Genomic DNA, 57,671 nt, shown 5'->3' with positions numbered 1-57,671 from the left:
AACTGTATAACCTAAGGATGTTGTATTGATACAATCCGCATTATCCACAATACAAGACATATTGGTAAGTTCAATCTCACCTTCTCTTTGTGGAACTAAGTTCATAGCTTTAGCTGCAGACATAGAGCCTAAAACACTTAATCCAGCAGTAGATACAACTAATGTCTTGACCAATAAGCTTAACTTTCGCATAATCCAAACCTTTTATTAAAGCAATTGATGTGATTTAAAAATTTGCTTGTTTTCTCTTAAGCATGTTTGTATCTTATTTCTATCTCCGTAATTATGTCATCAAAAAAATCTAGTATTTATTGCATCTTGATTTGAAAAACAATTTTGGGAAAATTACTGATAACGAAACCTACAAATGATACAAATTTATGTTAAAAACATGTGTTATTTTCATAAATAAAGAGATATTTATCTGGAATGCAAATATCTTCTTTAAGTATGAGAATTTATTCGATAAAAAATATATAAATCAATGAAAAGTTTTTATTTTAATTTTTAGAGTTACAGGTTATCGACCAACAAAACATAGCTTTATCTATAAAATACAAGTAAAATTTTCCCATTTTGAAAGGAAATATGTTAGCGGGAAATATGTAATATATTTAGGGTAATTTTCTATTTAGGATAATTTTCGTTTACTATCTTTTCAGTAGATGAAATACAAGATTTGATTTGATAGCAAAGGCAAGGGAAAATATGTACCTATCTTCGACCTTAGTGATTCAATAAAATTACTAGAGACGTACTACTATTGATGTCATCCATACATAGTGACAATGTACGTCTCTGCAGAAAATATATTTGTTAAAAACTGGTTTTTATTCAAGAATCAGTTAGACATCTTTTTGCTTCTTTCGCCACAGCTTCTTCCGTATCATTTGCCAAAGTCTCTATAATTGACTTTGCTTCTTCTCCTCCCAGTCTGCTCAAAGCTTGTGCAACTCGATAACGAATTTGCCAATCAGAATTACTAGCATAGGGTGCTAATAAAGGTACAGCTTCTACATTTCCTAATTCTCCAAAAGAACTAATCGCTGCTGTTTGCACCAATTCATTATCAGAAGCGAGAGCTTGGGTAAGTAAATCAAAAGCTTTGGGATCTCCCATTTCTCCCAATGCTGCAATAATACTAAATTGAATAATCCACTCATTAGTTTTTTGGTACATCTGTTGCAAATCGTCAAAGGCTTCGTGCAACTTTAAAGCACCCAAACAATCAGCAGCAGCAGCTTGAACGTCTATTTCCGAATCATTAAGTAAGCGATCGCGTAAAATCTGCAAGGACAAATCTAAATCTTGTCCGCCAAATGTATCAAGTTGACTAATTGCTGAATAACGTACCCGAGAATTAGGATCGCCAATAGCACCTTGAAGTAATTCAAAAGCAATAGCTGGCTCAAGATGACGAATCTGATTAACTCCACGAAGACGATCGCCCAAATCTTCGGAGTTCAATAATTGTTTAACAGATTCAGGATTTATAGTCATTTGTTATTTTTCCTTTATTATTTGTCACTTGCTATTTTTCATTTGTCACTTGTTTTTTGAATGGCGATCGATTAATTACCAATTACAAATTAACAGTGACAAACGCTCGATAATTAATCTTGTTCAGCAGCCATTGCTCGCACTATATCACCTCTGGTGAGTATCCCAATTACTTGACCTTCAGTATCAACTACTGGTAGGCGTTGAACCTTGCGATCGCGCATAATTTTTGCTGCATCCCTAAGAGGTTTATCTGGAGTAGTGCTAATAGCTTTATCATTCATTACTTCACCAACTGTTTGTCCGAGTGACTTATGTAAATCGCGCTCAAAGGTAGCTGGATTTTTTAAATAAATTACACTGTCAAGAAACATAATATATGCCGGAGGTGTGACACCTGTTTCTTGCCACATCAAGTCCGTCTCCGAAATAATACCTACTAAATTTCCAGCATTATCTACTACAGGCAGCCCACTAATACGTCGTTCTGCTAAGGTTTTAATTGCTTCGGTCAATGGAGTTTCACGTTGAACAACAATTGGATCGCGGGTCATTACATCGGCAACGGTTTTAGGCATTTGTTTAAATTAGTTCTTAGTTCAAGTTTGCTGGAATCATTGTAGAAAATTGCGACTCAATAGCCGATACCTTTAATAGATTGTTACTTATTTCAGGAAACAGTGAACAGTTATCAACGATGAACTCTAAGTGTTACTTAGGCTGTAGGTATGTAGACAGCTGCGTAAGCAGCTTAGCTAGCTGTCAACTGGAACTCGTAGGGGCGCAATATTAACCATAAACTGTTAACTGTTAACTGGTAACTGTAGTCCGTAAGGGCGTGGCGTCAGCCATAAACTGTCAACTATCAAATTCTGTTTCGCAAAAGACTTTTAGTAATTTGATGCAATTAGCGATCGCACCTAAATGAGCAATTTCATAGCCGTGGGTATTTTGGGTGGGAAAAGCCAAACAAGCTCCACGAGGAATATGACCAAATTTCATAGCGATCGATGCGTCGGAGCCAAAACCACTCAATGTTGCTAGTTGGATCGGCATATTTACTTGTTGTGCTGAAGACCGCAACTGTGCATTGAGAGTATCATCGTAAACACCATAGCCATCTTGAAACAAGATTACAGGTTTTTCGCCATCTTCAATGGGATACTCTGGAGCAAGAGGACAAATTTCTAAAGCAATTAGAGCATCCAAACACTGGTTCTGACTGAAATACATTGCCCCAATTGCTCCAACTTCTTCTTTCGCTGATGCAACTAAATAAATGTCTACTGCTGGTTTTTTTACCTGTTCTGCCAAAGCTAGTAAAATTGCAATTGATGCTTTGTTATCCAAGGTATAACTGGCGATGTAATCTTTTAATCTCACCGGAGATTTACGATGTTTGCCAACGACAACTTTAGTCCCTGGATGAATTCCCGCAGCTTCTAATTCTGCAACCGTACATTTAGTTTCAATCCAAGCATTTTCCCACTTCAGCGCACTATTTTCCTGTTGTACTTTTTGTGGAGATTCATGGGAAACATGACGAGAACCAAAACTGAGGATACCACTGATGGTTTCCTTATCTCCGAGCAAATCCACAACACCTTCACCATAAACCCATGGGAATGAACCCCCTAACCTACGAACTTCAATTTGTCCTTTCTTAGTAATATTTTTAACTATAGCCCCAATTTCATCTTTGTGAGCCGTAATTGCAACTGCTCGATCTGAATTTTTCCCGGGAATTTTGGCGATAATGTTATCGGCGCGATCGCGCCATGCTTTAATTCCCAATGTATCAAATCTCTCCATCAAGAATTGGTTAATTTCTTTTTCTGCACCACTGGGAGAATGGTGCATCACTAGTTCTTCAATAATGTTGAATAAATCTTGGTAATTGTGCATCAATTGAATGCAAGACTATGAACAAACGCTTTAGATTTTACAGAGCTTATATTAGGGCTGAGACAAATAACATTTAAAGCTTCTTTTTTCGATACTGTACTTATATACTCAGAATAGAGTGTATAATTTATTCTTTTAATACGTAACTAAGTGATTGATACGCTAGTAATCTGAAAACGATATATTATCCATATTTGGTTATTAATTAGTATATTTTCATCACATTTATCAAATAAGCAATTAAACCTTCCGGCAAATATTTATTGAATACTTTTATCTCGAAAAAAGTCTACACTAATTTGTTTTACAGCTTTGTAAAAAGTGTGCTGTAATTTTATAATGCCATTTTTATTTATAAGTTTATATATCGAGGTTTTTTCTATTTTGAATGATTACTTTTTAATTACGTAAATGTTTCTATAAATATGATTTTATATGAAAATAAGGGATTGTTCCTTTGTTTTTATATGTACATTTTATCCCTGCAAAATTTTTATTCTCGCTACTGAAAATAGATAATGCTTATATTGTCTGGCTAAGTAGTTTTCTGATTTCTATTTTTATTATGCAATCAGTAAAATATCTGAATCAATTTATTACTAACTACTTTAACGAATTTTATACTTAGATAATCTTATTGAATTTAGTAATTTTTATCCCAATTCTGTTTCATAATTTAGCCGTAGTTCAATATCTGGAATTAGGGACTGGAATTTTATTTACCAACAACTATCAAGTGTTACCAAGACTACTAGCAAATAGGAATGACAATAAAGCGAGAGCGCAAAAAAAGAAAAATTTCACGATCGCATACAAGCTTGAACTAGCTTTCAAAAATACAAATTTGTCATAGTCACTAAAAACAAACTTCGGTACTATTTAGGATACAAGAAAGTAAGTGTATTGTATCCGACCGCTTCCTTATGGTGTTGAGTTCAAAGCCAGAGCATCTCGTGCTGAGACTCCTTCACCTTCGGTCCCGAAATACCATAAAGCAGAAGCAGCTTCCGCACGGGTCACTGGTTTTTTTGGTTGGAACAAAGTAGTGTAGCCAAAAACCCGACGAATATTAGCTTTGTCGCCATTTTGGAAATCTGCTAACACTGCTCGCAAAGCCCTGGAACTGATTTTTGCTGAATCTTGGAAACCCCATGTTTGTTTTACACTTTCCAAACTTGCGGTTGGTAGAGCCTGACGCACGTCTAAAGGTACTTTCCACAAAATTAGTTGCTCCCGGTTCAGAGGTGAATTGGGCTGGAAAAGCACTTGTGTCGAATCACCTGATAACGAACTGGGAATAATACCTGCTTCTGCTAATCCTTGGATTACGCCAAAATCTGGGTCGGTTTTTGAAACGTCTCTAAAGACTGGTTTAGTACTTGCTGAAGCTAACCGAATTTGTTTTGTTGGGTCATTACCATGCATCTTATTGTAGGCGGTTATTAACCATCTTGCATATTCGCGACGGGTAATATTTTTTGCTGGTTCAAATTTATTGATATTGGGATTGCTTACAGTAGAATTATCTGCAGCAGAATTAGGAGTACTTTTATTTTGTTCGGAGCCAATATCGAAGTTTATTGTTAAAACCCCCAATTTTGCCAGGTCTTGAATTTTTTCTTGTTGTTGTGGTGGGATTTTATCGACGTCGTTAAAATTTTGCCTTGCTTTGGTTGCAGACCCACTGCTATTTTCCGAGTTTTTATTTTTCAAATTTTCCGAAGATTCAGAGGTCCCAGCATTATTTGCGACTGATCCAATAAAGTCTGCAGAACCGGGGGGGTTAGGTGAGTTTTCACGATTGCGATCAGGATTATTTTGTGTTGTTAATTTCCCGCCATTTATGTTTTCAACTAATAACTCAATATTTGTTTGTATTGGACTAGTTGGTATTTGATCAGTTGGTGTTTGATTAGCTTGTGTTTGATTGGTTTGTGGTTTTTGAGCTTGGGTGTTGTTTACTGACTTGGGTTGGATGGAAATTTTGACTTGAGTGTCATTAAGCTGCGCAGCAATAATTCTTGGCGTTTCATCTTTTGATTTTTGCAAAATTTTCCAACCATTTTGCTGTAATTGCTTGATGTAAAAATTACTAACAATATTACTGGGGTCAGAGCTATGCCAGCGAGTTGATAATCTTGATGTAGGACCTTCAGTTGAACTAGCTTCCTCAAGAATTGCATTCGGATACTTCAGTTTTGCGGGAAAACCAACTGGTAGCTTAGAAGATATTTGATTGGGCTGTTTGCTTTTAGACTGTTTACTTTCGTCGCTGACTGGTTTCGCTGCAAAAATATTGGGTTTATCTTTAAGCTTAGGGTCAGGAGCCAAAGATTTTTCGACAAAACTATTCGCACAACCGCTCAGGGAGGTTAATAAAATTGCCAAACTAAGAAAAATAACAGAACGAATATACAGAAATAACACTGAAAATCACATAACTCGTGCCAATACCTAAGCTAGCGCAGATTGATTAACTTTTGAGTGACCATTTGTAACTTCATAGTGATAGCTCTCTCTATTACAAATATCATCTACAAATTTCATTACTCCATCGCCAGGATACCAACTTTAAACTTTTTCCAAATTAAAAAATGCGTCGATTAATAACCGCATTATCTTCAATGATAAATTAATACTGCTGGCAAAAAAATTTCCCTATTTATGACACCATTTAAGAGTACTTATTATTGACCCCAAACAGGTCATGGGAGCCAGAGAACCACAATTAATCGCGGGAGTCTTCAAGAAGTGATAACATAGAATTAAAACTATTATTAGCTTCACTCAAGGCGAGAATCCACAGTGTCTTACGATCCTGTATTCCAATTAATATTGAAGCTTCAAAGCGTTGCTGTTGGTAAATTTAATGCGGCAATATACACACCATAATAATCCATCGAGGAGATAATATTCCAAACTCGCTGGACTTACTAATAATTGTTTCTGAACAATTACGATCTTTAGGTCTAAAAATGAGCAATGTATTTAAGTTCAGACTAAATGGACTAATGCAGTCTGCTTTTCTTAATGCACAAAAGCTATCAGATTATTGTATTGCAAGGAGCCTATAAACTATTGATCGAGCATTGACCCTTTGGGTGTTAGCAGTTTTTTATACTAAAAAAAACATCTATGTACTATTGTACGTACTAACTAGGTGTAGTATAAAACCTAGCTATCAGTCTTGACGAAATTTTTTGATTCGGAGATGATGACGACTGAGATTTATTCCTGAGTCGAAATTAATGAGCAGAGACCGTAAGGCAATTTCCCATGCACAAACATAACAACATCTACTACATAATATTAAATACCAATTTAAGAGAATAGGACCTGAAAAATCTAAAATAGATATTAAGTTTAAAAAAAAATTATTTCCAGCGACCGCTATTTTTTATATCAACTACTTTTAAGGGTCGTCGGGTTGTGACAAGTACTCAGACAAGATTTCATGCAACTTTCCCAGGATCGGTTCGCATATACTGATGCTCCTCTACAGCTGATACTGTTTATTGATGGGCGACCCAAGTCCGGACAACAGGTGCAGCGTATCCGGTCTTACTTAAAAGAGTTAGAGGCAGAGTATCAGTTCGAACTGGAAATTGTTGATGTTGGACAGCAACCTTATTTAGCAGAACACTTCAAATTGGTTGCTACACCAGCTTTAGTAAAAATACATCCTGAACCGAGGCATATTTTGGCTGGCAGTAATATCGTCAGTCAATTAAAAGTATGGTGGCCCCGTTGGCAAATTTCAGTGGATATGTATTTTAAATCACAGGTTGGTATGATAGAAGATACTGATAATATAGGAGATATAAGCAAATTAAACTCTTCAGTGTCGGGAATTAAATCACTTGCTGTTTCAGCAGAACTGATGAAGCTATCAGACGAAATTTTCCACTTGAAGCAAGAGAAGGACAAGCTTGAGGAGCAATTACAATTCAAAGACCGGGTAATTGCTATGTTGGCGCACGATCTTCGTAATCCCTTGACAGCAGCAGCAATTGCAGTTGAGACTCTACAATCTAATTACAGTCAGGAAAAAGGAATATTTAAACGTTTGACGCCTCCTCTGGCAGCTAAGTTGCTCAGACAGGCACGCACTCAAACACGAATAATTGACAGGATGATCGCAGAACTTCTCCAGGTTGGGCGGGGAAAGGAAACAAAAATACCAATAGTCCCCCAAAAAACAGAAGTTGGTAAGTTATGTGGTGAGGTGATGAGTGAATTACGTCAGCGTTATAAAGCAAAATCTTTGAAATTGGAGAGAGATATTCCCGAAGATTTGCCGTTAGTCTATGCAGACCCTGAGCGGATTCGTCAGGTTTTAATCAACCTTATAGATAACGCAATTAAATATACCCCTGAAGGTGGTGTTATCAGTATTTCTGGGTTACACCGTACAAGCCAAAAAGTTCAATTTAGTATTGGTGACAGTGGTCCAGGTATTCCTGAAGAGAAGCGAGAGCAAATATTCGAAAACCACTATCGCTTAGAGCGGGATGAAGAAAAAGACGGCTACGGAATTGGTTTGTGTTTGTGTCAGCGAATTATTACAGCCCATTACGGTCAAATTTGGGTGGAAGAAGCTCCCACAGGTGGTGCTTGGTTCCACTTTACTTTACCTGTATATCCGACCTAGTATAGCGTTACGCGCAAGTCATTAGCGGATCCACAGTGACGTAGCCGATGTCCTAACCTCATTATGTAGTGCTATAAAAACGTAGCTTGGAAAAATTATCTTGGAATGTAAAAAATTCTGTCCATGCCAACAGTTAAATATATAACTATTGCTGTTTTGAACGGTCAAGTAAAGGCTGTTTTGAACTTTTTTTAATTGCTTCAATAATCTCGGTGTTGGCTGGAGGAAAAGTAAAATTTTCTAGTTCATTAACCCACACCCAACGAATTTCATCACATTCTATGGTTTGGGGCTCCCCAGAAAGATGCTGACAATGGTGAGCGGTTAGTGTAATACGTAAATTACTATAGGTATGATCGATGGTAGTTAAATGTTCTCCAACAGCAATTACCATACCTAATTCTTCTTGTATTTCACGTTTTATACATTCTTCAATACTTTCTCCTGGCTCGATTTTACCTCCAGGAAATTCCCACAAACCACCCATTTCTCCTCCTAAAGGGCGGCGGTCTATTAAGATTTGACCTTGTTCGCTCCAGATGACTGCAGCACCAATGATTTTATGGGGAGGGGTAGAGGAGGTTTGATTCATAACTTAATAGAAGAGAAAAAAAGACCTTAAAATGAATAAATAAATTTGTAGATATTTTATTGCTTTTTGCTTGAGGTAATGTGGGTAATATCCTAATTTTATAAAAACTTACTTAAAGTCAAAATTCTCTGTTTTGATTTTAAACATATTTTTAAATAAATTTAAAAGATATATTCTAAATATATATTCAAATCCAACTTGAAATTCACATTTAAGTTTTTCCTCATTTATAAGAAATAATATTCAAGACTTTTTGTATTTATTTGAAACTTGAAACTATAGTCTTACTGAGCTTGATTAGGGGAAGGCATAATGAACATGGAAAATTAAATGTTCAAGATTTGTAAGTTTTATACTTCAAATATGAGCTATATTACAAGTCCTTTTGACCATAGACTGGTATAAAAAATTTTCCCAAACACGACCACTATAGTTTTAATTCACACTAAAATTTATTTGTTGATTTACTAATTTATTCATTACTGCAATCGCCATCACTGTCCATATCTTGCAAAGCGATCTCAAAGTTCATCCTTTGTTCTGCATTGCGTAAAAAGTAACCACTCATCATCGCTGAAGCCAAAAGACGTCCGAGGTTTTCTCGATTAGTGGTAATAGTTACGCCAAAGTGTTCTGAAGGAATATTGCCAAGCAGCCCAGTTATTTTCCGTTCCATGACTTGAAAGACTTCGCTAGAATCTGGTTTGGACAATTGGCTAATTGTTTCCGGGCTCAATGATTTCACATATTGCCACAAAAAATTATCATTGTGTGGATTTTTCTCAAAAAACTCTGAAACTCGATCAAACGAATCACTCATTATGTAAGCTCCTGTAATGATTTATGAACCCAACGAGGCTTAGTTTCAGTTTAACAACCTTGGGTATTTACTGTTTTATTAAAAATAGTATGTATCTGTCTGTATCATCCACCAATCTTGAAAATAGTGGTTATTTTCATTCGACTGTCAAAACATAATGGAGACGTACAAGTGCAACGTCTCCATCACTGAATAAAGATTGTATATCTTACTATTGAGTCAATTTAAACAAGTAGTAACCCAACTGAACAGACCAAAATAACTGCAAATAGTGCACATAGTCTAGAGCGATCGGAAGTTCTCCTCTCAGAAACCTTTGGAAATTAACCAAAATCTATTTTTACTGTGCGCCCAGTCTTGAGATATAGAAAAAATAGGAAAATTTTCTAACCATACTGGTTAGTACACAGAAAGAACTGAAAAACTACCTTATTGAATTCTTAAGATCTTCTAACTATCAATTGACTTTTTGAAGTAACTTAGCTTGCCAAATATTCATTGATACTGGTTTTATATTTGCGAAGCTTGGTCAGTGCTTCTCGCTCAATCTGTCGAACTCTTTCACGACTAATATTGAGCTGTTCACCAATTTTGGCTAAAGTCATGGTTTGCCCATCGATTAAACCAAAGCGTAGAGAAATTACTTCTCTTTGCTGGGGTGTTAACTCTCCCATCAGACGTTCTAGGTCATAAGATAGTGATGATTGAGTGACAAACTCTTCTGGAGAAGCGCTAGTATCTTCTAGCATCTCACCTAATTCTGTATCGTGATTGTCTCCCAATCGTAAATCTAGAGATAGTGGTAAACGAGATTTTTCTAGATATTCCCGTACTTGTTTGGGAGTTAAGCTTAATTCCTCTGCTAATTCAGATATTGTGGCAGCTCTTCCTAATTTTTGTGACAGTTGGCGTTGGGCTTTTTTGATTTTGTTCAGCTTTTCGGTGATATGTATTGGCAACCTAATTGTACGACCTTTTTCTGCAATTGCCCGGGTAATTGCTTGTCTAATCCACCAATATGCGTAGGTAGAAAATCTATATCCTTTAGTGGGATCAAATTTTTCTACCCCCCGTTGCATGCCGATACTACCTTCTTGAATTAGATCTAGTAAGTCAACATTGCGCTTAATATACTTTTTGGCAACGGAAACAACTAAACGTAAATTCGCTTCTACCATCTTGCGCTTGGCAAATTCACCAGAATCGATGGCACTATTGAGTTCAGAGGCTTCTAAATTTGTCTCCTCTGCCCACTCTTGTAGAGTTGGTTGGCGTCCTAACTTATTTGCTAATGACTCTCGTACTTCATACAAGCTGGTTGCACGTTGTACCTGTTTCCCATAAAAAATCTCTTCTTCGTGGGTCAAAAGTGGAACGCGACCAATCTCGCGCAAGTAAGTCCGCACGAGGTCTGTTGGTTTCTGAGCGGTCTTCATGGCACTACTTTTCGGTAATTATAGGTTTGACAGTAGTTTTCAGACTTGAATTTACTTGTTACTAAATAAATAGTTTCCATTGGGTGCACTTGTAATGAAAATGGCAACCCATCAAAAAATTGCTTTTTGACCTGCTCGGCGGAGCTAATTTTTCAATAACTGTTCGATTACACTTTCACCTGCTAAAAGTTACAATTGTTCTTCTGTTAAAACAAGTATCAAGAGTTAGATAAAAAGTTACGCTTCAAACATTTATGACTTTTTCTTATTTTCTTAATAAATTGTAACATTCTCATATTTGTGATGAAGGTTCGGTAAAGCGAACTTGAAATTTATTGAAGGCATTTATTGCCTTGGATAGAGCATAATCTCACTACAAACTTACTCCGGTAACTTAATATGGTCGCACAAATATTATGAAATTTTCTTAAAATATCTCAATCATAGCGATAAATTTTTACTGTAAGTTCTGGCTTAATAATTATTTCAAGAACTAACCTGTTATCAGTCACTTGTTATCTATCCCTAGTTCGATAACAAATGACCAATAACATATAAAGCTTAAGTTGTAACGCAGTAGTCCTGGATAATTTTTACATCCAAGGTAGTGCGTTGTAAGGAACGAATAGCAGCAACCGTTGCTCTAGCGCCTGCTAGAGTAGTGATAATAGGGATTTTGTAACCTAAAGCTGTACGACGAATTAATCTTGCATCACTTTGAGCTTCTTCTCCAGAAGGCGAATTGATAATTAACTGAATTTTGCGGTTTTTGATCGCATCTAGGACGTGAGGACGACCTTCATGGAGTTTGAGTACTAATTCAACATCTAGTCCATGTTCTCTGAGCACCTGAAGTGTGCCTGATGTCGCCATTAAACCAAAGCCTAACTCAATAAATTCTTTGGCTACAGGTACAGTTGCGGCTTTGTCGCGATCGTTCATTGATACAAAGACTGTACCAGTTAAAGGAAGTAGCTCCCCTGCAGCAATTTCGGCTTTAGCGAAAGCTCTTCCAAAATCGCAATCAATGCCCATGACCTCACCTGTTGATCGCATTTCTGGCCCTAAGATTGTATCAGTACCAGCAAATTTGTCAAAAGGTAATACGGCTTCTTTGACAGCTATGTGTTCTGGAATCACTTCTTTGGTAAATTCCAATTCTTTAAGTGTTCTACCGGACATCACTAAAGATGCAATTTTTGCCAGAGGTACGCCTGTTGCTTTAGAAACAAATGGAACGGTGCGGGATGCCCGGGGATTAGCTTCGAGAATATAAACTTGGGGTGAGTCATTGTTCAAGCCAACCACGGCAAACTGGATATTCATCAAACCTACTACTTTCAGTGCCTTGGCTAACTCAGCAGTCCAGTGGCGTATTTGTGTCAGAATTTCCGGTGGTAAAGACATGGAAGGTAAAGCACAAGCCGAATCACCTGAGTGAATACCCGCTTGCTCGATGTGTTCCATGATGCCACCAATGGTAACTTCTCCGGTAAGATCTGCGATCGCATCAACATCAACTTCAGTGGCGTTTTCTAAAAACTTATCAATTAAGATTGGATGTTCTGGTTCGACTTGAACTGCGAAGGTCATATAGCGTTCCAATTCTACGTCGGAGTAGACAATTTCCATTGCTCTTCCTCCTAATACGTAGCTAGGACGTACTACAACTGGATAACCGATGCGTTTGGCAACTATCAGTGCATCCTTATAACTACGAGCAATACCATTAGGTGGTTGGGCTATCTTTAGCTCATCCAGAATTTTTTCGAATTTTTCCCGATCTTCGGCTATATCAATGGAGTCAGGAGATGTCCCCCAAATTTTGGGCATTGTAAATCCTGAGCTTTCACCACCACAAACTTCTGATTCTTGGGTCTGTGATTTTTGAGTCTCTGATTTTTCAGCTTCTGATTCTTGATTTGCAAACTCTTGAGCTTCCAAATCTTGTAAATATTTTTGTAAGGGTACCGCTAATTTAAGAGGTGTTTGTCCGCCGAACTGAACAATAATTCCTACTGGGTTTTCCGCTTCAACAATATTCAAGACGTCTTCTTTTGTGAGTGGCTCAAAATAAAGTCGATCGCTTGTATCGTAATCAGTAGATACAGTTTCTGGGTTGGAGTTAACCATGATGGTTTCGTATCCCGCATCTCCCAGAGCAAAAGCTGCATGACAACAACAGTAGTCAAATTCTATTCCCTGTCCGATGCGATTGGGACCGCCACCTAAAATCATCACTTTAGGTTTATTTGTGGGTACTACCTCTGTTTCTTCCTCATATGTTGAGTAGTGATAGGGAGTAAATGCTTCAAATTCTGCAGCGCACGTATCTACGGTTTTGTAAACAGGGATTATATTTAGTTGTTTGCGATAGTTTCTTACTTCGTCTTCAGTAGTCTTAGTTGCAAAAGCTATTTGTTTGTCACTAAACCCTTGACGCTTGACCTCAAAAAGTTGCTCTTTTGTCAATTCTGCTAAAGATGTACGCTTGAGAAATTTTTCTACCTCCAACAATTGTTGCATTTTATCTAAGAACCACGGATCGATACCTGTCAGTTCATAGATTTCTTCATTTTTAATTCCCAGTTGCATGGCGTGACGCACGGCAAATATCCTTTCTGGATTGGGAGTTCTTAACTGAGCACGAGTTTGTTCGCCACTGGGTAACTTTTCTTTAATATCGCAGCCCCAGCCCGCACGTCCTGTTTCCAATGAACGCAGAGCTTTTTGAAAAGACTCATTAAATGTCCGCCCAATAGCCATAGCTTCGCCAACCGAACGCATTTGGGTGTTTAGCACAGCTTGGGAACCAGGAAATTTTTCAAAGGCGAAACGAGGAACCTTAGTCACCACATAGTCAATGGTTGGCTCGAAGGAAGCAGGAGTTTGCTTCGTAATATCATTTTTGATTTCATCTAAGGTATAACCCACCGATAACTTGGCTGCCATTTTCGCAATTGGAAAACCTGTAGCCTTAGAAGCTAAAGCTGAAGAACGAGAAACTCGGGGATTCATCTCAATCACAATTGCTTCCCCATCTACGGGATTAATGGCAAACTGAATATTGGAACCACCCGTTTCAACACCGATCTCGCGAATAATTTTAACTGCCATATCCCGCAGCCGCTGATATTCCTTATCAGTTAGTGTTTGGGCTGGAGCAACTGTAATTGAATCCCCAGTATGAATCCCCATGGGGTCAATGTTTTCAATCGAACAGATAATTACTACGTTATCTGCCAAGTCACGCATCACTTCAAGTTCGTACTCTTTCCAACCAATTAGAGATTGATCGATGAGGATTTGTGACACCGGGGAAGCATCCAGACCTCCCTGTGCCATTTCAGCAAATTCTTCTTCGTTATAAGCGATACCACCACCTGTTCCACCCATTGTGAAAGCAGGACGAATTATGAGAGGGTATGCACCAATTTTTGTTGCAATTAACTTTGCTTCCTCTAAAGAAGAAGCTGTACCACTAGGGCACATTTTTACCCCGATACGCACCATCGCTTCATTAAATAGCTTTCTATCTTCAGCTTTCTCAATGGCTGGAAGCTTAGCGCCAATCAGTTCTACACCATATTCATCTAAAACTCCATTTTTAGAAAGCTCCACAGCAATGTTAAGAGCTGTTTGCCCCCCCATTGTTGGTAGCAGAGCGTCAGGACGCTCTTTGGCAATAACTTTTTCGACTAATAATGGTGTTAATGGTTCAATATATGTTCGTTCTGCCGTTTCTGGATCGGTCATTATGGTTGCAGGGTTGGAATTTACCAACACTACTTCATAGCCTTCTTCTCGTAGCGCTTTGCAGGCTTGAGTTCCAGAATAATCGAATTCGCAGGCTTGTCCAATGACAATTGGACCAGAACCTAAGAGCAGAATTTTCCTAATATCATCACGGCGGGGCATAGTTGTTGATTCGGAGTAGGAGGACAGGAACGTGACATTGATTTTAAAGGTCTTTGTCTCCAATTCGTCTGATTCACCACCAGGTTTTCTTGATTTGATGACATTAAGCCTAACAACATGTCAAATTTGTACGATTTTATGGTAGTTACAGTTAAATTGGCGACCTCAAATCAATGCTCCATTACCAAAAGAATAAAACCTAAAAAATAGTAATAGATATTATTCATCCGCGCATGGGTATTGAAAAGTACCCTATCAATTATTTCTGCAAACTAATGGCCTTTAGCCTTAAATACCACAATGCAGAAACATTGATTTTAAACATCAGCTTTATTTATTTATTTCATATACTAGTATTACTATTTTATACCTATGTCTATTGAAATTTTGATTGAAAATCTTATCGGAAATCTTATATCTTCTGATATGTGAAGCAACAATTAAATTTTAATTTATTTTCTTCCTTGATTGGCTTATGTAAATCATTGATATTTTACTATCATTTAAATGTAAAGTTATATGTTTAAATGATTGTTTATAAATCATTTTGTCATAGTCCGTAAGACAAAAAATATACAAAATACAAATTAAAGGCAGAGGAACGAAGGAATCGTAACCTCTGCCTTTTTCTTATAGTTATTTCCGAAAAGTTATTACCAAATCATTTTTGGTATAAAACAGAAATATTTAGGATGTAAAAGAATTAATTAGTAGAAGCTTGTACATACCCTAAAGTTAAACTATCCTTTGCTAGGAAGTGAGCCAAATGATATGCACGTTCTTCAGTCTTAAGGAGTATGGTTTCGTACAAATGACGGGTCGCACGGTCACCCAAACTCTCAGCCTGAGAAGCTTGACGGCGAATTAAAGTAATCAAAGCTTGTTCTGCTTTGAGGTCATTTTCTAACATTTGTCGGCAATTATAAACGCCATCTTGCTCTGGTTCAAAACAGCATAATTCTGCTAATTTGCTAAAGCTTGCTACAGGTACTCCACCTAAGCCATTTAGGCGTTCACCAATGTCATGAATATGTCCTTGTACCTCATCAAAACTCTCGTTAAAGAACTCATGTAATGAGTAAAATTCTGCTCCTTCAACAACAAAATGATGCTTTTGATACTGTATGTAAAGTGCCTGAAAACTTGCTAAGGCAACATTAAAACCTTCACAAACTGGCTCAGTAACACTGCGATCTAACAAGACTGGATTGTCATAAACCTGACCAAAGTTATGCACTAAAGTTTGTGTTTCAGACATTGTTCCTCTCCTCTCTTTTTCTGCAGTTATAATTGCAAACTGCTTAATCCCTACATATTAGCATCTAAAAAATAAAAAATCCCTCACAATATAATCCAATCAAAAATTTTTTTATTAATACAAATATTAATGACTAATTTTTATTAAAAATTCTATTTTTTCATCAAAATAAATAAGTCTATTTACCGCTTATTAAAGACAAAAATTCTTAATTTTTAAATCGTATTTGCACTGGTAAGAGTTCCAAACAAAATAAGATATATTTGCATTACCATAATGATTAAATAAAAAATATTTTCTTTCGAGTTACAGAGTTTATTCATAAGATAAATTAAACACATGCAATGAGGCGTGATTAGTAGTAAACAACGAATTTTCAAATATATAAAGGACTTTTTATCAAAATAAATGTATTTTTTTTTACTTTTTTGCTGCTCCACTGTGAGGTGAAGGCTGTAGATATGGGGCTGCCTGCAAGTAAATATTTCGCTTGATGATGAGCAATTTTTCTTATTTTTTTATTTTTTTTGCAAAACTAATGAGAAATGTTTGCAGTTAATGTATCCTGTAATAGAGGGGCAAGCTAGCTAAGAATTAATTCCAAGAAGTTTTAAGCTTCTTGTATTTGTCGTCTTATTAACCAGTAGTTTCATGCTTCACGCGTGGCATGATGTGCAAATTATTTTTCTTGTTCTAGCGAGCAAGCTGCATCTTTACAGCTTGTTTGTATCGACAAAGCTTAATAGTTCTCCAAGCTTTATTGCACTTTGAGGGTCATTAGATTTGGAAGGTTCAATTTCTAACTACAGTTTCAAGCAGGTTGTAAAAGTAAGTCGGACAGATCGCTGGGAAGTTTATCGGCGCTTACAGGAATTAGAAATTCCTTGTCAGTGTCAAACAAATCAAGAACTGACAGTGGAGGTTTCTAACATTGCAACAGCAGTTCAAGTTTGGAGTGTTGTACGTCAATTAAATGCTGAACGCCAAGACTTGATAGAAATTCTTGAAGAGTGTTGGCATTATCGTTATCACAAATTATAAATAATGTCTTCTTTCATGCAGTGAAGCTGATTCATTGCAAACAAGTTTTGATTTTAAGCAGAGTTTGACGTTAGTCATAAGTGCATCGCAACATCATTCACATTTTTTGTTTGTAAAAAATAGGTTTGGACAATGGGTAAATCTCATAAAACAGAAATATCCGATTTTTGCTTAGAGGGTGCTTTCCGACATTTAGTCATTAAAGACCGCTATAAGCTCAAAGGTTTGGTATTGGATACTGATGAAGGTGAAGTTTACGTTAAGTTAGCCAAACATTTGCGGATCGCTTTCGATTGGAGATTAGCAGTAGGTACTCAACTAAAAGTATGGGGAACTAAAAAATATTATTTAAAAAGTGGGGAAATTAAGCTAAAAGCCGAACAAATTAGAGCCGCAAATCCCCAATTACAGGCAGATAGAGTAAATGGAAGTGTAAAAAAAGCAAGCAATCCTCTCGTTGCTTCTCCTGGATTAGCTAATAAACCTGCCAAAAAAGATAAGAAAACAAATATTTTAGTTTGTCAAAAATCAGATTGTATGAAGCGCGGTGGTAAAGCTTTGTGTCAAGCTTTAGCTGCAGCAATTAGCGATCGCGGTTTAGAAGGACAAGTCAATATTAAGGGTACTGGCTGCATGAAGAAATGTAAGGCTGGACCAAACTTAGTAATGCCGGATAAAACTCGTTACAGTCGTATTCAGGCTAAACAAGTAGCAGCACTTATGGAAAAACATTTCGGTTCTCCGAAGATTGAAGAAAAAGAAGAGGATTTAGTTGAAAATCCAATGCCTGTGGCTAGTTAGAATATATCAGTAATAGTTATCAGTTTACTCTGTTGCGAACGCTCAGTTTTTATTGCTAATTTTTGATCTGTAGTTAGGACTTATCTGTCAGAATTGAACAGATTCAATAGTTAATTTTTGGTGTGTAGTTGGGCTATTATTTACCCCTAATCAATACCTCATTTTTTTCATAGTGCAACTACAAACCACTTATGGCGCTACGCGCAAGTCAAAAATTAAAAACATTAAAACGTTTACAACCAATTAAACTAGCCCATTATTTGCCTTCTTCTACAACTTTTTATGATGTAAGTTTTCCAAAATGTGCAAAATAGAGGCATTTGAAAATAGATAAGGATTAGATTAATATATTTCCGTAAATTAAAATAAATCGCTTATTGTAATGCTTTCTGGAAAGATTGCAATAGTTTCTTTGTCTGCTGGAATTGTCGCTGCTGCTTTTCCTAGCTTTATTGATAGTATTTTTAAAAAATTTTCAACAGAAACAAATACTTTAAATCTCAGGGAAATTATAAATAGATTTTTGCTTGTAGGTTGTCTTGGAGGTTGGTTGATAGGCATAATATTTTATGCATTTGCTATTCATGAGCCCAAACCCATACAAACAATTTTTATTTATTCAATAATTATCGGAATCATTGCTCCAACTTTATCAAATTTATTTTTATTTACATATCGCAAACTGTTTCCTAGGAAAGAAATTACATAAGTTAAAATAAGTGAACCATAAATATATAGAGATTTTATATATAAAAATAAATGTATAAAAGTTAGCTAAAAAATAATTTTATTTGATTATCTCAATGAAAAATTTTTGGTTAATTAACTTTGATTTCGTGAAGATATGCGCTCAAATAGTTTATTTGTAATACCTACAACAGGAAAAATTAGTATCGCATAAGGAATAAATGACTGAGTAATATTTTCAGTTGATGTTGTCTCATCGAAAATCAAAGTAATAAACACTCCCAAACCAACTAGAATCCCACAAATAAAACCAGAGTAAACATATTTTGGTAAAAGGTTATTAATATTTATTTCTTTCTGATTGACGAATTTATCAAAAGTATCTTCAATACTGCATTGAACTAAGCCACCAAAAAATCCAGCAACAGCACTAAATAATATACTCTTATCCACTTCTGTTAGCTGAGACAAAAAAGATATTCTTTCAATCATAATTCAAAATATCTAATTTTTATTATTAACTATTAGTTTGTAGAGGTGACCAGATGTATTCAATATTTGCTTGTCCATTAATTTTGTTTGTGGACGTACTACCTGTAAAAAAAACCATGCTTGACATAAAAATAACAAGCTTTTGTATTACTTTGTAATGTTGTGAGTCTAAGACCTTGGGGACAAATTGTTTTAGCTTTATTAATTAATGCCGAACCAATACCTTGATTTTGAAAGATTGGATCTACAAAGATTTGATTTAATTCACCAGTGGTTTTGCTATTGTCAACTCTAAATACTACGATAAAGCCTACTACCTGACTTTTAATATCTGCAACCCAAACTTCACCTCTGCATAAAATTTCATCACGAAACCGTTTTTCCCATAGATAATAAGGCTGTGGATGTCGAATGTTTGGAAATGAATAATGCCAAGTTTTGTACCAAAGTTGAACTATTTTGCTCAAATCTTGTGATTCACAAATTCTAACTATTGCTTTCATCGCTCGAAGCTTTGGGGTATGGGAAATAGGAATTTATGAATTTCCTTAAGTCATAGATTTTGAATGTATGAAAAACCTTGAATCATTGCTGTAGGGAGTTTCTGTAAATCTTATGTAGCGTTTACCCATCCCTTCGCCAGTATCTTACAAGTCTTGCTTAAATTTCAAAAATGTAATTTCTAATAGAATTAATACCGACCTAAAACAAGGAATTAGTGCTTTAGGTCGGTCGACACCCTGATGACTAAGGTTAATCTTCTCTCATATAAGTCTAAGTTGACCACCAAAGATAAAAGTTTTAAGCATAAAAGTTAATTCTTCGTTTAAAAAATATCACAGACAAATAGCCCAAACCTTTGTAGGAACTTAATTTGTGATAATTTTGAAATCAAGCTACTAGCATATCTCTATATTGCTTATAATTTAGTAAAAGAAAAATAACTAATTTAAGAAAATTTTTGCCCACCGGTACATCAATAAATCCCAAGACAAGGAATTTAAGATTTTTCAGCTTATGCTTCTGTCATGACTTTCCTCCAGTAATTTATAGCCTGAAAACTTGTGCTACTTCTATTAAATAATTTTGTGAATAACTGTGATTGATATAGTCTTACTTTAGGGGTCTCTCAACAGGATTTTGATAAACAATCGATAAGGGGTAAGCACCCTCGTGCTTACATTGCTATATTGTGATATATGAATAACTTCAATAATTTGCAGAGCATTTCTGATCGCTCTCATTTTTCTTTAATGAGTCGTGAAAAATAAGGAAATCTGAGCTTGAAAGGCGAACCACATCCTATCCCATACGTATTTGCCCTAGATTTTATGGGGTTTGAGGTGCCTTCAATGGCTGTAAAGTCTAATGGCTATGACATCCTTAAAACTCCAATATGCATTGTATTGAATTACCTAATTTCTATTCAGTACCCATTATTGTGTAGCTTGATATGGGGCAACAGAAGTCAAGACGGAAGCGTGGTGTTATCCTCACCACCAAAGGTTTGAACAAATTCTTTGAAGCAAGAGAATCACAAGAGGTTGAGAAAAATTATGGATACCGATATACCTTAGAAGAATTGAGCGATCGCACGGGCTTGGTTCCAATGACAATAACCAAGGTTTTAAATTGCAAAGCAGGAGTTGACAAACAAACACTTTTGCAACTTTTCAAAGCTTTTGGTTTGGAATTAAGAAAAAGCGATTATACGTTTCCAACTCCAGCATTGGTACAAAGTAAATCTGAAATCCTTCGGCGAACTGATTGGGGGGATGCAATTGACGTATCGGTTTTTTATGGACGTGAAGATGAGCTTCAAACTTTACAAGATTGGATTGTCAAAGATTGCTCTCGCTTCGTGGCGGTTTATGGAATTGGTGGGATCGGTAAAACAGCTCTTTCAGTCAAGCTAGCTCAGAGAATTCAAGAAAAATTTGAATTTGTTATTTGGCGCAGTATTCGCAATTCTCCTTCTGTTGAAGAAATTATCGGCAAATCTATCCAATTTTTTGCTGACGATCAAACAATAAATTTACCAGAATCTTTGTTTAACAGGTTATCCTTATTTCTTCATTATCTAAAAGCTCATCGCTGTTTAATAATACTCGATGGCATAGAAACAATTTTTCAAGGTGGGGAGCCTGTAGGACAATATCGGGAAGGATACGAAGGTTATAGTGAGTTATTTAAATTGGTGGGAGAAACTTCTCATCAAAGTTGTTTGCTGATTGCATCTCGGGAAAAACCCAAGGAAATTATCTCTTTAGGTGGTGCAAGTTTACCGGTGAGGTCTTTACAAATTGTGGGCTTAGAAACAGCAGATGTGAAAGCCATTTTAAATTCTAAAGGGATATTGAATGTTAGCGATGCCGAATGCTTACAACTTATTGAGTCCTATGGGGGGAATCCCCAAGCATTAAAGATAGTTGCGACATCAATTCAAGATTTATTTGCTGGCAATATTTCTGAGTTTTTTGCTCAAAATATCACTGTATTTGGCGATATTCAGGAATTATTAGACCAACAATTTAACCGATTATCTGTTTTAGAGCAGGAAATTATGTACTGGTTAGCAATGAATCAAAAACCAGTCAAACTCAATCAATTTAGTCAAAATATTACTTATCCTGAAAAATTACCCCAAGTTTTAGGAGCTGTGGAGTCTTTGAGACGGCGATCGCTATTGGAGAATAATCATGGTTTCTTCAGTCTGAAGCCAGCAGTGAGAGAGTACGTTAATCAAAAAAGATTGGTTGAGGGGGTTTTTAAGGAAGAGAATGAATTGGTAATTGGTAATTGGTAATTGGTAATTGGTAATTGGTAATTGGTAATTGGGGATTGAGGATTGGCGACTGGGGATTGGGGATTATTTACTTCTGACTTCTGACTTCTGACTCCTGACTCCTGACTTCTGACTCCTGACTCCTGACTTCTGATTTCTGATTCCTGACTTCTGACTTCTGACTTCTGACTCCTGACTCCTGACTTCTGACTCCTGACTCCTGACTCCTGATTTCTGATTCCTGACTTCTGACTCCTGACTTCTGACTTCTGACTTCTGACTTCTGACTCCTGACTCCTGACTTGCGCGCAGCGCTTTTGCTTAACAAACAAATAAAAAAACATAGAGACGCACTATGTACGTCTCCAGTTGGTGAAGTAATTTTGTTTTACGTCTTTGTTTGTGAGAGAAAATCACTCTTTGTCCAAGCGCAATACAGCCATGAATGCTTCTTGAGGTACGTCTACAGTACCTACAGACTTCATTCGCTTTTTACCTTTGGCTTGTTTTTGCAAAAGTTTCTTCTTACGGCTAATATCGCCGCCATAACATTTGGCTAGAACGTCTTTGCGTAATGCGGGAATATGTTCGCTGGCGATAACTTTACTACCAATAGCTGCTTGGATTGGAACTTTAAATTGATGACGGGGAATTAATTCTTTAAGTTTTTCTGCCATCGAACGCCCTACAGCGTAAGCTTTATCCCGGTGGACAATCATTGCTAAAGAATCTACTGGATCGCCGTTAATCATTAGATCCAGTTTCACTAGGGGGTTTTCACGGTATCCAATTAGGTGATATTCCATACTGGCATATCCGCGAGAACGAGATTTCATTTGGTCAAAAAAGTCGGTGACAACTTCTGCCAGAGGTAACTCATAGGTGAGTGTTGTTCTCCCCTGGGTGAGATACTTCATATCTTTAAAGATACCTCTTCTTCCTTGTCCCAACTCCATCAGAGTACCGACATAAGTTTCCGGAGCAATCATTTCTACTCGGACGTAGGGCTCCTCAATTTTTTGTCGTTCGTTGGGAGAAGGTAAATGGCTGGGGTTATCAATAAATACTTCTTCACCTTTGATCGTAGTTACTTTATACACTACAGATGGGGCGGTAATAATCAAATCCAGATTATATTCTCGTTCGAGGCGTTCCTGGACGATTTCCATATGTAACAGACCTAAGAAACCGCAACGGAAACCAAAACCCATAGCGCTGGAAGTCTCTGGCTCAAATTGCAAAGCAGCATCATTAAGTTTTAGTTTGTCTAAAGCTTCCCGTAAATCTTTAAACTGATCGGCATCGATGGGAAACATCCCACAAAATACCATTGGGTTAGCTTCTGCATATCCAGGTAAAGGTTCTGCTGCTTTATTTTTGGCTAAAGTGATTGTATCGCCGACCCGAGCATCTTCTACTGCTTTAATGGCAGCACTAAGATAACCAACTTCCCCTGCGTGTAATTCATCCACTGGCTTTTGATTTGGTGAAAGCACCCCAATTTCATCAATTTCGTATTCCTTACCAGAAGCCATTAAGTAAATGCGATCGCCTTTTTTCAGCGTTCCGTCCATGACCCGGAAGTAAACGATTACTCCCCGATAAGTGTCATAGTAGCTATCGAAAATTAATGCCCTTAGCTTTTCGTCGGTAGTATCTTTTGGTGGTGGTACCCGTTCGACAATTGCTTCCAGAATTTCATCAACACCAATACCTTCTTTCGCCGAAGCCAAAATTGCACCGCTACAGTCTAAACCAATGATTTCCTCGATTTCTGCAGCGACTCGATCTGGTTCAGCCCCGGGTAAATCAATTTTATTTAGAACTGGAATAATTTCTAAATCATTCTCAATTGCCAAATAAACATTGGCTAGGGTCTGTGCTTCTACACCCTGAGAAGCATCTACCACAAGAAGTGCGCCTTCACAAGCAACAAGACTGCGGGACACTTCATAGGAAAAATCGACGTGACCGGGAGTATCAATTAAATTTAATACGTAATTTTGATCGTCTTTAGCTGTGTAATTCATCCGGGCAGCTTGCAGCTTGATAGTAATGCCGCGCTCCCGTTCCAAATCCATATTATCGAGAAATTGTTCTTTCATTTGCCGGCTTTCTACGGTGTTCGTCATTTGTAGTAAGCGGTCGGCAAGGGTTGATTTCCCGTGATCTATGTGAGCAATAATACAAAAATTCCGAATGCGAACTGCGGGAACGTCAGTCATATACTTTGTTTGCTTGAGCAGCGACCAAGATTGATAAGTTACTTAATGTATTTTAATGCTTTCTTACGTTAGATGGGGATTTGATATTAGGGATTGGGTGTAGGAGAAAAGATAGCAGAATTGAAGATAAAAGACAAAGATATATTGCGTGTCCATTTATCTGTTCTAAGATTCATGTGTTAGGGGCGTAAAATAAACTTGAATAATACAATATATAGATTGGTTTGGCGATATGCCCTTCACTAATAAGGTGTATTAGCTGGATATGGTCGGTAGCAACTGACGTTCGCAATTAATTTCAATAAGAGATTACAAATCTGAAAGTACACACAAAAGAGTAGATATACCAATGGATACGAACGAACAAGCTTCCAATATAGAATCAAAGCGTAAAGAAAAAGTCGAAATTGCAATTCAGATCGATCCAGAATTAGTTGACCAAATCCAACATTTAACTAGCAACCCTTCAAAAGTTATTGAGGTCGCAATCCGTCAATGGTTAAGAGGTGAAACCCCCAGAGATGATGAATTAACTCGTACCCCCTATCGTACACCCCTACCACCTAGAGGTGACTGGAACGACTAACCCAAATAAGAAATATGTCTTAATAAATAATTGATGCAATGTAGTATTTGGTATATTCAAAGCTACGTTTGCCACAAAACTTTGTAGATTGCGCTGGATGCATCAATAATTTATGTCAAACTCGATCCAATAATTCGCCCAACCTGTTTGAGCTACTATTTGTCTATCTAAACTCGTATCATGAGTATCAGTGCTAATTCCCAAGTAACAAATTTAATGCCAGAAAAGCAAGGATCGGAACATCTAAGTATTTCATTGGCTAATTTAGGTGCAGAGTTGGCGTTTTTACAAAGTGGGACGGGAAATTACTTAGATTTTCACTGGGAACAAAGTAAGGAACTAGGAATTAATTTACTAGACTTAGTTGATAGTAAAAATGAAGAAGTAGCATTTACTCCCATAGATAAAGATGCTTACTCATTTCTGTTGCAGCAGATATTAACAAATTTAGTTCCCCAGAAATGTCAATGTTGGTTCCATTGTTGCGGACTTCTATTGGAATTGGAATTGACAATTACTCCCATTTTGCCACCTTTGGGTCATGATGCGACAACCCTTCTAGTTATGGGTCGAATATTGCAAACCCAATCTCAAAACCCAGAGAATGGAAGTGCAAGTAACATTTTCACTCCAGTGCAGGTTGGGAAAGATAGAAATTTAGGGCTGCAACAATATCAGAAATTAGTCAATCAAATTACCAGAAATGTCCGGCGAACGTTAAATATAGATATTATTTGGCAACGAACTGTTAACGATCTTGGTAAGTCTCTGGGGTTAGAGCGTTGTATCATTTGTCCTTATCAACCCTCCAATACCAAATTGAAGGCGATCGCCGAATACCGCCAACCAAATATTAAGTCGATATTGGGTTTAGAAATAGATCTCGCTTCCGAATCTATATTCACCCAAGCTTTGACAACTTTGGAACCGGTTTTTCAATTAGGCGCGGGAAATTCTATTTTTGAACAAAAGCAAGTTTTAGTTGTTGCAACTTGTCATCAAGATGAACCTAATGGGTTAATTGCTGCAACTTTGAGTGATGAATCTTATATTCCTACAACTGCGGAATTAGTATTTGTTAAGGACTTAGCCGATCAGTTGGGAACTGCGATCGCTCATGCAATTCTGTACCAAGAATTATCCATCGCCCGTCAAGAAGCTGAAGATGCTTCCCACCTCAAAAGTGAGTTTCTTGCTAATGTCTCCCATGAGATTCGCACGCCACTTAATGGCATGATTGGATTCTTGAAGTTAATTTTAGATGGGATGGCAGACGATCCAGAAGAACAAAGACAGTTTCTCCTGGAAGCTCATAAGTCGTCTTTGCACTTGCTGGATGTAATTAATGACATTTTAGATTTTGCCAGGATAGAAGCTGGCAAGATGGAAATAGAATTGCGTTCTGTGAAACTAGACGAACTCTTCAACGACGTTGAAAGTTTCATGCGCATGCAAGCTGAACAGAAAAAACTCAGCTTCCAGATCCAAATGCCTGAAACTTCAGATGAAGTTATGGTTTATGGTGATTATCAACGCCTCAAGCAAGTTATGTTAAATCTAGTGGGTAATGCAATCAAGTTTACCCATGAGGGTGGTATTACTATTAGCGCGGATGTTGTATTGAAAAAAATTATCTTTGACGAACAACAATTTCCCGGAATTGTGAGGTTAAGGGTCGCAGATACTGGTATTGGTGTATCTCTGGACAAACAGGACAAATTATTTCAATTATTTTCCCAGGTTGATGGATCTAGAACACGACAGTATGGCGGTACCGGTTTAGGATTAGTAATATCCCAAAAATTAGTAGAAACCATGGGTGGAGAAGTTCATTTTTACAGTCTGGGTGAAGGATTGGGTTCAACTGTAACTTTCTCTGTTCCACTTTACCAACAACCCGTCATGGTTTCATCGAGTGAGGGAGAGTAGGGATTGGCGACTGGCGACTGGCGACTGGGAGAATTGATATATATTTTTTATCTGTTAATTAAGCCCTATTCTCAATTTTCGACCTGGGTAAGTTTCGGAAAGTACGGGAAGTGATTTACCCGGCTATAAATCCTGTGCAAAATTTCGTCTCCAATCGCCATATGCCGCAAGGCGGCACGCAGTGCTTATGGCTAACGCCACGCTTCCGCTAACGCCAATCCCCAATCCCCAATCCCCAATAAACTAAACTTAAAAAAGTAAACTTAAAAGTGGTTATATGACAACTCAAATAACAGGCCGCGAGTTATTTCAAACCGCTTACGAAAGTCGTTACACTTGGAATGAAAAGTTTCCCGGCTATAGTGCGGATGTGAAATTAATGCAAGGTGCAGAGGTTTGTACTGGAAAAATTCGCATCAACCGCGATCTAACAGTAGAAGTAACGGAAGTACCTAACGAAGAGGTCAAAGCTGGGATATATACCCAATTACGCGATCTTGTTAATCATCGTCAACCAACTTCTTTTGAAGAGTCTTACGGTCAGTACGAGTTTAGTCTCGGTCAAACTGATGATGATGGTGGTGTAGAAGTTTTTGTTAGTGGTGATTCTACAAGTTCCACTTACAAAATCCGTAACAAGGAAGTTGTCTGCGTGACTCGAGTCATGGGAAAGACAGTTTTTGTCATTGATACCCACCAAAGTTTAGATACTGGTTGTGGGTATGTCGCGACTCACTACAGTGCCATTTTTCGTGACAGTAAAACCGATGAAATTAAAAGCATACTAAAATTTGAAGACACCTACGAAAAAATTGGTGACTATTACTTAATGACTAAGCAAGTAATTACAGAAAATATTGCTGGCGAGGACAATGCTACTGAGTTTAGTTACCCTAATATCAAATTAATGGAAGCTGCATCTGTTTAATCATAGATGATTCAAAATAACAAACATAAACACAACTAACTGCAACTAACCACTGATAACTGACGATTAAGCTGCTATTGTCGTCTAGGATCTAGATAACAAAACTACAAAGTCGATTTTTGATTTAGCGAGGTCTTAAAATTATGGAACTGACGACACAAAACGTAGAAACTGTTTTAGATGAAATGCGCCCTTACTTGATGTCTGATGGCGGAAACGTCGAACTAGTCGAACTGGATGGTCCAATTGTTAAATTACGTTTGCAAGGTGCTTGTGGTTCCTGTCCTAGTTCTGCTATGACCTTGAGAATGGGGATTGAACGCCGTTTGAGAGAAATGATTCCAGAAATTGCCGAAGTTGAGCAAGTTCTTTAGGTACTAGGGATTGGGAATTGGCTATTGGGGATTGGGTGTTATCTTCCTAGTCCCCAGTCCCCAATCCCCAGTCTCCTAATCACCAGCTAGTGTTAATTTCAGAAAAGTTGATGGGCAGTATATAAATACACCTAACAAAAATATTTTTTCAGTGGTGTAGCTATTTTAGATTGCCAGGGTCAACAGGCAAATGGTTAACATCTCCATCTCTCGGATTTCTCCTTTTAACAGTATTCAAGGGAAAATTCACTGGTTAACAGCTATTATTTCGTTAGTTTGCTGTTCCCTACCTATTTACTCTGAGCGAGCGATCGCTGATATTGTTGCTGATGATACTTTGCAAAATCATACAGTAGTTTCGACGCCCAATGTAAACTTGCTCGAGATTACCGGGGGGACTAGACCAGAGAATGGTGGTAACCTGTTTCATAGTTTCACAAATTTTTCTCTTCAGTCTAATGAAACTGCCCGATTTATTCACGAATCTGGAATTCAAAATATTATTACCAGGATTACAGGCGGTTCACTTTCTAATATTGACGGTACTATTCAAACATTAATTGATGGCACTACAGATAATAGAGGAAGTGCCAATTTTTTTCTTATTAATCCTAGTGGCATTATTTTTGGTGAAAATGCCAAGTTAGATATTGGTGGTTCGTTTTTTGCTGGTACTGCTGAAAGTATTAAATTTGCAGATGGTAGTTTTTATAGTGCGGTTAATTCCCAAGGAACGCTACTGTTGACTGTTGATGTTCCTGTAGGTTTACAATATGGTTCTGATTCGGGAGATATTACCGTTCGAGGTCCGGGTAGTAATATCTCCTTTGATTTTGATACCTTTTCTACTGACCGGAGCGATCGCACATTAGGATTACAAGTATTACCAGGTAAAACCTTAGCTCTGGTGGGTGGTAATGTCATTTTATCTGGGGGAAATTTGACAGCTGAGCAAGGAAGAGTTGAATTGGGTAGCGTCCGAGGTGAAGGTTTAGTTAACCTAATTTCTACTACTTCAGGTTGGAATTTAGAATACGAGCAAGTTAACAACTTCCAAGATATTAACCTCACTGCTGCGGCTTCAGTAGATGTCAGTGGTAATGGTGGTGGTGAGGTGCAAGTGATAGGACGTAATATCTCTTTAACCGATGGTTCGGCGATTTTAGCTAATACTGCTGGTGACTCAACAGGAGGAATGTTAAGTATTAAAGCAACAGAAGCACTAGAAGTCGTTGGTTTTTCTTTTGAACTCCCTTTATCCACCAATATATCTGCTGATGTAGAGTTTGAAGCGACAGGTAATGCTGGAGAAATTCAAATTGACGCTAAAAGCTTAATTGTTGATGGTGGGGGACAAATCGGAAGCGGTACTTTTGGTACGGGAAATGGGGGAAGAATTAGGGTCAAGGCTGAGGATATCGAGTTAAATTTTGGTGGTCCTTTTGGTCCTAGTGGTCTATTTACCAATGCTGCGTTTGGTACTGGTAATGGTGGTGAGATTTTCATTGAAACCAATCGCTTACTAGTTAATGAAGGAGCAACGATTAGCAGTGGAAATTCTTTGAATTCTGATGGTCATGCTGGAAATTTGAGCATCAAAGCCCAGGATATTCAACTGGTTGGTGCTGCTTTTGGTCAATTTCCTAGTGGTTTGTCTGCTAGTGGTTCTTCCCCTACTGGAAATGGAGGAAAAATTAAGCTTGAAACTAACACTTTAAAACTAATTGATGGAGGACAAATCGATACTAGTACCTCTGGTTTGGGTAATGCAGGTGGATTAGAAATTCAAGCGAATCAGATCGAAGTTTCCGGTGTTTCTTCTGCTGGATTACCTAGCGGTATATTCGCTAACGTACAAGCAGGAGCAGATGGTAATGGGGGTTTAATAAGTCTTCAAACAGAAAGTTTAAGTTTATTTGATGGAGGACAAGTTGATACTAGTACCTCTGGTTTGGGTAATGCGGGTGGACTAGAAATTCAAGCGAATCAGATCGAAGTTTCCGGTGTTTCTTCTGCTGGATTACCTAGCGGTATATTCGCTAACGTACAAGAGGGAGCAGATGGTAATGGAGGTTTAATAAAAATTGCAACAGAAAGTTTGCGCTTATTTGCTGGAGGACAAATCGATACTAGTACTTTTGGTTCTGGGAATGGCGGTACTTTAGAGATCGAAGCTTCTGAAATTGAAGCTAATGGATTTACCAATAACTTTCCCAGTGGCTTATTTAGTACTACGAATTTTGGTCGGGGAGGAAGTTTAAGTATTGATACTAATACTCTAAGTCTGAGTGGGGGAGCACAAATTAGTTCTACCACCTTTGCGAACGGAGATGCAGGTAGTTTAAATATTCAGGCTCAAAAAGTAGAATTAAGTGGTTTTGTGAACGAAGTAGGTAGCAGTGGTTTATTTAGTGCTGCTATTGTCGGTACTGGTAATGGCGGTCAATTAAATCTTGTTACAGATAAACTTAATGTCCTTGATGGTGCGACTATTTCAGTTAGTAATTTCTCCAGTCGCAATCCAGATATTACTCCAGGGACAGGAAATGCAGGAAACCTAAATATTCAAGCTGCAGAGATTTTCCTGAACAATGATGGTAGCCTGAGGGCGGAAGTAAATGCAGGTGATCGGGGAAATATATTTCTTGATACCGATCTATTATTCATGCGTCGTGGTAGTAATATTACCGTCAATGCCATTGGAACTGCTAATGGAGGAAATATCATAATTAATTCTCCCATTATTGTCGGTTTGGAAAACAGCGATATTGTCGCAAATGCAGTCACAGGTGATGGAGGTAATATAAATATTACTACTCAAGGTATATTTGGTTTAGAATTTCGCGATCGCCTGACTCCAGAAAATGATATCACTGCTAGTTCTGAGTTTGGTGTAAATGGTACAGTGGACATCAATAATCTTGATATCGATCCGAACTCTGGTTTAGTGGAACTACCAACATCAATACAGTCTTCCCAAGAAATTGCAACGGTTTGTTCTAGTAAATTTGGTAGTAGTTTTGCAGTTACTGGAAGGGGTGGAATGCAACAAAACCCTACTCAACAAGTAAATGCAAATCGTGTTTGGTCAGATATTCGCGACTTACCTGCATATCAAAAGCAAACAAATAATATTGTTCGGGTTAATGATAGAGAAGTTAATCAATCATCAGCCATTATCGAAGCTTCTGGTTGGATACGCAATTCCCAAGGAGACATTGAATTTGTAGCATTTAATCCCAATTCTCCTAACTTGGTATCACCTGTAGCAGTAAATTGTTCTAACTAAGATTTTTTAATGATGTTGGCAGTAAGTAGCACTTTAGTGCATTGTTAACGTCCTATTGTAATTTTCGTTTTTTGCCACAAACAAAACCCAATAAACCTAATCCTAAAAATACTACAGTGGAAGTAGGTTCGGGAACGGAAGCAGAAACAAAAGGCTTACGAGCATCAAAGTCAAATCTTTGTTGAAATACACCAACTTCAAAAAATCCTGCTTGAGATAAATTCTCAACCAAAGTGCTCTCTTGTGTAAATCCACCTCCACCATTTCCACCATTTCCACCATTTCCACCATTTCCACCACCCCAACCATATTGGTTAAATATACTATTTAACTCATTACTGCGATTTATATTTCCTGCATTCGCAGCGTTTACATTAGCGATATTTTGTAGGGTACTGAGTTGTGTAGATCCAGATTGTCTATCCCAACCGATAGCATCAAAAAAACGTAAATCGATACTATTTGGATCTAAATAACGTCTCGTATCGAGTTCTAAAACAGGATCCATAATTCCTGCGTTTAGAGTATTAAGATAATGGCTTGCTTGATAGCCACTTGCATCATTTATACGTGTATCAGCTCCAGATTCAAGAACTGCTAGAGAAGTTGTACCTCCATCGAGGGATAAGTATTGATTCCAGCTAGTTCCATCAGTTCCATACCATAACCCTCTTTGTTTTGTGCCATCTTGGGCTGTATAGTATCGGAACATATCCATCGTCGTCCAATGATCTGTAAATTTGTCGGTTTCTCCGTTACTACCGCCTTGATTACTTCCTGAATTGCTTCCTACATCACTACCATCATTCAGATAGTCAGCATAGGTGTAAGAATCAACAGTACTTACAAAACCTAAAGTGTGACCAATTTCGTGAATCATAACACTAGTGAAATCTAGCTGATTACTACCTACTCCCGAACTGAGATAGTCATACTGCCAATTTACACCTGTACCATTGAGGTTATTCATCAAAATTAAACCATCAAGAGTAGAATCATTGCCAGAAATCGCACCTATGGCTTTAGCATTAGCTCTAGTCATATTAATTTCACTAAATGTGTCGAACTGATTAGAATTCCAGGCGGTCCACTCATCTCCAGAATCCAGACTGGCTACAGCATTATCATCATCAGTTGATGTTTTATCAAGTTGAAGCTTGTTATAAAAATCACTGTAGGCATGATTTATTTCAAAGAAAGGAATCGCTCCACCAATCACATTGGTAGGTAACTCTGAATTATCTGCCATTTCCACATGAATATTTACCGTTACTGGATCTGCTAAATGGTTAGACCAGATATTTCCAGCTAATTCTGTAGCTACTTTTTGTTCATAAGTAACGTTTGAGCCATAGGTAAAGTTGAAGTTAACTGCTTGAGCGGGAAGAGTACTGCAGCCAATCGCAGCGAATGTTAAAGTCAAACTTCCTAATGTCTTGCTAAGTTTATTGGTCAAGCAAAATACTAGCTTTTTATTATTAATCATTTTTATTCCTTTCAACAGATGCTAATCCCATAGATTAATTCTGCTCGAACTTAGATTTAAAAGGATGATGAAAGAATAAAAAATAATAGGTAAATTTTAAAAATTACTACAGATAAAATATGAAGTTATAATGACTTCTAAACCAATAAAAATTAAGCAGCTTCATCATAGAAAAAATATTTAAGTAGTTTCTCCAGATGATTTATCCGGATACTTTGATAAAAAGTTATAACTTTGCAAAGATACAGTAATACTACTAGCGTTCTAATCCTAAATATCGTTTAATTAAGACATTAGGTTTAGAAAAACATTTTCCTTAAAACTGCGTATAAATATATTCGATAGTCTTCCAGCATGAATACTGGGGTTTTTCTAACCTACTATTTCAAACAACATCAGCACAAATATATAAAATTTTTACAAGTATAAAAAAACTTAAAATTGGCATCGCCCCATGAGTCATTTTCCTATGAAGAAAGTTGCAAAATTCCATACAGATATTTTGCAGAAAACTCACCTCGGTCAACTGTGTGGTACCAAGAATTTATTTCGCGATCGCTACAAAATACTCCGAATATTGGGTCGGGGTGGCTTTGGAGTAACTTTTATCGCCAGAAATATGGACTTACCAGGTAGTCCTTTATGTGTAATTAAACAGCTTTGTCCTCGAACTACCAATCATAGAAGCTGGGAACGAGCTAAAGAACGCTTTGAAAAAGAAGCTATAGCCTTGGGTCAACTGGGTAGTCATTCTCAAATCCCGATGCTTTTGGACTTTTTTGAAAATCGCGGTGAATTTTACTTGGTCCAAGAATACGTGCGGGGCTACACTTTAGCTCGGGAAGTTAGACGTGACGGTGTAAAAACAGAAGCGGCTGTTAAGCAGTTTCTCCAAGAGATATTGCCTGTTTTATCTTATATTCACGACCTTCATGTAATTCATCGGGATATTAAGCCACAGAATATATTGCGATGTAAAGAAGATGGACGTCTTGTACTAATAGATTTTGGGGCGGTTAAAGATGAATTAATAAAACCAAAAAATAGTACTTCTGCGCTTCGAAACGCTAGCACTCATTTTGTTGGAACTATGGGATTTGCTCCACCAGAACAGTTTTACTTATCCCCAGTTTATGCCAGCGATATTTATGCTGTCGGTATTACTTGTGTCTATTTACTAACTGGTAAAGCACCCCTTGAATTTGACCATGACCCGATTACTGGTGAAATACTTTGGCAAAAAGAAGTAAATATCAGCGAACACTTGGGAAATATATTAAGCAAAATGATTAAAACTTCTCTACTGGAGCGCTTTAAATCCGTAGATGAGGTAAAACGGGCTTTAGGTTTGGAAAAATATATTCCAAATTTGAGTGAATGTATGACAACCAAGCCTTTGGGAAAAGTCAAGCAATCTCAAGTTCCCAAATCTCAAGTTCCCAAATCTCAAGTTCGAGAGTTTCAAGTTTCAGAATTTCAAGCTTCAAGTTTTCAAACTCCAGAGCAAATCAAGAAGTTTCATACTCAAGAGGTTTCATCAAAGTATTCACCTCCTGTTAACCGCACAGCGACTGCAATTCGCAGATGGCGGGAAAAATTAAAAACTAGCGGTTTTTCACAAAAATAGTAATACCAAAGTCTAAATATTTCAAAAATCAAGAAAAATCAAAAAAAATTTAAATAGTTTTAATAATAATTTAGATCAATTATTTGTATTTTTTGTTCTTATTGAGGTGTAAAATCACATAAAAAAAATACCAGGCAAACTCGATAATTAAGTATTTAAACTTAATTTCTTTAGGCTGTTAAATCCTGCAAAATTTTATCTGATATAGAACATATCAAATACCAATAAAGTAAATATATAGCAATCCTAGTTGATTTGTGAACAGATAAATCCTGTAGTTGCAGAGCCTGCGGCGTCGGCGTTAGCCTCTGCAACGTCTCTACAATTTTGATATTCATGAAGGATTTAGGATTTCTATAGGGTAATTTTAGTTACTTTGATTTTTAAAAATAAAAACAATATAACTATAGGTTTCCAACTCAGGAATTAAAAAAATATATTTTGTATAATGCAAAAATAATTTTCCCATTTTTGGAAAATTTCGGGGCAAACTAACCACCACTTGCTACGCAGTCGCGCCTCTGTGATAATGATCTGCTGCTTAAATCCTGATTGCCCAAATCCCCTTAATTCTGATGGAACTAAAATTTGCGAGACCTGTGGAACTCCACTGGTAAAATTTTTACGAAATCGCTTCCGTGTTATTCGAGTGCTATCAGATGAGGGAGGATTTGGTAGAACATATCTTGCAGAAGATGTGGATAAACTCAAAGAATTATGTGTAATCAAACAACTAGCACCGAAACTACCCGGTAGTTGGGCGCTCAAAAAAGCAATGGAGTTATTTCAAAAGGAAGCGACTCGACTTCAACAACTCGGAGAGCATTCCCAAATACCAACTCTATTAGCTTATTTTGAGCAAGATAATTATTTGTACCTAGTACAGCAATTTATTGACGGACAAAATTTATCTAAAGAATTACAATTTCGACGTCGAGGAATCGGAAAACAAGCACGTCTCTACGCAGAATCTGAAATTAAACAAATTTTGTTGGACTTACTACCCGTACTCAAATATATTCACCAACGGGGAGTTGTTCATCGCGATATTAAACCGCAAAATATCATTCGTCGTAAAAAAGACCGACGTTTAGCCTTAATTGATTTTGGTTCTTCTAAACAGTTAACAGCAAGGGTACAAATTAAAGCAGGAACATCAATTGGTTCCCACGGTTATTGTCCAATCGAACAAATTAGAGATGGTGTAGCTTTCCCTGCTAGCGATTTATTCAGCTTAGGGGCTACCTGTTTTCATCTACTCACAGGAACATCTCCATTTAAACTTTGGACGGAAAATGGTTATAACTGGGTCAATGACTGGAGACAATACTTGAGTCATCCAATTGACGAACAACTGGCTTTAGTCATGGAAAAGTTGTTGAAAAAAGATATTAAACAACGTTACCAATCAGCCGAACAAGCATTCAATGACTTGAGTTCTAAGCCACTAGATTCCCCAGCTAATGAGTCTTATGAAGCTCCAATATTTTCACCTTCTGGGTCAAACAAATATCTCAAACCTCAATATTTGTTTTTCCCACTAACTGCGATCGCGATTCTGGGATTGGGACAATTCTGGTATTTGCAAGCACAAAAATTTACTACAGAATTTTCATCAAGTGTTGCTGTAGATAATCAAACTAGCAAAATTAATCAAAACAAACAGCGCTCGCAAAAATTCTCTTTAGCTAATACTATCTCAGGCGGTTTAAACTCAATATTATCTGTTGCAATTGGTCCTGATAGTCGAATAGTTGCTAGCAACAGCAATCAAACAATTAAACTTTGGGATACTCAAACAGGACGAGAAATTACAACTCTCAAAGGTCATAAAAGTCGAGTAAATGCAATTGTTATTAATCCTGTGAGAGTCTCTACACCCCAGGGTTTCGGTAAAATCATTGCTAGCAGTAGCGAAGATAAAACAATCAAGATTTGGAATCTGGAAACAGGAAGCAAAATTCGCACCATAACCGGACATTCTGATTCTGTCCACGCTTTAGCAATTAGTCCTGATGGCAAAATTCTTGCTAGTGGAAGTAATGATAAAACTGTCAGACTTTGGAACCTGGAAACAGGAAAAGAAATTCGTACTATAACCGGACATTCCTCTTGGGTGCGTTCAGTTGCTATTAGTCAGTTTAGTATTGGTTCTGAGAACGATAATGATATTAATATCTTGGCTTCTGGGAGCACCGACAAAACTATCAAAGTTTGGAATTTATCTACAGGTAAGTTAATTCATACTCTTAAGGGGCACACTCAAAGTGTTACATCACTTGCTATGAGTCCTGGAGTAAAAGGTCGCAGTCCCGTTCTTATAAGTGGAAGTGCAGATCGAAGTATAAAGATTTGGGATTTATCTACAGGCGAGTTAGTTCGTAATCTCGAAGGACATACCCAGAGCATTACATCCCTTGCAATTAACCCAGCTAATAAATTATCAAACAACAAAACTTTTGCTAGTGGAAGTACAGATAGAACAATAAAAATTTGGAATATCTCTACAGGAGAATTGATTAGTACTCTTTCTAACGATGGTGAAGCTGTTAGTTCATTAGCCTATAGTTGGGATGGAGAAACTATAGTTAGCGGTAGCGAAGATAAAACGATCAAAATTTGGCGTCTATCGCATTAATTATAAATTTTTCATGAAGTTATGATTTAGGGATATTGATATTGTTCTCCTACTGAGTATTTCAAATATTCCTCTGCTTGCGATCGAAAAATAGTTCTTAAATTAGTAATATATTTTGTTTCTTTATTGTGGGGGTATGATTAAACCCCCTCAAACACTCAACTTGGAACTGTCATTTCAAGACAATAAATGCTGTATTTCCCTAAAAATAAGACTTTCAAGCTACATTCATTAAGCTATTTTTATTAAAGTAAATTGATTAATTTATATGAATTTAAGTTAAATTCAACTCTAATATGCTAGAGAAACATCGATAAAAATTTTCAATAGCATTTTAATTTCTTAGTATTAACCAATATTGGATATAAACGATAGATATTAGCCAACAATATTATACATAGTAATTTTTGTTACTATACCTTACTGTTTAAATCCCCTTATTTGCCTTATATTTGTATATATTTTGGACATTTTTTTTCTGACTGTAAAATAATAACTAAGTAATTAGCTTTTTATATGCTTACACTCTTAAGTCTAAACAATTACTCAGTAATCGCAATAATTACAATTATTTAAAATAACTCTTATAAATATTATAAAATAAGCAACTTATGAGATTGCAGGTATTTTCTAAAAATTTATGAATATGTGATAAAGTTGTCAATTGCGTCTTAGTATTATGTATAATCATAGTATCAAATATACATAGAAATTTAACGTAAACATTGACGCGTAAAACTGTTTTACTCGTCTTCTATTTTTTATGAAGTGTTTACCTTACAATGTTTAAAAATATAGAAATAGTTCCGGAATTATTTCTATTAAGGTAGTACATAATAATGTTTACGGAACAATCGAGTACTAGTGTTTTCTATTGACTATAGTGCTTAGAGTTTGCAGTTAATTTATTTGCAATGTCTGTAAAAATGACCTGCTCAAAAATCAAGCTGTTGACAGGTAATACTTTTTCAAAATTGTTCCTCTGGAAACTAGCCGTTTTAGGTTTTGGAGGAGTGTGGTATTTACCAAGTTCCCCAGCTTTGACAAATTTATCTTCCCGAACTGATAAAGGTCTCGACCTGCTATCGGGAAATGTTTCCCTATCTCAAACCTTAACTGAAAAATCTGGGGCTATCTTGGCATTAGCCATTAGTCCAGATGGTAATAGTATTGCTAGTGTCAGCGAAGAAAAAAACATCAAATTACGGAAACTAGAAACAGGAGAAGAAGTAGTAACCCTCAAAGGACATTCCGATTGGGTAAACTCTCTTGCATTTAGTCCAGATGGTAAATTTCTTGCTTCTGGTAGTGGAGATAAAACTATTAAGATTTGGGATTTGGAAACAGGAAAAGAAGTAAAGACTTTGTCAGGTCATTCAGCATCTGTTGTTTCTGTAAGTTTTAGTCCGGACGGAAAACGAGTAGCTTCTAGTAGTTGGGATCAGACAATTAAAATCTGGAATTTTTCTACTGGTTCGGAAATTCGTACAATGAAGCAGCACTGCGATATCGTTAATTCTGTTTCCTTTAGTCCAGATGGCAAAACTTTAGCTTCAGCCCACCATTTTAACAACAGTATTAAGTTGTGGGATATAGGTACAGGTAAAGAGAAAATGACCCTAAGGGGACATCACGCTCCTGTAACTTCTGTCACTATTAGTGCAGATGGTCGGAAACTAGTCAGCGGTAGTTGGGATAAAACTATTAAAATTTGGGATCTGAAAACAGGAAAAAATATAAACACCCTGTCAGGACATCACAACAAAGTAAATTCTGTTGCAATCAGTTCTGACAACAAAGTTATTGTTAGCGGTAGTTGGGATAAAAGCGTTAAAGTTTGGAATTTGGATACGGGAGAAAATATCCGTACCCTTACAGGTCATCGTCGTAAAGTTTGGTCAGTTGCAATTAAACCTAGCAGTACATTTTCTTTTGAATCTACCGATACTATTGTCAGTGGAAGTTATGACCATACTATAAAGGTTTGGCAAAGCAATCAGGTTAATTAAATGCTCTGCGCGTTAAATGATAAATATTCAGAGTTAGGCCTATTTTTATAGTGATATTTGGGATACGAAAATCTGGTTTTAAAACTGACAAATCGAATTCTAATTTGTGGTTATGTTTGCTGTAGACATAACCTTCCTTATCAAATTACGGCGGGGCATATATGCTGCTTATAATTGCAAACAAAATTACGAATAAATTACAAAGATTATAATTCCCAAAAAGCAACAATATTAACAAGCAAAATTGGAGAAAGAGCTATTATAGTTTTTAGAACATTTACATTAGCTAGATAATGCTGTGCTGCCTAAACCCCGATTGCCCAAATCCCCACAATCCAGACGGGATAAGGTATTGCCAGAGTTGTAGCGCAACACTTAAACCCCTGCTTAGAGGTCATTATCGAATTACTGGAGTACTTTCGGATGAGGGTGGATTTGGTAGAACCTACTTAGCAGAGGATTTAGATAAGCTCAATGAACTTGGTGTAGTCAAACAATTAGCACCAAAAGTTCATGGAACCTGGGCATTAAATAAAGCAATTGAGCTATTTAAACAAGAAGCAAAGCGCCTGCAAGAATTAGGTAGAAATCAAAGAATACCGACATTACTGGCATACTTTGAAGAGGATAATTACTTGTATTTAGTACAAGAATTTGTTGATGGATTAAATCTATTTAAAGAATTGCAGCAACGTTCAAAATATAATGAGATAGAAATAAGAGAACTGTTGCTTGACTTATTACCCGTTCTTAAATTTATTCACGAAAATGGAGTAGTTCATCGCGACCTCAAGCCACAAAATATCATTCGTCGTCAATTCGATAACAAATTAGTATTAATTGATTTTGGCGCTTCAAAGCAACTGACAGCAACAGTACAAACTAAACCCGGAACTACCATTGGTTCTTTCGGATATAGTCCCATAGAACAAATCCAGGGTGGAGAAGTTTGTCCTGCAAGTGATTTCTTCAGCTTAGGTGCAACCTGTTTTCATATGCTTAGTGGAATACCTCCATTTCATTTATGGACTCAACAGGGTTATGGTTGGGTTTCTACATGGCGACAACATGTGAATAGTCCCCTGAGTAATGAATTTGCTCTGGTTATCGAACGTTTATTAAAAAAAGATATTCAAGAACGTTATCAATCAGCAGACGAAGTTATTCGGGATTTAACTCTTACTCCTGGCGCTCCACCACCAACCCAAATACCGTCACAATCGCCAAGTCGTGAAGGGAATACAACAAATACAACAGATCCGAAAGCTTCTTCATCTTCCCTGAGAGTAAACTTATTTTCTAGATTGCGAAGACAAACATCCAAGCAATCTCGTTCGCAAAGAATATCAGCAATAGCCTCTTCGTTAAACTTATCCAAACATGACCTTGAATTAATACTCAAGTGGTTGACTGCTATTGCAATTGTCCTTTTTGGGTTAGTTGGTAGCCAAATTTATGGTTACGTACGTTATGGCTTTTTAGTATCAAATCCAATATTTTTGATCGCCAGTTTTCCGAGTAGTAATTACCTACAAAAAACCCTAAATGGTCATAGTAATTCAGTTGCATCGTTAGCCTATAACCCAAATGGTCAAATTCTAGCTAGTGGAAGTTACGACAATACTATTAAATTATGGAATTTAATAAAAAATAAGGAAATTAGTACTTTTAAAGGTCATTCTGCTTGGGTTGCAACCATTGCAATTACTCCCAATAATAAGAACCTTGTTAGTGGTAGTTATGACAATACGATTAAGCTTTGGAATTTAGTAAATGGACGGCAAATCCGTACTTTTAAAGGACATTCTGATTCTATTGGAACTTTACTTGTAACCAAAGACGGTAAAAATATTATTAGTGGTAGTTTTGACCGCACTATCAAAGTCTGGAATATAGCAAATGGAGAAGAAATTCGTACCTTAAGCGGACACTCATCAAAGGTATCTTCTATTGCTGTGTCCCCTGATAATAAAATATTAGTCAGTGGGAGCGACGATAGAACGATCAAAATTTGGAATTTAGTTACAGGAGAGCTTATCCGTACCCTTGACGGTCATAAAGATAAAGTATCTTCTGTTGCAATTAGTCCCGATGGTAAAACTTTTGTTTCCGGAAGTCACGATCGCACTATCAAATTGTGGAATTTGGCTACAGGAGAAGAAATTCGTACTTTTATTGATGGTTCCAAAAATTCCTCCAAAGCACATTCCAAATGGGTGAACTGTTTGGCTATTAGTCCTGATGGTAATATTCTCGCTAGTGGTAGTGGCGATCGCACAATTAAACTTTGGAGTTTAGTTACGGGAGAAGAAATCGACACCCTTAGAGGACACTCTGGTTACATTACCTCCCTGAGTTTCTCACCTGCAATAGATCGAGAAAACATTCCTTATCAGCAAACCCTTTCTAGTGGGGCTATGGGAGATAACACTATTAAAGTATGGCGGATGTCGCAATAGTGTCGGTAATTGGTAATGGGTAATGGGTAATGGGTAATGGGTGATTGTTATTTTTTCGCATCACCAATTAATCGTTATTGATAACTGTTAACTGTTAACTGTAGCCCGTAAGGGCGTAGCGTTAGCCATAAACTGTTAAAAAATCGTCAGTCTGTAAGCTCCTGCTTGTCCTGGAGAAACTGAAGTTACGACAACGTAATAAGTTCCATCTTCTGGTAACTTGGCTCGATCTATTAGAGCACTAAATTTTCCATCCCTATCATTATTCGTTGCAACGATTTTTCCTTGGGAGTCAAGCAATACTACGTAAGGAGAAAATTCTTCAAAGGTGCTATCTACACGAACACTAACAAGCTGACCTTTCTCACCTTCAAACCGAGAAACATTGTAAGGGCTACGATTTCTTCTTAAAATTGGACCGGTAGCACTTAAGTTATCTTTCTCATCAACAGTATAACTAGCTCTATCGTTTCTTAGCGCTAAACTGTAACGACCCGTATCTCCTGGATTACGAGTAGTTACACCAACGACGTAAGTACCATCAGCTGGTAGCCGAACAAATTCAAAAGCATCTCTTGAACCGGGACCAATTCCACCACCTCGTCTCAAAATTACGTTACCATCAGGGTCAAGCAAATACATTAGTGGTTGCATGCTTAAATTACTAGACCTACGTCGATCTCCACTACCAAGCAACCTAATTTGAATCAGTTGATTTTCTCTACCCTCGAACTGGTAAAAATGGAAGTGTCTGCCATTATGTTCATAGTCACCTGGAGCTAAAACTCCTAAAGCAATATCTACATAATTAAGCTGGCGGTAATTAATCTCCTCAGAAAGAACAAGAGGCGAGATTCTCGGATTTTCACGAGGTATTTGAGGTTGGACATTTGGTTGTTGCTTCCTGGGTTGTGTTCTGACCGGGCGTCTTGGTGCTCCAGGTGTAGGACGACGAGTGGGTGTTGCTGTTCCAGTTCCAGGTGCAGGGCGTCTTGGTGTCCTAGGTGTTGGTGTCCTGGGTGTTGGTGTCCTGGGTGTTGGTGTCCTAGGTGCAGCTGTTCCAGGTGCTGGTACTGGAGAAGTAGGTTCTATGGTATTCGATGATGGTGGAGGGTTTGTTGCTGGAGGGTTTGTTGCTGGAGGGTTTGTTGCTGGAGGGCTTGTTGGTGTAGTTTCTTCTGGGGCTTGTGAAGGCTGTTGTGGCGTTTCAGATGTTTGTGGTGGATTGATTACAGGTATTTCTTCTATACCTTGTTGTACTATTTCCGGTCTCTCATCAGGTGTTTTAGCTATAAGTAAGGTGTTTTTATCATCTAATATTTCTACCATTAAAGCGTTTACAGGTAGAGAATAACTAGCAAGTAAAAAGCTACTAAACAAAGAAATAACGAATCTAAACTTAAATCTAAACTCTAAAAACCTAAAATCAAAAAACTTCAAATCAAATTTACGACAATATTCTTTGTCACTTTTTAAATTCATATTTTTACTTGATTTTACTTATGAATATGAACCTTATGAATATGGCACATTGCAATAACTTATTACATTTTTATTTAGAGAATATTTGATAAATATCCTTCAAACTAATTAAGACTTTTTAGGAGTTTTATCCCTTTTAAAAAGGATTTTATATTTTAGATGAAGCTAACGACAACCTGGTCTAATTTATTAATTTTCAAACATTCTCCAAATTTAGTTTTTTTATATTACATTGGATATTACCAAAAACATCAGTTTATTTTTTTAACTGCTAATCATAGCAATTATAATTGTGACTTGGTGTCAGCAAATGACAGTATGTCAGATTTGGGATTGTCACACTAAGTACCGAAGAGTAGAGAGTTACTCCAATTTCTTCACCCAGAGATATAGAAATATAGTAATTTTTACAACTATCGGATGATACGGACTACTTGGAATAATTATTAATGTATGATTTAGAATTGTGATTAAACTTTACAGGTAAATCTTATAATTGAAACTTGCCCTAATTTCGCCTATGCTATAGCTGTGTCTTTTTCTTTTATAAAAAGAAATAGGTTGAGCATTTCGATCGCAACAAATCTCTGATACGAATTAACTTATACTCGAAACACGGATGGATTCCCAGTATGATCTGCTGCCTGAATCCCGATTGCCAAAACCCAATGAACCCGGATGGGAATCAATGTTGCCAAAATTGTCAGACACCATTGATACCTTTGCTCAGAGGTCGCTATCGGATTGTAAAACGGCTTTCTGTTGAAGGTGGGTTTAGTATCACCTATCTGGCAGAAGATATAGACAAATTAAACGAGCAGTGCGTTGTTAAACAGCTTGCACCAAAAGTCCAGAATCAATCAACTTTAAAAAAAGCGGTAAAACTTTTTAAGGAAGAAGCTCAGCGTCTGCAAGAGTTGGGAGAACACCCACAGATACCCAATTTGTTGGCTTATTTTGAGCAAGATGGTTATTTATATTTAGTACAACAGTTTATTAAGGGAAACAACTTACTACAACGCATGCAAGAGAATGGAAGGTTTAGAGAACCTGAAATTCGCAAGCTGTTATTGGATTTATTACCTGTTCTGAAATTTATTCACGAGAAAGGAGTAATTCACAGAGATATTAAGCCACAAAATGTTATTATCCGCGAGAATGATGGGAAGCATGTGTTGATCGACTTTGGTGCTTCTAAGCTTTTAACAACGACTGTCAAGAATAAAGGGACAAGTATTGGTTCCCATGGTTATACTCCTGTCGAGCAAATGCAAGACGGAAAAGCTTATCCTGCTAGCGATCTATTCAGTTTGGGTGCAAGTTGCTTTTTTCTGCTAACAGGTGTTTCTCCATCCAAGCAATGGATGGAAAAGGGTTATGCTTGGATTACAACCTGGCGAAAACACTTTAATGGTTCCAATGGACAAGGGATTCCCATCTCGATGGAATTGGGCGAAGTAATTGACAAATTACTCAAAGTAGATATTAAAGAACGTTATCAATCCGCGGATCGAGTTCTTAAAGATTTAGTACCTCAACAAGTATCAGCTTCAGTTGCGACAACATTACTTAGCTCCGTACCGAGAAACTCAAATGAAGCAACAGTACAGGTACAGAAAAAACTTAAAAAGCGATGGTTGGTTAATGGTGGATTGATTTTATTAACTTTGGGTGGAGGAGTTTTTTGGTTTTTCAATCCACCACAAATTCCTTTAATACCACCTGGATTATTTGTTAACAACTCTTCGGTATTTACATTAGTAGGACATGCAAGTGATGTAAATGCGGTTAACTTTTCTCCCCAGGGAGATAAACTTGCTAGTGGTAGTGATGATAAGACTATCAAAGTTTGGGATGTAGCCAACAGGGAAATAATTCGGACTATTGAGGGTCATTCTGGATGGATTTGGGATGTGGCTTTTAGCCCAGATGGTAAAATTCTTGCCAGTAGTGGTAACGATAAAACCATTAAACTTTGGGATTTATCAACTGGTAAAGAAATTCGTACGCTCAAAGGACATTTACAGGGAGTCATCTCCGTTGCTTTTAGTAAAGATGGTACAACTTTAGCTTCCAGTAGTGTCGATAGCACCATCAAACTATGGAATGTGGCTACAGGGGAGGAAATCCGAACATTGAAGGGACATTCTGCAGCAGTAAATTCTGTGGATTTTTCTCCCGATGGTTTTACTTTAGCTTCTGGTAGTTGGGACAAAAGCATAAAATTATGGAATGTGGAGACGGGAGAGAAAATTCGCACATTTAAAGCACATAAAGATAAAGTATTTTCTGTTGCTTTTGCTCCTGATGGAAAAACATTAGCTTCCGCAAGTAGAGATAAAACGGTGAAAGTATGGAATTTAGCTGCCGGAAAAGTAAGTAATACTCTCCAAGGACATACAGATAAAGTAAATTCAGTTGCTTACATACCTGGTAAAACTGACAGCCAATCTGAAGAAGATCAAATACTTGTTAGTGGTAGCAATGATAATACTATTAAATTGTGGGATGTAAAAACTGGAAAACTAATTAATACCCTCAAAAAAGATGTCGGTTACATATACTCTGTAGCCACCAGTAAAGATGGGAAAAAAATTGCTGGTGGTGGTAGCGCCGAAAATATTGTGAAAATTTGGCAACTTTAGTTGGGGGTTGGGAAATCAGTTCTTCTCTTCTGAATCCTGACTTCTTCCTCTTCCAACTTTTACGCCAAATTTCGTTGACCTCTGCTGTAAATATGCAGTCTGTCCTGATTTCTGACTACTACCGTTCTTTAATAACCTAACCTGTTGTGATTTCAAACTTTTGGTAGCAGGTAAAGATGCGGTTTGTCGTGACTCCTGACTCATACTTGTTATTGATGAGGTTGTCTGTTCTGAATTTTGGCTTTTTGTTTCTACCTCACCAAAATGTAATTCTCTATCATTAATCGTTCCCCGAACCAGAATCACTGTACTATCAACATTAAGAGCAATTGTATCAGGAATATTTTGTTTGATAGATAGCATTCCTTCCTGAGAAGCGCCAACTACCACAACATCATAATGTTTTTTGTTCGCCAGTTCGATAATACCTGCAGGTACAGATTTTGCTTTTATCGGTGCAGCAATTACCTCACTTGAAGATTCTCGAGTTTTAACTAAATCACGAACTGTTTCTTCCAAGGGTTTCATATCTGGTTTATCTTCAGATGGTTTAACAACGCGAGTTAAACAAATTTTCGGTTTTTTGGCTAGAGTTACCAATGCTGGTAATAAATCTATTCCTGCTTTTGCATTCAGACCACCTGCTGTAGGAATCAGCCAACTTTGGAAAGAAGGACTTACAGGGAAGGAATCAAATTCAGTTGATAAAATAGACTTAAGTTTGGTGTTATTTTTATTGGCTGGCTTGACAACAATAACTTCGCAGGTTGCTTTGCGAATAATCCTATCGACGGTATTTCCAAAAATCTTACCGGGGGTACTTGTATTTCCCTTCCATCCCATTAGTAGTAGGTCAATGTGACGTTCTTGGATCGCTTCTAAAATTGTTTGGGCGACATTATTCGCAACCCGAATTTGAGTGTGTACGGGAATTTTATAATTTAGGGTGTTTTTAGCTAAATTTTGTGCTTTTTCGATGAACTCGCCAATTGTTGTATCCTCTATTTCCGTCTCAGATGGAAGATGACCAGGAGGGACAATTATTATTTGCAAATACTCTATCTCGTAATTTTTCTCACGAGCAATAGCAGTTGCTATTTTCACTAAGGTGTTAGCAGTTTCAGGATTTGCGATCGGTACCAACAATCTACCCGTACCAATACTGGGTGATTGAGTTTGATATACCACGTATGATGGTTCTTCTTGGGATTTGATATTTTCTGGCTCACCGTTGAAATGCTTGGCGGTTGCCCGAATAATATCAGTACGGGTAATAATTCCTACTAATCTTTTACACTCTAATACTGGTAAGCGAGTAATTTCATAGCGATCTAATATACACAAAACACTACTAAGATTTTGGGTAGGAGTTACTGTAATTGGCTTAGAAGTCATGATTTCCCTGACAGTCGCATTCTCGTTACGGAGACGGGTCGAATCTGTTTTGTGTATATCTATTTGTGTAATTACTCCTACTAATTTCCCAGATTCCAAAACAGGAAAACCCCGATACGGAGAATTGGAAAATCTTTGAAAAGCTTCCCCATAGCTCATGTCAGCATCCAGGGTCTCTACTGGGTAGTGCATGACATCTTCAACTGTTAACTTGCTTAAAACATTTTCTGTAGAATTTTGCTTTTGGATTTTGGAACCTTTCAATTGCAAAAGCTTATCGTTTAAAGAACCAGGAGCTATTTTATCTGCGATAATATAGGATATTACCGAACCAATCATCAAAGGTAAGACCAAGTTAAAATCTCCGGTCATTTCAAAGATAATTACAATCGCTGTAATTGGTACTTTAGAAAAACCACTAAAAAATGCTCCCATTCCCGCTAAAGCATAAGTGGTTGGGGATATACTTGGTATTAATAATTCTGCAATTCTACCAATTCCATAACCGAGACTAGAACCTAGGATCAAGCTCGGACCAAATAAACCAGCAGGTGCACCGGAACCAAAGGCTATAGAAGTTAGGCAAAAATGAGTGACAAAAACAGCCGCAGCTTTAAAGATACTTAATTCACCTGTGGTCATGAATTCCCGTAAACCAGCATTATTCCGAAAATGTTCTGGGAGGAACGCAATAACAATTCCACAAATTAATCCAACTAAAGCAACTCGCCACGACAGACTAATTTTGAACCTTTTATGTACATTGATGCTAAATAAGAGAGAGTGATGGAATAAAGCAGCAAATATTCCAGCAAGTAACCCTAAAAGTAAATAAAAGGGAATTTCGGGAAGGGAAAAACTACTACTGTATTGTGTAAATTCGATATTTAAATCCAGGTTGTTACCACCCAACAGACGAGAGACAACCCCACCAATAAAAGAAGCTATGATGGCGGTACCCAGAGTTAATCCTGATAAATCATGAAGTAACTCTTCAATTACGAACAATACACCAGAGATAGGTGCATTAAATGCAGCTGCTAACCCTGCAGCTGCACCTGCTGTAATCATTTGACGTCTGCGAACTGGAGAATTTGGAAACCAACGACTTAAACCTCCAGCCAAAGAAGCACCTACATGGACCGTAGGTGCTTGTCGTCCCATTGTAATTCCAGATCCAATAGTGATAATAGAAGCAAATAATTTTACAAATGCAACTCGCCAGGAAAGCCTGGTTTTAATGCAAATAAGAGATGCTTTTATTCGAGGAATACCACCCCCTACAGCCTCTGGAGCGAACTTCTCAACCATCCAGCCAGCAAAGAATCCAAGAGAAATACCGATGAGTGGTAAGACTAGCCATGGAGGAAGATCGGAGGCTGCTCTAACGCGTATGGTCCCGAGCCATCCCGAACCATTTTTGAGAAAAACTGCAGATAAGGCAGCAAAGATACCAATAACAGACGCTTCTGTATATGCAGCAAAGCTACGAGTACCTAAGGGAAGACCTCTTCTGGATTTCCAATGGCGAGAAAACCACTGAATCATCATAGGAGGAAACATAATAATCGTTTTATTTGTTAGTATTGACGCAGCTTTAACGTTGCAGGTTATAAGATTAACTATAACGCTTTTCCAGAGCACTTTTTCGATATTTCTCTGATTGAATAAAAAGAATCAATCTAAAATAGGGGGATTAGTTTATTAAATAGCTAGCCAACCCCCAAGTTAGTTATGTATATTACCAACAGACCTACCATACTACGACAAAGGCTTTAGTGATTCTTTGTGGTGATAGATAAACCATCGACGATCAAGGATGGAGTGTAACAAGAACCATTCCAATCGGCGTCTCCCCCTAATTTTACAACTTGTTTTAGGGCTGTATATATATTTCCAGATACCATAGTATCTTTGACTCGCCCAATAATTTCACCGTTACGTACTTGGTATCCCAAGTCAACATTAATGGCAAAATCGCCGGAAATCCCCCCACCACCACCTAGCATTTGATCGACAATCAAGCCATTATCCATGTATGAGATTAAATCTTCAAGAGATAACGACCCCGGTTGAATTAGGAAATTAAATAAACCCGGAGAAGGATAGCTGCCCAAACCTGGGCGAAAACCGTTACCCGTTGTACCGGTACCTAAATTATTTCCTGTGATGCGATCGCAATAGAAATCTTTTAATACTCCATCCCGAATAAACACGCGATCTTGGGTGGGATGACCTTCATCATCAAAAGGACAGCTATAAGGACCAGCTTGAGGATCTTGGAAAACAGTTAAGGTATTAGAAATCACCTGCTGACCGATACGTTCAGCCCAGGGAGAAGCATTTTCTAAAACCCTTTTACCATTTAAGGCTGCTTGTATGGTTCCCCATAGCATATCAGCAGCTTTGGAAGTAAACAGAACAGGAAATTTACCATTGGTAGCTTGAGTATTTTCCTTCGCCCAAGATAAACGCTGAAGAATTTGCTGTGCTACTCGTTCGGGATTTAATTGATTCCGTTCGGTTTGACCATCAGAAACGCTTAAAAAATCATCACCTCGTACCCATTCAGCTGAAAGGAAACAACTGAGGGTAGTGTCAGTATAGTGGCAATCTAAACCTTGGGTATTAATGAGTCTGGTATTTTCTGTATCACATTCCCAATCACCAGTGCAAACAACTTCTGGATAGGTCTGGCGAACCAGAGAAATTGTTTTTTTGCCCCACTCCACCATTTTTTCTACAGGAATTTTTTTACCCAAGTCAGGATAAGCAGGTTGGGAGTTGCTGACTAATTGAATTGTTTCTGGTTGGTTAAGTTTACTGGAAGCGATCGCCCTTTGTACCATTGCTTGTGACTCGACAGTTCCATAAGCCACCGTCAGTCCAGGGCGTCCATTGCACCACAACCGCAGTGCAGTTCCTTCAGATTGACTGGTTTCTACTTGTTTGAGACGATTAGCCTCAAAAAATATCGGTTTTGAAAGCGATTTCGACTGATATACTTCAGCTACTTCTGCCCCAGATTTTAAGGCTAATTCTAGTAATTCCTCTGCTAGGGTATCTTGTAAAAAATTTTCAGAAGGCATGATTTCAAGTGGCTGTACGATTGAGAATTGGGCATTGTGACGCTCCATCTTTAGGGATCGAGTAAAAGTTAGTATCAAAACAAAGACTTTAGAAAAAACCCCCTTCGTTATTCAACACCTTACTCATTTCCTATTCCCTATTCCCCAAATAAATTTACGGTAGATTGACTTCTTGTAACAGCCAAAAACCAGCAAAAGATTCAGAATTAGGATCGGACTGTACCCCAAGAAAGTGAATACCATTAGCTTTTTGTTTCGCTTCTTCAAAACGTGAAGCTTCTGCTTTGATTTTTGGATTGCCCAAATTTGCCAAAATCCAGCTTTCGGTTGCACCGGTTTCCAACAACAATTTTTCACCTTGGGGACTGCTATAAAATTTCAACCAAGCCATTTCTAAACCGGACATCCAGCCCGCCAGAGGTAAAGCTCTTTGTGAAAATATTAAAACTCCAGGAATTTGAGTGTCTGGGGATATTCCTCCCATTTCTAGAGGAAAAGCTTCACCAAAATCAATATCCCACTCTGGCATATCATTGAAATCGGCAGCTGATAAGTTTACAAATCCCCATTGTTGACCTTCTAAAGCATCTGGTAAGCGTTGCGCTAAAGGAGCATCCAAACGTACCGAAGGATTAGTACCAGCTTTATAACCCTCTTCTTGGGGATATACTTCTTCCATTCGTTGTTGCAGCCATTGGTTGAGTAACAGAGTACGTCGGCTGGGTAGTGCTGGGATGCCAACATCTTTACAGGCTTTAGTAATCATATTGTTCATTTGACGGCGGAAAAAGCGGATTTTCACTGGCGTATTATCAGCTTTCTCAATTGCTTCTTCTAACGCCGTCCGTAGCCATACAGAATTTACTGTCTTACTAGAACAGTATTTGGCGTATCGAAATAAAGAATCAGTATTTGTGCGGATATCCAGAGGACTCTCGCAAATTAATACTTCCCAAACTTTTTTTTGATCCTCATCCAAAATTGGACGGGAATAGTAATCCAGTTCCCAGATGCTGCCCATGTTAAGCTGTTAAAACTTGGTTTCCTTTGTCATATTTTCATGATACGAGTGTATGGGCATTTGGGCGATTGGGGATTGGGGATTAGGGATTGGGGATTAGGGATTGGGGATTAGGGATTGGGGATTGGGGATTGGGGATTGGGAATTAGTGGGATTGGTAATTGGTAATAAGAATAAGTAATAATCGATTTTTGTTTTCTTAAGAGTTGAGAGATATGGCGCTATGTGCAAGTGAAAAGTAAAAAGTCAAAANGTAGCGAAGCTATAGCGTGACGTTAGTCAGAGGCTTCGCCGACGCCGTAGGCTCTAACCTTCTGGGTCCTGGAAGGACGGGGCTTGCATCCTTTCGGGGTCGGTTAGCGTAGCGTTGCGTCAGCAATGCTTGATGGAAGATTTTTTGGCTACGCCAGCACTGCGTTTATGGAAAACGCGCTTATTGACATCTTCCGTCTTCCTTCTTCCTTCCGACGAAGTCGGTCAAAATTATTAAACAGGGTTTGAAAATGTGTAGGTTAAGAGTATTAATTAAACAATAAAAACTGGTTAATGGCTCACCCCCAATCGCCAGTCCCCCAGTCGCCAGTCCCCAGTCGCCAACCCCCTACCCACAATGATTCTGTGCATAAATCCTAAATGTCAAAATCCCCAAAATCCTGACAATACAATATTTTGTCAGAGTTGTGGTTCGGAGTTATTGCTACAAGGACGCTATCGAGTCCACCGTGAATTAGGAGGTGGTGGTTTTGGTAAAACCTATGAGTTAATTAACAGAACTGGTGAAGCTAAAGTTCTTAAAATACTGATAAATCATCATCCTAAAGCTATAGAACTGTTTCAACGGGAAGCTGAAGTACTGAAAATTTTAAACCATTCCGGCATACCTAAAGTCGAAGCTGATGGCTATTTTGTTTATTTCCCCAAAAGCCAAGAACAACTGCATTGTCTGGTAATGGAGAAAATTGAAGGTTTAGATTTATACGAATACATCAAACAACGAGATAATCGACCAATTGAACAACAATTAGCTGTTGAGTGGTTAAAAGAATTAACAGTTATTTTGCAGCAAGTACATAGCCAAAAATTTTTTCATCGGGATATAAAACCACCCAATATTATGTTGCGCTCCAATGGTGGTTTAGCGTTAATTGATTTTGGTACGGTGCGACAGGTGACGGGAACCTATGTTGCAAAACAAGCGATCGGGGAAGTTACTGGTGTGATTTCAAAAGGGTATACCCCACCAGAACAAATTAATGGTCAAGCCATGCAGCAATCAGATTTTTTTGCTTTGGGGCGAACATTTGTTTATTTGCTCACAGCTAAAGACCCGAACCAATTTTACGATCCACAAACTGACGAATTGAAATGGCGCGATGCTGTACCTGGAGTGTCACCAAAGTTTGCAGATTTTCTCGATCGCATGATGACACGCTTACCCAGTCAGCGTCCAGCAAATACTATTGAAATTTTACAAGAATTGACATTGATTGGAGGAGATACAAATTTATCGTCTGTTGCTTACAAAATATCTGAAACCCCAAGCAGCACTGCATCAAAAATACTTCCAAGTCAAGCACAGTTAACAAAGTCACAAAATACAAAGTCACAAAATACAAACTTACAAAATATAAACTCACAAAACACATTAGTCTCAGCAAACAGCGATAATCGCTTTTTATATAAATGGGTTTTAGGAAGTTTTCTAGGTATAGGTGCGGGTTTATTTGGGCGATCGCTGTTTAGTTCGGCAATTTTTATGGTTTGGGGGTCGAATATAGGTTTTCGATATGCGATTTTAAGTGCTGTTATTACTTGGCTCCCTGTAGAAAGCGTGCAGTGGTTGGTATTATCGCAGCGTTTGGGCTGGCGGGTTTCTTTCCTGCTAGAGATAGGTTTTGGTCTTCTTTGTGGCTTACTTGTAGGAACTTTTATCGGTACAATTTTGTTTGGTTTAATGGGTCAAATGGTATTTGCTTTGCTGGGAGCAATTGCAGGAAGTGCTATTTCCAAATGGTTAATTCTTCACCAACAAGTCAAAAATAGTTTTTGGTGGTTAATCGCAAATATTGTATTTATTCCTTTTAGCCTGATAATAAGTGGAATTTTTGGTTTAATTGCAAATGTTGTTTTAAAAATTTTAAACTCTAGCTTTGATTTAGACTTGAGTTCGGCGTTAAGATTCAATCTTAGTTTTGCAACAGCTATGGCTATTGGTATTACCTTTTACAGCATAATTGCCGGAATAGTTTTGAAGTGGTTATCGAGAAATTCTGCTTCTAAGGTAATTGGTAATGGGTAATTGGTAATTGGTTATTATCACTGTGGTCTTTTCCCAGTAATACCCCATTCCAAATTATCTAATGCTTCTTTCTCATTAATGCTTTGAGAAAACTTTACCCAACTAAATTCTTGAAGGAATACCAGATTTTCTGGAATTTTATTTACACCTGGAAGTAGTACGGGAATTACGGGAATATCTGCTTCTACACATCGATTAATAAAGGATCTTAATTCCAATTTTTGCCATTTTCCTACAGCATTCACACCAATAAAAATTGCTGCAGATTTAACATTGGGAATTGCTTCTTGAATCACATATTGAAACCATCTTCCCGGCGGAATTTGCTCTTTATCTAACCAATATTTAATACCACGCTGTCTGAGTTCTGTTGCAACAGCTTCTACTTGGGGTTTATCTGAACTATTGTGAGCAAGAAATACATCAAAATCTGAACTCTCAGGTGATGAAGATATATGTTTGGGATTTGCGGTGACAGGTGTGGGATTTGTATTCGGTCTACTCCGCATTTGTTCGTCAAAGCTTTTCAACTTTGGATTACCAGGATTAGCAGAACGCGCAGCAGTAAGAAGCTCTTCGATTCTCCCTTGAGCTTGAGCCCATTTAATCAGTTTAAATACAACTTCAGAATAGTTCCCACCTGTGGCAATATAATTTAAGTTTTCGTCTAACTCGAAGTTTACCATTTGCTCAAGATCTGCTTCAGAAGGAAATGCACTCAAAAGTGCATCGTGAAATTGTTTGCGAGTTTTACCATCTAGCTCTATGTCTGGTTGCATTACTGCTATTTAATTGCTGTTTAATGAGTAAATTATATGATTTGGAGTTAAATTTGAATTGATAGCAAGTAGATTACTTCGTTTTGTTGCGAATGTCATTTTATGCTTTACTTCTTTCTGTTACAAGCCGCTATTCTGTCTGTAAACAAAGAGAATCTTGGTATCGCATCTTCTTTGTAGCTGAGTGGGTGTAAGAAAAATAAATTAAACTGTAATGGAAGATAATCAGTACTCATAGGTAAATACTTCATTGGTAGATGACCTGGTGACTGTTTCAAGTTGAATTGATGATAGATATAATTCAACCAATTATCCTTAATTCGCCACCCTAATTGATCGCCAAATTTACACCAAGTTTCATAATTAGCATTAGAATTTCCACCAAGACTTTCCCAAATTCGCTTCTGAACACTAAAACCGAAGCGTCCACCACTATACTTAAGCCAAAGTCTATCAATTGTACATAAGTCAGTGCAGGGAAAATTCTGAATAGATTCGATATCAAGCCAAGCTTCTTTTTCTCGAACAGTTGCTTGAAGCATAACTGCTTGAGTTTCTTTGTCAGCTTCTTTCCATTTCCCAGCTTTAAGTAAATATTGTAAATGGATGTAGTTTATTCCCTGCTCGGAACTTAGATTGTCCTCTTCCTGTTTGGGTCTTTGAGTATTTGCAAACTTCTTCCCCCATATTTGTTGTGCAAAACCTTGTAACTTTGGGTTACCTGGATTTGACGAACGCGCAGCATCTAACAGATTTTCCACTTTTCCCCGAGCTTCAGACCATTCAATCAGTTTAAATACAACTTCAGAGTAGCTTCCACCTGTTGCAATAGTATCTAAATTTTCATTTAACTCAAAGCTGACCATTTGTTCTAGGTTTGCTTTAGAAGGAAATGCGCTCAAAAGTGCATCGTGGAACTGCTTGCGACTTTTTCCATCTAGCTGTATGTCTCGTTGCATTGCTGCTGCTTAAGGGATTTCCAAAAATAATGTATATCATTATTCATTCTTTGGAAATTCTTAATGCCTCGTTCTCCCCGAAATCTTCAATCAGGATATTCCTATCACGTTACAACCCGTTGCAATAACCGCGAATTTCGACTCACCCGCTTAGAATGTCGAGAAGTGCTTCTCTACGCAATTAAAAAAGCACAGCAAAAATATGGGTTTAAACTTTATGCTCTTTGTATCATGAGCAATCATGTACACTCGCTGCTTGAACCTGCACAACCGGAAGATTTACCATAATTCTAATCCCCGGTGCCAGGTATCGGAAACCCAGAACCCTCAAGGCTTCGTGGGAAATGAGTTGTTTGCAAATCTTAATAAAACTCTGTAAGCCCTATATGTTAAATTTTACAAGCCGAGACGCGAGAGAAATCCACCAAACGACAAGCCGCACGTCTCCCCACCCCTTCCCMCCACCACTCCCACCACCTCCCCAATGATAAACATGGGAGATGTCCCTCTGGGGCATTCAAGGTAAATGTAATATCTTTGTAGTCTAGCCAGCTATCATTCCTTCGCCAGCCCACAGCATCACCCAAGGCTTTCTCCGTTTCATAATCGACTTTTCCACCAAACTTTAGCCAAATACGCTTTTGTACGCTAAAGCCAAAGTGTCCATTGCTGTATTTTACCCAAAGTTGGTCAATTGTGCGCAAGTCTGTGCAAGGAAAGTTTTCGATGGAGTCGTAATCTAAGTAGCCCTGTTTTTCTCTGTCAGCAGCTTTCAGCATAACTTTGAGAGTTTCCTCATCTGCTGCTTTCCAATTCTGTGCTTTGAGGTAATCTCGTAATCGGGTGTAATCAACTCCTTTCTCTGAACTAAGGTCATCTTCTGGTGGGGTATTTACAGGTGGTTGATTACTTGAATTTTTTCCACTAATCGCTTGAATTAATTTTCCTATTGGGTCAGAATCTCTAGGTGAGCGAAAATCTACCCGTTGGTTTCTCCAAATCCAATTTACATCTTGTGAGTGGAAAGTTTGAATGCTTTCTTTGGTTGCTGTACTCAGAAGTACGGGAATTACTTTAATTCCATCGAAAAAAATACCATCACAATATTCAATTTCTTTTCTTTGATATTGTCCCAAACCATAACCACCGACAAAAATCACAACATATCTACTGTTCCGAATTGCACGAGCTATGCTTTGTCTCCATAGCTCACCACCACTTAAATATTCATCTAAAAAACATTGAAATCCCTGCTGTTGCAAAGCTTCTCTTACTTTTCTTATTTCATCCTTGTCCTGACTGTTGTGACAAAGAAAAATATCAAACTGCTGTGAAGTATTTATTGTCTGCTCAAGTGGTTCTTTCCTGATAGGGGGTTGTTCCACAACCAATTGTGTCTGATTAAGTCTTTGGCAAAATGGTTTTAACTTCAAATTATTTGGTCTACCAACTTCTGGTTCGCATGCTGCAATTAAAAGTTCTTCTACTTTTCCATTAGCTTCAGCCCACTGGATCAATTTAAAGATAACTTGCGCGTGGCTTTGACCTGTTACAATTTCATTTAAATTCTTATTTAATGCACAAAAATAAAGCATCATTTCCAAGTCTGTTGGACTAGGAAAGGCATTTAGAAGTGCTTGATATAAGTTGTAGCGTTCTTCTGGCTTTAGCTGATCCAGGGGCATTTTAATCAGTTATGCAATTCATCTACATATAAATATTCTTACAAGTTTACAAAAATAATTTCTTAAAGAATTTTCTGTATTGAGAAATTTTAATAGATCCTCATATAAAAACAAGTTTGTTTCTGACTTGCGCGTAGCGCCATACTTCACCCTGTGGGTCTGAATTGGGAAATAGTTTTTAGTTCCTCTTCTTCTTCTTTGAGGACGTGGTAGAGTTCCCAAGCTTGTTGTAAATTCAACCAAAACTCCGAACTATTTCCAAAAAACTTCGATAACCGTACTGCTGTACTTGGTGTAATACCTCGCTTTTGGTTTACAAGCTCATTTATTCGCTGATACGGGACATGAAGTGCATCTGCAAGTTGTCGTTGGGTTACTCCCATCGGCTCGAGAAAATCTTTAAGTAGTATTTCACCTGGATGTGATGGGGGTCTATACTTGGGAATTTTCATATGTTGTTATTTATTGTTTACTAATGATAATCAACTATTTCAACTTCTGATGCACCTTGAAGTGTCCATATAAAGCAAATTCGATATTGATCGTTAATTCTAATACTATGCTGACCTTTACGTTCGCCTTTTAGTGCTTCTAACCTATTACCCGGTGGAACTTTAATGTCATCTAAAGATAATGCTGCATTTAGTTGATCTAATTTTCTGCGTGCAACTTCCCAACAGAATATGGGACATTGTTTTCGAGCTTGCTTTGAGTCATTACCATCAAAGATATCTTCAGTTCCTTTATTCTTAAATGATACTATCATAATTAGCATGATAACCGTGCTATCATGCTACCAGAATTCATACTTAGGGCTTGCTGAATAAATACAAAAAGGTGATGGTTAATACATTATCAGACCCAAGGAATATATTCAGATG

General features: G+C 37.5%; 41 protein-coding genes (1 of these 41 running past the window's edge). 17 read left to right on the top strand and 24 right to left on the bottom strand.

What is annotated here, in order from left to right; all coding sequences use genetic code 11:
* From BC008_RS28950 to BC008_RS28925, 5 genes are all read right to left on the bottom strand, one after another.
* On the bottom strand, nt 1-192 hold the 5' portion of the coding sequence (locus tag BC008_RS28950; protein WP_027842175.1) for an LEVG family PEP-CTERM protein. It extends 567 nt beyond the left edge of the window; only the first 192 of its 759 coding nucleotides appear in the window; it begins with the start codon at nt 190-192; its stop codon lies off the left edge, out of view.
* A gap of 642 nt (nt 193-834) precedes the next feature.
* Nucleotides 835-1,500, bottom strand: a complete 666-nt coding sequence (nblB, locus tag BC008_RS28945) for a phycobilisome degradation protein NblB (RefSeq protein ID WP_027842174.1) — start codon at nt 1,498-1,500, stop codon at nt 835-837.
* Nucleotides 1,501-1,613: 113 nt separating this feature from the next.
* Nucleotides 1,614-2,078, bottom strand: coding sequence for a CBS domain-containing protein (locus tag BC008_RS28940; RefSeq protein ID WP_235595951.1), 465 nt, complete (start codon nt 2,076-2,078; stop codon nt 1,614-1,616).
* Nucleotides 2,079-2,358: 280 nt separating this feature from the next.
* Entirely contained in the window at nt 2,359-3,405 is a 1,047-nt protein-coding gene (locus tag BC008_RS28935) for a M42 family metallopeptidase (RefSeq protein ID WP_027842172.1), read from the bottom strand.
* A 921-nt stretch (nt 3,406-4,326) separates the two neighbouring features.
* Nucleotides 4,327-5,832 carry an S-layer homology domain-containing protein gene (locus BC008_RS28925; RefSeq protein WP_235595952.1) on the bottom strand — a complete coding sequence of 502 codons (1,506 nt, stop codon included), beginning with the start codon at nt 5,830-5,832 and terminating at the stop codon, nt 4,327-4,329.
* A gap of 1,027 nt (nt 5,833-6,859) precedes the next feature.
* Here BC008_RS28925 and BC008_RS28920 point away from each other — a divergent pair.
* Complete coding sequence (locus BC008_RS28920; protein ID WP_027842170.1) at nt 6,860-8,056, top strand: histidine kinase; 1,197 nt, start codon at nt 6,860-6,862, stop codon at nt 8,054-8,056.
* A gap of 145 nt (nt 8,057-8,201) precedes the next feature.
* On the opposite strand, the gene mutT is transcribed toward BC008_RS28920, so the two are convergent.
* The 5 genes from mutT to dpsA all read right to left on the bottom strand — a co-directional run bounded on the left by mutT (nt 8,202) and on the right by dpsA (nt 16,080).
* Nucleotides 8,202-8,648 carry an 8-oxo-dGTP diphosphatase MutT gene (gene mutT, locus BC008_RS28915; protein WP_027842169.1) on the bottom strand — a complete coding sequence of 149 codons (447 nt, stop codon included), beginning with the start codon at nt 8,646-8,648 and terminating at the stop codon, nt 8,202-8,204.
* A gap of 472 nt (nt 8,649-9,120) precedes the next feature.
* The gene (locus BC008_RS28910) at nt 9,121-9,468 is read right to left on the bottom strand and encodes a DUF760 domain-containing protein (RefSeq protein WP_027842168.1); all 348 of its coding nucleotides are present in this window, start codon (nt 9,466-9,468) and stop codon (nt 9,121-9,123) included.
* A gap of 479 nt (nt 9,469-9,947) precedes the next feature.
* Nucleotides 9,948-10,904, bottom strand: a complete 957-nt coding sequence (locus BC008_RS28905; RefSeq protein WP_027842167.1) for an RNA polymerase sigma factor, RpoD/SigA family — start codon at nt 10,902-10,904, stop codon at nt 9,948-9,950.
* Between the two features lie 561 nt (nt 10,905-11,465).
* Nucleotides 11,466-14,822, bottom strand: coding sequence for a carbamoyl-phosphate synthase large subunit (gene carB / locus BC008_RS28900; RefSeq protein ID WP_027842166.1), 3,357 nt, complete (start codon nt 14,820-14,822; stop codon nt 11,466-11,468).
* Nucleotides 14,823-15,525: 703 nt separating this feature from the next.
* A complete protein-coding gene (dpsA, locus tag BC008_RS28895) occupies nt 15,526-16,080 on the bottom strand; it encodes a DNA starvation/stress protection protein DpsA (protein ID WP_027842165.1) in 555 nt (184 codons plus the stop codon).
* Nucleotides 16,081-16,863: 783 nt separating this feature from the next.
* Here dpsA and BC008_RS28890 point away from each other — a divergent pair.
* The 3 genes from BC008_RS28890 to BC008_RS28880 all read left to right on the top strand — a co-directional run bounded on the left by BC008_RS28890 (nt 16,864) and on the right by BC008_RS28880 (nt 18,631).
* Entirely contained in the window at nt 16,864-17,121 is a 258-nt protein-coding gene (locus BC008_RS28890; RefSeq protein ID WP_058184106.1) for an Asr1405/Asl0597 family protein, read from the top strand.
* A gap of 132 nt (nt 17,122-17,253) precedes the next feature.
* Entirely contained in the window at nt 17,254-17,922 is a 669-nt protein-coding gene (locus tag BC008_RS28885) for a (2Fe-2S) ferredoxin domain-containing protein (RefSeq protein WP_027842164.1), read from the top strand.
* Between the two features lie 382 nt (nt 17,923-18,304).
* Complete coding sequence (locus BC008_RS28880; protein ID WP_058184107.1) at nt 18,305-18,631, top strand: hypothetical protein; 327 nt, start codon at nt 18,305-18,307, stop codon at nt 18,629-18,631.
* Between the two features lie 113 nt (nt 18,632-18,744).
* Here BC008_RS28880 and BC008_RS28875 read toward each other — a convergent pair whose 3' ends face one another.
* The gene (locus BC008_RS28875; RefSeq protein WP_036264977.1) at nt 18,745-19,101 is read right to left on the bottom strand and encodes a hypothetical protein; all 357 of its coding nucleotides are present in this window, start codon (nt 19,099-19,101) and stop codon (nt 18,745-18,747) included.
* Nucleotides 19,102-19,199: 98 nt separating this feature from the next.
* Nucleotides 19,200-19,604: a GNAT family N-acetyltransferase gene (locus BC008_RS28870; RefSeq protein WP_058184108.1), complete on the bottom strand. Its 405-nt coding sequence runs from the start codon at nt 19,602-19,604 to the stop codon at nt 19,200-19,202.
* Between the two features lie 950 nt (nt 19,605-20,554).
* Between BC008_RS28870 and BC008_RS28865 the strand changes: the two genes are divergently transcribed.
* On the top strand, nt 20,555-21,907 hold the full coding sequence (locus tag BC008_RS28865) for an NB-ARC domain-containing protein (protein WP_027842162.1): 1,353 nt from the start codon (nt 20,555-20,557) through the stop codon (nt 21,905-21,907).
* Here the strand turns inward: BC008_RS28865 and BC008_RS51635 are convergent.
* Complete coding sequence (locus tag BC008_RS51635; RefSeq protein WP_235595953.1) at nt 21,844-22,230, bottom strand: hypothetical protein; 387 nt, start codon at nt 22,228-22,230, stop codon at nt 21,844-21,846. The genes BC008_RS28865 and BC008_RS51635 overlap by 64 nt on opposite strands.
* Nucleotides 22,231-22,299: 69 nt before the next feature.
* Nucleotides 22,300-24,111: a translation elongation factor 4 gene (gene lepA, locus BC008_RS28860; RefSeq protein ID WP_027845941.1), complete on the bottom strand. Its 1,812-nt coding sequence runs from the start codon at nt 24,109-24,111 to the stop codon at nt 22,300-22,302.
* 349 nt (nt 24,112-24,460) lie between these two features.
* Here lepA and BC008_RS28855 point away from each other — a divergent pair, with 349 nt between their 5' ends.
* The 5 genes from BC008_RS28855 (at nt 24,461) to BC008_RS28835 (ending at nt 31,217) form a co-directional block, all read left to right on the top strand.
* A complete protein-coding gene (locus BC008_RS28855; protein WP_027845942.1) occupies nt 24,461-24,697 on the top strand; it encodes a hypothetical protein in 237 nt (78 codons plus the stop codon).
* A 180-nt stretch (nt 24,698-24,877) separates the two neighbouring features.
* A complete protein-coding gene (locus BC008_RS28850) occupies nt 24,878-26,626 on the top strand; it encodes a sensor histidine kinase (protein ID WP_027845943.1) in 1,749 nt (582 codons plus the stop codon).
* Nucleotides 26,627-26,903: 277 nt separating this feature from the next.
* Nucleotides 26,904-27,554, top strand: coding sequence for a DUF3386 domain-containing protein (locus BC008_RS28845; RefSeq protein WP_027845944.1), 651 nt, complete (start codon nt 26,904-26,906; stop codon nt 27,552-27,554).
* A gap of 143 nt (nt 27,555-27,697) precedes the next feature.
* The gene (locus tag BC008_RS28840; RefSeq protein WP_027845945.1) at nt 27,698-27,928 is read left to right on the top strand and encodes a NifU family protein; all 231 of its coding nucleotides are present in this window, start codon (nt 27,698-27,700) and stop codon (nt 27,926-27,928) included.
* 190 nt (nt 27,929-28,118) lie between these two features.
* Nucleotides 28,119-31,217: a two-partner secretion domain-containing protein gene (locus BC008_RS28835; RefSeq protein ID WP_058184109.1), complete on the top strand. Its 3,099-nt coding sequence runs from the start codon at nt 28,119-28,121 to the stop codon at nt 31,215-31,217.
* 52 nt (nt 31,218-31,269) lie between these two features.
* Here the strand turns inward: BC008_RS28835 and BC008_RS28830 are convergent, their stop codons facing one another.
* Nucleotides 31,270-32,703 carry an NF038122 family metalloprotease gene (locus BC008_RS28830; protein WP_027845220.1) on the bottom strand — a complete coding sequence of 478 codons (1,434 nt, stop codon included), beginning with the start codon at nt 32,701-32,703 and terminating at the stop codon, nt 31,270-31,272.
* Between the two features lie 469 nt (nt 32,704-33,172).
* On the opposite strand from BC008_RS28830, the gene BC008_RS28825 reads away from it, so the two are divergent.
* From BC008_RS28825 to BC008_RS28810, 4 genes are all read left to right on the top strand, one after another.
* Nucleotides 33,173-34,330, top strand: coding sequence for a protein kinase domain-containing protein (locus tag BC008_RS28825; protein ID WP_407657084.1), 1,158 nt, complete (start codon nt 33,173-33,175; stop codon nt 34,328-34,330).
* Nucleotides 34,331-34,859: 529 nt separating this feature from the next.
* Nucleotides 34,860-36,968, top strand: a complete 2,109-nt coding sequence (locus BC008_RS28820) for a serine/threonine-protein kinase (protein ID WP_027845222.1) — start codon at nt 34,860-34,862, stop codon at nt 36,966-36,968.
* Between the two features lie 926 nt (nt 36,969-37,894).
* Nucleotides 37,895-38,977: a WD40 repeat domain-containing protein gene (locus BC008_RS28815; RefSeq protein ID WP_235595954.1), complete on the top strand. Its 1,083-nt coding sequence runs from the start codon at nt 37,895-37,897 to the stop codon at nt 38,975-38,977.
* 293 nt (nt 38,978-39,270) lie between these two features.
* Nucleotides 39,271-41,436 carry a serine/threonine-protein kinase gene (locus BC008_RS28810; protein WP_027845224.1) on the top strand — a complete coding sequence of 722 codons (2,166 nt, stop codon included), beginning with the start codon at nt 39,271-39,273 and terminating at the stop codon, nt 41,434-41,436.
* Nucleotides 41,437-41,571: 135 nt separating this feature from the next.
* On the opposite strand, the gene BC008_RS28805 is transcribed toward BC008_RS28810, so the two are convergent.
* Nucleotides 41,572-42,918, bottom strand: coding sequence for a PPC domain-containing protein (locus BC008_RS28805; RefSeq protein ID WP_153009680.1), 1,347 nt, complete (start codon nt 42,916-42,918; stop codon nt 41,572-41,574).
* A 632-nt stretch (nt 42,919-43,550) separates the two neighbouring features.
* Between BC008_RS28805 and BC008_RS28800 the strand changes: the two genes are divergently transcribed.
* Nucleotides 43,551-45,563 carry a serine/threonine-protein kinase gene (locus BC008_RS28800; RefSeq protein WP_027845617.1) on the top strand — a complete coding sequence of 671 codons (2,013 nt, stop codon included), beginning with the start codon at nt 43,551-43,553 and terminating at the stop codon, nt 45,561-45,563.
* Nucleotides 45,564-45,578: 15 nt separating this feature from the next.
* On the opposite strand, the gene BC008_RS28795 is transcribed toward BC008_RS28800, so the two are convergent.
* The 3 genes from BC008_RS28795 to BC008_RS28785 all read right to left on the bottom strand — a co-directional run bounded on the left by BC008_RS28795 (nt 45,579) and on the right by BC008_RS28785 (nt 51,068).
* The gene (locus BC008_RS28795) at nt 45,579-48,521 is read right to left on the bottom strand and encodes a chloride channel protein (RefSeq protein ID WP_063800829.1); all 2,943 of its coding nucleotides are present in this window, start codon (nt 48,519-48,521) and stop codon (nt 45,579-45,581) included.
* A 212-nt stretch (nt 48,522-48,733) separates the two neighbouring features.
* Nucleotides 48,734-50,047, bottom strand: a complete 1,314-nt coding sequence (locus tag BC008_RS28790) for a TldD/PmbA family protein (RefSeq protein ID WP_027845618.1) — start codon at nt 50,045-50,047, stop codon at nt 48,734-48,736.
* Nucleotides 50,048-50,201: 154 nt separating this feature from the next.
* Nucleotides 50,202-51,068, bottom strand: coding sequence for a Tab2/Atab2 family RNA-binding protein (locus BC008_RS28785; protein ID WP_027845619.1), 867 nt, complete (start codon nt 51,066-51,068; stop codon nt 50,202-50,204).
* A 610-nt stretch (nt 51,069-51,678) separates the two neighbouring features.
* On the opposite strand from BC008_RS28785, the gene BC008_RS47710 reads away from it, so the two are divergent.
* Nucleotides 51,679-53,367 (top strand): protein kinase domain-containing protein, encoded by a 1,689-nt coding sequence (locus tag BC008_RS47710; RefSeq protein ID WP_058184110.1) that lies wholly within the window; start codon nt 51,679-51,681, stop codon nt 53,365-53,367.
* A gap of 17 nt (nt 53,368-53,384) precedes the next feature.
* On the opposite strand, the gene BC008_RS51630 is transcribed toward BC008_RS47710, so the two are convergent.
* Both BC008_RS51630 and BC008_RS45850 read right to left on the bottom strand, forming a co-directional pair.
* Nucleotides 53,385-54,146: a toll/interleukin-1 receptor domain-containing protein gene (locus BC008_RS51630; protein ID WP_058184111.1), complete on the bottom strand. Its 762-nt coding sequence runs from the start codon at nt 54,144-54,146 to the stop codon at nt 53,385-53,387.
* 107 nt (nt 54,147-54,253) lie between these two features.
* Complete coding sequence (locus BC008_RS45850) at nt 54,254-55,105, bottom strand: GUN4 domain-containing protein (RefSeq protein WP_063800830.1); 852 nt, start codon at nt 55,103-55,105, stop codon at nt 54,254-54,256.
* Nucleotides 55,106-55,168: 63 nt separating this feature from the next.
* On the opposite strand from BC008_RS45850, the gene BC008_RS28765 reads away from it, so the two are divergent.
* Nucleotides 55,169-55,393: a transposase gene (locus BC008_RS28765; protein ID WP_072207784.1), complete on the top strand. Its 225-nt coding sequence runs from the start codon at nt 55,169-55,171 to the stop codon at nt 55,391-55,393.
* 101 nt (nt 55,394-55,494) lie between these two features.
* Here BC008_RS28765 and BC008_RS51625 read toward each other — a convergent pair whose 3' ends face one another.
* The 3 genes from BC008_RS51625 to BC008_RS28750 form a co-directional block, all read right to left on the bottom strand.
* Nucleotides 55,495-56,790 carry a GUN4 domain-containing protein gene (locus BC008_RS51625; protein ID WP_058184115.1) on the bottom strand — a complete coding sequence of 432 codons (1,296 nt, stop codon included), beginning with the start codon at nt 56,788-56,790 and terminating at the stop codon, nt 55,495-55,497.
* A gap of 146 nt (nt 56,791-56,936) precedes the next feature.
* Entirely contained in the window at nt 56,937-57,242 is a 306-nt protein-coding gene (locus tag BC008_RS28755; protein ID WP_027846168.1) for a HigA family addiction module antitoxin, read from the bottom strand.
* A gap of 20 nt (nt 57,243-57,262) precedes the next feature.
* Complete coding sequence (locus tag BC008_RS28750) at nt 57,263-57,556, bottom strand: type II toxin-antitoxin system RelE/ParE family toxin (RefSeq protein WP_027846167.1); 294 nt, start codon at nt 57,554-57,556, stop codon at nt 57,263-57,265.
* Between the last annotated feature and the right edge of the window lie 115 nt (nt 57,557-57,671).

This window comes from Mastigocoleus testarum BC008, from assembly GCF_001456025.1.
In the GTDB taxonomy this organism is placed as follows: domain Bacteria; phylum Cyanobacteriota; class Cyanobacteriia; order Cyanobacteriales; family Nostocaceae; genus Mastigocoleus; species Mastigocoleus testarum.
Note: the sequence above shows the minus strand (reverse complement) of the source record. Positions and strands in the feature narration are given on the sequence as shown.

Bases quoted from the DNA above. Each gene is read 5' to 3' on its own strand.
- BC008_RS28810 (WP_027845224.1), top strand. From the start codon at position 39,271: ATGCTGTGCTGCCTAAACCCCGATTGCCCAAATCCCCACAATCCAGAC.
- BC008_RS28865 (WP_027842162.1), top strand. From the start codon at position 20,555: ATGGGGCAACAGAAGTCAAGACGGAAGCGTGGTGTTATCCTCACCACC.
- BC008_RS47710 (WP_058184110.1), top strand. From the start codon at position 51,679: ATGATTCTGTGCATAAATCCTAAATGTCAAAATCCCCAAAATCCTGAC.
- BC008_RS28795 (WP_063800829.1), bottom strand. From the start codon at position 48,521: ATGTTTCCTCCTATGATGATTCAGTGGTTTTCTCGCCATTGGAAATCC.
- BC008_RS28940 (WP_235595951.1), bottom strand. From the start codon at position 2,078: ATGCCTAAAACCGTTGCCGATGTAATGACCCGCGATCCAATTGTTGTT.
- BC008_RS28805 (WP_153009680.1), bottom strand. From the start codon at position 42,918: ATGAATTTAAAAAGTGACAAAGAATATTGTCGTAAATTTGATTTGAAG.
- BC008_RS28755 (WP_027846168.1), bottom strand. From the start codon at position 57,242: ATGAAAATTCCCAAGTATAGACCCCCATCACATCCAGGTGAAATACTA.
- BC008_RS28750 (WP_027846167.1), bottom strand. From the start codon at position 57,556: ATGATAGTATCATTTAAGAATAAAGGAACTGAAGATATCTTTGATGGT.
- BC008_RS28875 (WP_036264977.1), bottom strand. From the start codon at position 19,101: ATGATTGAAAGAATATCTTTTTTGTCTCAGCTAACAGAAGTGGATAAG.
- BC008_RS28790 (WP_027845618.1), bottom strand. From the start codon at position 50,047: ATGCCTTCTGAAAATTTTTTACAAGATACCCTAGCAGAGGAATTACTA.
- BC008_RS28870 (WP_058184108.1), bottom strand. From the start codon at position 19,604: ATGAAAGCAATAGTTAGAATTTGTGAATCACAAGATTTGAGCAAAATA.
- BC008_RS28920 (WP_027842170.1), top strand. From the start codon at position 6,860: ATGCAACTTTCCCAGGATCGGTTCGCATATACTGATGCTCCTCTACAG.
- BC008_RS28845 (WP_027845944.1), top strand. From the start codon at position 26,904: ATGACAACTCAAATAACAGGCCGCGAGTTATTTCAAACCGCTTACGAA.
- BC008_RS28880 (WP_058184107.1), top strand. From the start codon at position 18,305: ATGCTTTCTGGAAAGATTGCAATAGTTTCTTTGTCTGCTGGAATTGTC.
- BC008_RS28840 (WP_027845945.1), top strand. From the start codon at position 27,698: ATGGAACTGACGACACAAAACGTAGAAACTGTTTTAGATGAAATGCGC.
- BC008_RS28820 (WP_027845222.1), top strand. From the start codon at position 34,860: ATGATCTGCTGCTTAAATCCTGATTGCCCAAATCCCCTTAATTCTGAT.
- BC008_RS28765 (WP_072207784.1), top strand. From the start codon at position 55,169: ATGCCTCGTTCTCCCCGAAATCTTCAATCAGGATATTCCTATCACGTT.
- BC008_RS28830 (WP_027845220.1), bottom strand. From the start codon at position 32,703: ATGATTAATAATAAAAAGCTAGTATTTTGCTTGACCAATAAACTTAGC.
- BC008_RS28825 (WP_407657084.1), top strand. From the start codon at position 33,173: ATGAAGAAAGTTGCAAAATTCCATACAGATATTTTGCAGAAAACTCAC.
- carB (WP_027842166.1), bottom strand. From the start codon at position 14,822: ATGCCCCGCCGTGATGATATTAGGAAAATTCTGCTCTTAGGTTCTGGT.
- BC008_RS51630 (WP_058184111.1), bottom strand. From the start codon at position 54,146: ATGCAACCAGACATAGAGCTAGATGGTAAAACTCGCAAACAATTTCAC.
- mutT (WP_027842169.1), bottom strand. From the start codon at position 8,648: ATGAATCAAACCTCCTCTACCCCTCCCCATAAAATCATTGGTGCTGCA.
- BC008_RS45850 (WP_063800830.1), bottom strand. From the start codon at position 55,105: ATGCAACGAGACATACAGCTAGATGGAAAAAGTCGCAAGCAGTTCCAC.
- BC008_RS28885 (WP_027842164.1), top strand. From the start codon at position 17,254: ATGGGTAAATCTCATAAAACAGAAATATCCGATTTTTGCTTAGAGGGT.
- BC008_RS28935 (WP_027842172.1), bottom strand. From the start codon at position 3,405: ATGCACAATTACCAAGATTTATTCAACATTATTGAAGAACTAGTGATG.
- BC008_RS28815 (WP_235595954.1), top strand. From the start codon at position 37,895: ATGACCTGCTCAAAAATCAAGCTGTTGACAGGTAATACTTTTTCAAAA.
- nblB (WP_027842174.1), bottom strand. From the start codon at position 1,500: ATGACTATAAATCCTGAATCTGTTAAACAATTATTGAACTCCGAAGAT.
- BC008_RS28785 (WP_027845619.1), bottom strand. From the start codon at position 51,068: ATGGGCAGCATCTGGGAACTGGATTACTATTCCCGTCCAATTTTGGAT.
- BC008_RS28800 (WP_027845617.1), top strand. From the start codon at position 43,551: ATGATCTGCTGCCTGAATCCCGATTGCCAAAACCCAATGAACCCGGAT.
- dpsA (WP_027842165.1), bottom strand. From the start codon at position 16,080: ATGTCTGAAACACAAACTTTAGTGCATAACTTTGGTCAGGTTTATGAC.
- BC008_RS51635 (WP_235595953.1), bottom strand. From the start codon at position 22,230: ATGTTTTTTTATTTGTTTGTTAAGCAAAAGCGCTGCGCGCAAGTCAGG.
- BC008_RS28850 (WP_027845943.1), top strand. From the start codon at position 24,878: ATGAGTATCAGTGCTAATTCCCAAGTAACAAATTTAATGCCAGAAAAG.
- BC008_RS28835 (WP_058184109.1), top strand. From the start codon at position 28,119: ATGGTTAACATCTCCATCTCTCGGATTTCTCCTTTTAACAGTATTCAA.
- lepA (WP_027845941.1), bottom strand. From the start codon at position 24,111: ATGACTGACGTTCCCGCAGTTCGCATTCGGAATTTTTGTATTATTGCT.
- BC008_RS28910 (WP_027842168.1), bottom strand. From the start codon at position 9,468: ATGAGTGATTCGTTTGATCGAGTTTCAGAGTTTTTTGAGAAAAATCCA.
- BC008_RS28855 (WP_027845942.1), top strand. From the start codon at position 24,461: ATGGATACGAACGAACAAGCTTCCAATATAGAATCAAAGCGTAAAGAA.
- BC008_RS28905 (WP_027842167.1), bottom strand. From the start codon at position 10,904: ATGAAGACCGCTCAGAAACCAACAGACCTCGTGCGGACTTACTTGCGC.